The sequence below is a fragment of the Actinotignum sp. usb-actsch-213 genome (assembly GCF_059085665.1).
The window spans coordinates 1-57,671 of sequence record NZ_JBHNSQ010000028.1 but is presented as its reverse complement, the minus strand read 5'-3'; the positions used below and the strand labels follow the sequence as shown (position 1 = coordinate 57,671).

General features: G+C 61.6%; 40 protein-coding genes (1 of these 40 running past the window's edge). 13 read left to right on the top strand and 27 right to left on the bottom strand.

Going from position 1 to position 57,671, the window contains the following annotated elements:
- On the bottom strand, positions 1-3,060 hold the 5' portion of the coding sequence (locus AC5RK6_RS02680) for an ATP-dependent helicase (protein ID WP_435730701.1). It extends 783 nt beyond the left edge of the window; only the first 3,060 of its 3,843 coding nucleotides appear in the window; it begins with the start codon at positions 3,058-3,060; the stop codon falls past the left edge of the window.
- Entirely contained in the window at positions 3,057-6,476 is a 3,420-nt protein-coding gene (locus tag AC5RK6_RS02675) for a PD-(D/E)XK nuclease family protein (protein WP_435730699.1), read from the bottom strand. The genes AC5RK6_RS02680 and AC5RK6_RS02675 overlap by 4 nt, the downstream gene beginning before the upstream one ends.
- Positions 6,477-6,672: 196 nt before the next feature.
- Between AC5RK6_RS02675 and AC5RK6_RS02670 the strand changes: the two genes are divergently transcribed.
- A complete protein-coding gene (locus AC5RK6_RS02670) occupies positions 6,673-6,897 on the top strand; it encodes a DUF3107 domain-containing protein (protein ID WP_087070621.1) in 225 nt (74 codons plus the stop codon).
- A gap of 259 nt (positions 6,898-7,156) precedes the next feature.
- Positions 7,157-8,854, top strand: coding sequence for a DEAD/DEAH box helicase (locus tag AC5RK6_RS02665; RefSeq protein ID WP_435730697.1), 1,698 nt, complete (start codon positions 7,157-7,159; stop codon positions 8,852-8,854).
- 85 nt (positions 8,855-8,939) lie between these two features.
- Here AC5RK6_RS02665 and AC5RK6_RS02660 read toward each other — a convergent pair whose 3' ends face one another.
- Both AC5RK6_RS02660 and AC5RK6_RS02655 read right to left on the bottom strand, forming a co-directional pair.
- A complete protein-coding gene (locus tag AC5RK6_RS02660) occupies positions 8,940-9,566 on the bottom strand; it encodes a MarC family protein (RefSeq protein ID WP_274735648.1) in 627 nt (208 codons plus the stop codon).
- A gap of 216 nt (positions 9,567-9,782) precedes the next feature.
- Entirely contained in the window at positions 9,783-10,622 is an 840-nt protein-coding gene (locus AC5RK6_RS02655) for a PHP domain-containing protein (protein WP_435730695.1), read from the bottom strand.
- 72 nt (positions 10,623-10,694) lie between these two features.
- Here AC5RK6_RS02655 and AC5RK6_RS02650 point away from each other — a divergent pair, with 72 nt between their 5' ends.
- From AC5RK6_RS02650 to AC5RK6_RS02630, 5 genes are read left to right on the top strand one after another with little or no spacing between them, the layout of a single operon-like run.
- Positions 10,695-12,221: an aminopeptidase P family protein gene (locus tag AC5RK6_RS02650; RefSeq protein WP_435730694.1), complete on the top strand. Its 1,527-nt coding sequence runs from the start codon at positions 10,695-10,697 to the stop codon at positions 12,219-12,221.
- Positions 12,221-13,573: a magnesium transporter MgtE N-terminal domain-containing protein gene (locus AC5RK6_RS02645; protein ID WP_274735652.1), complete on the top strand. Its 1,353-nt coding sequence runs from the start codon at positions 12,221-12,223 to the stop codon at positions 13,571-13,573. Before AC5RK6_RS02650 ends, AC5RK6_RS02645 begins: the two co-directional genes overlap by 1 nt.
- Positions 13,566-14,207 carry a DUF1003 domain-containing protein gene (locus tag AC5RK6_RS02640; protein WP_087070615.1) on the top strand — a complete coding sequence of 214 codons (642 nt, stop codon included), beginning with the start codon at positions 13,566-13,568 and terminating at the stop codon, positions 14,205-14,207. Before AC5RK6_RS02645 ends, AC5RK6_RS02640 begins: the two co-directional genes overlap by 8 nt.
- The gene (locus AC5RK6_RS02635) at positions 14,194-15,348 is read left to right on the top strand and encodes an Mrp/NBP35 family ATP-binding protein (protein ID WP_320758173.1); all 1,155 of its coding nucleotides are present in this window, start codon (positions 14,194-14,196) and stop codon (positions 15,346-15,348) included. The genes AC5RK6_RS02640 and AC5RK6_RS02635 overlap by 14 nt, the downstream gene beginning before the upstream one ends.
- 60 nt (positions 15,349-15,408) lie before the next feature.
- The gene (locus tag AC5RK6_RS02630) at positions 15,409-16,032 is read left to right on the top strand and encodes an O-methyltransferase (RefSeq protein ID WP_274735657.1); all 624 of its coding nucleotides are present in this window, start codon (positions 15,409-15,411) and stop codon (positions 16,030-16,032) included.
- Positions 16,033-16,199: 167 nt separating this feature from the next.
- On the opposite strand, the gene AC5RK6_RS02625 is transcribed toward AC5RK6_RS02630, so the two are convergent.
- From AC5RK6_RS02625 to AC5RK6_RS02585, 9 genes are all read right to left on the bottom strand, one after another.
- Positions 16,200-16,367 (bottom strand): DUF3117 domain-containing protein, encoded by a 168-nt coding sequence (locus tag AC5RK6_RS02625; protein ID WP_016442993.1) that lies wholly within the window; start codon positions 16,365-16,367, stop codon positions 16,200-16,202.
- A gap of 55 nt (positions 16,368-16,422) precedes the next feature.
- Positions 16,423-17,205 carry an LOG family protein gene (locus AC5RK6_RS02620; RefSeq protein WP_274735659.1) on the bottom strand — a complete coding sequence of 261 codons (783 nt, stop codon included), beginning with the start codon at positions 17,203-17,205 and terminating at the stop codon, positions 16,423-16,425.
- Between the two features lie 58 nt (positions 17,206-17,263).
- Positions 17,264-18,424: a mannose-1-phosphate guanylyltransferase gene (locus AC5RK6_RS02615; RefSeq protein WP_320758172.1), complete on the bottom strand. Its 1,161-nt coding sequence runs from the start codon at positions 18,422-18,424 to the stop codon at positions 17,264-17,266.
- A 2-nt stretch (positions 18,425-18,426) separates the two neighbouring features.
- Positions 18,427-19,725: a YihY/virulence factor BrkB family protein gene (locus AC5RK6_RS02610; RefSeq protein ID WP_320758171.1), complete on the bottom strand. Its 1,299-nt coding sequence runs from the start codon at positions 19,723-19,725 to the stop codon at positions 18,427-18,429.
- A 70-nt stretch (positions 19,726-19,795) separates the two neighbouring features.
- On the bottom strand, positions 19,796-20,626 hold the full coding sequence (locus AC5RK6_RS02605) for an exodeoxyribonuclease III (protein WP_320758170.1): 831 nt from the start codon (positions 20,624-20,626) through the stop codon (positions 19,796-19,798).
- 1 nt (position 20,627) lies between these two features.
- Positions 20,628-21,632, bottom strand: a complete 1,005-nt coding sequence (locus tag AC5RK6_RS02600) for a bifunctional methylenetetrahydrofolate dehydrogenase/methenyltetrahydrofolate cyclohydrolase (protein ID WP_320758169.1) — start codon at positions 21,630-21,632, stop codon at positions 20,628-20,630.
- Complete coding sequence (gene glyA / locus AC5RK6_RS02595) at positions 21,632-22,942, bottom strand: serine hydroxymethyltransferase (RefSeq protein ID WP_320758168.1); 1,311 nt, start codon at positions 22,940-22,942, stop codon at positions 21,632-21,634. The genes AC5RK6_RS02600 and glyA overlap by 1 nt, the downstream gene beginning before the upstream one ends.
- A 175-nt stretch (positions 22,943-23,117) precedes the next feature.
- Positions 23,118-24,635, bottom strand: coding sequence for an amino acid permease (locus AC5RK6_RS02590; protein WP_435730692.1), 1,518 nt, complete (start codon positions 24,633-24,635; stop codon positions 23,118-23,120).
- Positions 24,636-24,852: 217 nt separating this feature from the next.
- Positions 24,853-25,374 carry a holo-ACP synthase gene (locus AC5RK6_RS02585; RefSeq protein WP_320758167.1) on the bottom strand — a complete coding sequence of 174 codons (522 nt, stop codon included), beginning with the start codon at positions 25,372-25,374 and terminating at the stop codon, positions 24,853-24,855.
- Positions 25,375-25,564: 190 nt separating this feature from the next.
- Between AC5RK6_RS02585 and AC5RK6_RS02580 the strand changes: the two genes are divergently transcribed.
- Positions 25,565-26,998, top strand: a complete 1,434-nt coding sequence (locus AC5RK6_RS02580) for a purine-cytosine permease family protein (protein WP_016443002.1) — start codon at positions 25,565-25,567, stop codon at positions 26,996-26,998.
- 92 nt (positions 26,999-27,090) lie between these two features.
- Here the strand turns inward: AC5RK6_RS02580 and AC5RK6_RS02575 are convergent, their stop codons facing one another.
- Positions 27,091-27,966 (bottom strand): variant leucine-rich repeat-containing protein, encoded by an 876-nt coding sequence (locus AC5RK6_RS02575; RefSeq protein ID WP_320758166.1) that lies wholly within the window; start codon positions 27,964-27,966, stop codon positions 27,091-27,093.
- 234 nt (positions 27,967-28,200) lie between these two features.
- Between AC5RK6_RS02575 and AC5RK6_RS02570 the strand changes: the two genes are divergently transcribed.
- Positions 28,201-29,826, top strand: coding sequence for a zinc ribbon domain-containing protein (locus tag AC5RK6_RS02570; RefSeq protein WP_435730690.1), 1,626 nt, complete (start codon positions 28,201-28,203; stop codon positions 29,824-29,826).
- A gap of 312 nt (positions 29,827-30,138) precedes the next feature.
- On the opposite strand, the gene AC5RK6_RS02565 is transcribed toward AC5RK6_RS02570, so the two are convergent.
- The 5 genes from AC5RK6_RS02565 to AC5RK6_RS02545 form a co-directional block, all read right to left on the bottom strand.
- Positions 30,139-30,396, bottom strand: coding sequence for a hypothetical protein (locus AC5RK6_RS02565; protein ID WP_320758007.1), 258 nt, complete (start codon positions 30,394-30,396; stop codon positions 30,139-30,141).
- 134 nt (positions 30,397-30,530) lie between these two features.
- Entirely contained in the window at positions 30,531-39,581 is a 9,051-nt protein-coding gene (locus AC5RK6_RS02560) for a polyketide synthase (protein WP_320758006.1), read from the bottom strand.
- Positions 39,582-39,665: 84 nt separating this feature from the next.
- On the bottom strand, positions 39,666-41,270 hold the full coding sequence (locus AC5RK6_RS02555; protein ID WP_435730687.1) for an acyl-CoA carboxylase subunit beta: 1,605 nt from the start codon (positions 41,268-41,270) through the stop codon (positions 39,666-39,668).
- Positions 41,271-41,311: 41 nt separating this feature from the next.
- Positions 41,312-43,066, bottom strand: coding sequence for an ATP-binding protein (locus tag AC5RK6_RS02550; protein ID WP_320758004.1), 1,755 nt, complete (start codon positions 43,064-43,066; stop codon positions 41,312-41,314).
- 2 nt (positions 43,067-43,068) lie between these two features.
- On the bottom strand, positions 43,069-44,016 hold the full coding sequence (locus AC5RK6_RS02545) for a biotin--[acetyl-CoA-carboxylase] ligase (protein ID WP_320758003.1): 948 nt from the start codon (positions 44,014-44,016) through the stop codon (positions 43,069-43,071).
- A 285-nt stretch (positions 44,017-44,301) separates the two neighbouring features.
- Between AC5RK6_RS02545 and AC5RK6_RS02540 the strand changes: the two genes are divergently transcribed.
- The 3 genes from AC5RK6_RS02540 to AC5RK6_RS02530 are packed head-to-tail and all read left to right on the top strand — an operon-like array spanning position 44,302 to position 46,912.
- Entirely contained in the window at positions 44,302-45,213 is a 912-nt protein-coding gene (locus AC5RK6_RS02540) for an ABC transporter substrate-binding protein (protein ID WP_320758002.1), read from the top strand.
- Positions 45,213-46,079, top strand: a complete 867-nt coding sequence (locus tag AC5RK6_RS02535) for an amino acid ABC transporter permease (RefSeq protein WP_320758001.1) — start codon at positions 45,213-45,215, stop codon at positions 46,077-46,079. Before AC5RK6_RS02540 ends, AC5RK6_RS02535 begins: the two co-directional genes overlap by 1 nt.
- A gap of 8 nt (positions 46,080-46,087) precedes the next feature.
- Positions 46,088-46,912: an amino acid ABC transporter ATP-binding protein gene (locus AC5RK6_RS02530; RefSeq protein ID WP_320758000.1), complete on the top strand. Its 825-nt coding sequence runs from the start codon at positions 46,088-46,090 to the stop codon at positions 46,910-46,912.
- A gap of 363 nt (positions 46,913-47,275) precedes the next feature.
- On the opposite strand, the gene pgi is transcribed toward AC5RK6_RS02530, so the two are convergent.
- Positions 47,276-48,931, bottom strand: coding sequence for a glucose-6-phosphate isomerase (gene pgi / locus AC5RK6_RS02525; RefSeq protein ID WP_320757999.1), 1,656 nt, complete (start codon positions 48,929-48,931; stop codon positions 47,276-47,278).
- A 156-nt stretch (positions 48,932-49,087) separates the two neighbouring features.
- On the opposite strand from pgi, the gene AC5RK6_RS02520 reads away from it, so the two are divergent.
- Positions 49,088-51,355: a 6-phosphofructokinase gene (locus AC5RK6_RS02520; protein ID WP_320757998.1), complete on the top strand. Its 2,268-nt coding sequence runs from the start codon at positions 49,088-49,090 to the stop codon at positions 51,353-51,355.
- A gap of 143 nt (positions 51,356-51,498) precedes the next feature.
- Here AC5RK6_RS02520 and AC5RK6_RS02515 read toward each other — a convergent pair whose 3' ends face one another.
- The 7 genes from AC5RK6_RS02515 to AC5RK6_RS02485 form a co-directional block, all read right to left on the bottom strand.
- Entirely contained in the window at positions 51,499-52,140 is a 642-nt protein-coding gene (locus AC5RK6_RS02515) for a hypothetical protein (protein ID WP_320757997.1), read from the bottom strand.
- Positions 52,118-52,348, bottom strand: coding sequence for a hypothetical protein (locus tag AC5RK6_RS02510; RefSeq protein WP_320757996.1), 231 nt, complete (start codon positions 52,346-52,348; stop codon positions 52,118-52,120). The genes AC5RK6_RS02515 and AC5RK6_RS02510 overlap by 23 nt, the downstream gene beginning before the upstream one ends.
- A 117-nt stretch (positions 52,349-52,465) precedes the next feature.
- Positions 52,466-53,404: a LysR family transcriptional regulator gene (locus tag AC5RK6_RS02505; RefSeq protein WP_320757995.1), complete on the bottom strand. Its 939-nt coding sequence runs from the start codon at positions 53,402-53,404 to the stop codon at positions 52,466-52,468.
- Between the two features lie 119 nt (positions 53,405-53,523).
- Positions 53,524-54,669, bottom strand: coding sequence for a class C sortase (locus AC5RK6_RS02500; RefSeq protein WP_320757994.1), 1,146 nt, complete (start codon positions 54,667-54,669; stop codon positions 53,524-53,526).
- 181 nt (positions 54,670-54,850) lie between these two features.
- Positions 54,851-55,180, bottom strand: a complete 330-nt coding sequence (locus AC5RK6_RS02495; protein ID WP_435730685.1) for an LPXTG cell wall anchor domain-containing protein — start codon at positions 55,178-55,180, stop codon at positions 54,851-54,853.
- Positions 55,153-56,391: a SpaH/EbpB family LPXTG-anchored major pilin gene (locus AC5RK6_RS02490; protein ID WP_435730684.1), complete on the bottom strand. Its 1,239-nt coding sequence runs from the start codon at positions 56,389-56,391 to the stop codon at positions 55,153-55,155. Before AC5RK6_RS02490 ends, AC5RK6_RS02495 begins: the two co-directional genes overlap by 28 nt.
- A gap of 165 nt (positions 56,392-56,556) precedes the next feature.
- Positions 56,557-57,135, bottom strand: coding sequence for an LPXTG cell wall anchor domain-containing protein (locus AC5RK6_RS02485; protein WP_435733767.1), 579 nt, complete (start codon positions 57,133-57,135; stop codon positions 56,557-56,559).
- Positions 57,136-57,671 lie beyond the last annotated feature (536 nt).

The window sequence follows — 57,671 nt, the reverse complement described above, 5'->3', positions numbered from 1 at the left end:
TACGGGTTCGAGCACCGGCGGGTATACAACTTCTTCCCCGAAAATATCGACGAGCTCATCCACGCTCAAGCTGTCCGGTGCAATATCCGGGAATCCTTCCGGCAGCTTTACGGACGAAACCGTAGCAGGCGAGGCAACCAGCGTGAGCTCTCCGCTAGCGGCAGCTTCCCGCACCGCGCTCAGGAAGCACGAGGGAGGCCGCGTTTCAACGCCCAGCGCGTTCTCACTCCCATCTGCCGGGGTATCGGCAGCGTTCTTCTTCGCTTGCTTTTCTGCCTTCTGTACCCGGCCGGACACATCCTTCTCATCTTGGAAACAGTATCCGGCCAGCAGGAGCTCCCGAGTGGACCGGGTAAAGGCCACGTAGGCAAGGCGCCGCATTTCTTCACTTTCGTGGTACGCCAATTCGTCAAGGAACCGCGCATAGGTATTCGCGACGGTGATTTTGTCGAGATTACGAGCACCGGCCAGCGTAAATTGGGGCAGATACGGGTAGTCGGTGCGCAGGGGGTACGGGAAAATACCGGTATTGCGCGGCCAGGATTTCACACCTTCGGTCACTTCGGAGAACTGGCCTTTCACGAGTTCTGGTACGACGACGAGGTCACACCATTCCAAACCTTTGGCAGCATGAACGGTCATCAATTGGATAACGCCGGGGGTAACATCGACCGCGCTCTCCACCCGCGGAATATCTGCCCCGGATTCTTCTTCCCCGCCGTGTTCTTCTGTTTCCACCACGTCGAGCCATTCCACGAATTCGCGCATACCGCGCTGACTATCACCGTGCGCATAGGTGCGGGCCAGGGAGATGAATTGGTCGATGGAGGTACGGACCCGCTGCCCGCCTTCGCTGCGGGTAGCGGCCGCGGTATCGAGGCCGAGCAGGTGAACGGCCCGATCAATCTGATCGCCCAAAGCATTATGCAAACCGGAACGCAAGGATGCGAGGGTGGCGTTCAAGCGCCGCAGGCGTTCCCAGCCACTGCCGGAGAATTCGGCTTGCGCGGATCGGGCTGCTTGCTTGAGCTCAGCTTCGCCCGTTTCCGCCAGCTCCGGCGAATCCACGTGCTCACCCGTGCGCTCACACGGAGTCGTCGGGGTGCCCGCCAGGAGCATAAGCGCGTGGAGTGCCTCACCCAAATTGGCTTCATCACGGCTGTTGAGAAGGGGTTGCGCGGTGGCAGGTGTACCTTCTGCGCCAGGCTCGCCCTCGTGGACGGGTGCGGCGTCGTCGCTTATAAAACTGGCACGCACGTCGCTATCGACTTTGGTGACCGCCGCGGCCGCGTAGCGACGCGCCCAGCGCGAAAGCGCGCGAATATCTGCCACCCCGATATTCCAGTGGGCGAGTAAACGCGCGAGGAGGTCGCCGCGGGCCGGGTTGGCAGCCAGGCCGAGTGCGGCCCGCAGGGTAATGATTTCCGGGCGCGCCACTAGTGATTCCCCGCCCACGATCTCAAAGGCGAGGGGCTGGGGCACTGTGCTTCCGGGGTGAGCAGCAGATTCCCTGGCTAGCTGGCTATTGAGTTCCCGCAGGGCGGCGGCCATCATATCGATGTAGGAGCGTTTGCGGCACAAAACCGCGATCTCTGCTCCGCGCGGTGCTTCACCGCGAGCGCGCCGCTCTTCGTTTTCCGCGGCCACCCGCTCGCGTACCGCGAGGATATGCCGGGCGATACTCCGGTAGGAGTCTTCGCGCAGCAGGGTACGGATTTCGCTGACGCGCCCGGCTCCCGCTCCGGGCCGTTCCCGCAGCCGCAACGGCGCGATATCGGCACTATCTCCCGCGCTCCCCGCGGTTTCCGCGTTTGTTGGAGCGGGCCTGAATTCGGGTGGGAAATTCGGGTGGTCGCGATCTTCGCGTAGGAACGTGTCCCGTTCCAAGGGAGTGGCGACGGCGTTGCCTGCCGCGAGCACGGCTTGATCATTACGGAAAGCGGTGGAGAGCTGGAGTTTCTCTACGTGCCCGAAAATGCGGGTGGTGTGGCGTGCGAAGTTGGTGAGGGCGGCGGCGCTGGCGCCTCGCCACCCGTAGATGGCCTGGTTCGGATCCCCTACCGCGGTGATGGATAGGAAGCCGTCTCGTTTCGCGGTGAGTGCGCTGAGGAGGAACTGTGCCTGATTTTCATCTGTGTCTTGGTATTCGTCGAGCAGGATCAGGCGATAGCGGGACGAGATTTCCTTGGCGATTTGGGGATACCGGGTCATGATGCGCCCGGCGATAGCGACCTGGTCGGCGAATTCGGTAACGTTGAGTTCTTTTTTGAGCTGGAGGTAGGACTCCACTAGCCCGAGCACGACCTGTTGCTGTTTGGGTACTGCCGCTCCCCCTTTCAAATTGGTGAATTTCTTGGAGGCATCCGGGTACCAGCAGCGCGCGCTCATGATGCGTGTTGAGTCGGCACACAGCGTTTCCAGGGCTTGATCTTGGGCGGTGAGGAAAGCGCGGGCTTCTGCTAGCTCCACGCCGTTGGTGAGGATTCCTTGGGCGAAGGTGAGGGCGTCGTTGATGAGGCTGGAACGGCTGCGTTCGGCAAGGACCGCGGTACTAGCGCTGCTGGGCAGGGCGCTCACAACCTGGTCCATGAGCTGGACGCGTTCGGCATCGGTGATGAGGCGGGCGGTGGGATCGGCTCCGACCAGCATGCCGTAGGCTCCGGCGATGTCGTTCGCGAAAGAGTTGTAGGTGGATATCACGGGCCTGCGCATGGCGCTTCCCGCGTTGCTTTCTTCCGGGGCGAGGAGGCCGAGTTTTTCCAAGCTGGTGTTAACTCGTTCAGCTAGTTCTCCGGCGGCTTTCCGGGTGAACGTGAGGCCAAGAACCTCATCCGGGGTGACGTTGCCGCAGGCGAGGTGGTAGGCGATCCGGTCCACCATGGTTTTTGTTTTACCCGATCCGGCTCCGGCAACCACGAGGATGGCCGGCGCGGTGGAGGTGATAACCCGGCGTTGTTCCGCGGTGGGTGGGTGTTCTTGGCCGGCGAGGATGCGGTCTAGAGCGGCATCGGGTTCCGCTGGTGCCTGTGCTTTAACGTATTCGTGGGATGTGGGTGTCATGAGAAAATCCGTCCTTCTTGCGTGAGTGGACTAATGGATTGAACCCGGTCATTGGCTTCTTCCAAACTGGGAGAGACCGGCACGAAGCCACTCACCGCGATCTGGGCGGCGCTGCGTACCCGGTCTTCCGCGCGAGCCGCGCTCACCTCATCAAGAGGCTCTTGGGTGAGAACGGACGGGCTGTGCTGTTTCTTCAAGAAATTATGCGGGTGGACATATACAAGTTCCGCGCCGGCAGGGGTGTGTTTTTCACTCAGGGCCCACTGGTAGACCTGGAGCTGGGCGTGGTCCTCAGCCTGTGCCTCGCTGGGCTTATATTTTCCGGTTTTCAGGTCAATGACCCGCGCGCCTTCCCCGCGATTGACGAGGCGGTCAATGGAACCGGATACCCGTACGGGCGGGGTGCCGGGTAGCTCACGGCTAATCCGGCGTTCCACGCCTAGCAAGGTGTCATCCCGGTGGGAATCAAAATAGATATAGAGGTTATCGACCATGTCACTGGCTTGGTCTAAGAGGAGTTTGTCGTAATGGGTGGGAGTTTCGGATAGTTTTTCAGGCCAGAGTTCTACCAGTCGGGCGTGCATCTGCTCCTGGTTGGGTTCCTCAGCGAATTCTTCGGCGATACGGTGAACGAGGGTTCCGATGGAGGCGCTCTCAGTGCCTTCTTCCGAGCGCAGGCCCACTGCGGAACAGAATCCGTCAAGCGGGCAGGCAAGAAGGGATTCCACCGCTGAGGGACTCACGTAGACCGGACCGGGCACCGCTGCTTCGGTTGAGGTGGTGAGCTCATCCATCCAGGTGTGTGGATCCGCCGCGTTAAATCCGGCACTGCGCATTTTCTCTAGAGCTGCCCGGGCGAAATCGCTGGATTCTCCCCCGGCGCGTAGTGCCCGGCGCAGTACCCCAACGGTTTCCTCACTGCTGAGGAGCGCGGGCGGAATCGGTTGGGCAACGAGGGGCCGGTGCCCGAGGGGAAGAGTCATACCCCATCGCGGATCGCTGAGTGAGCGCACGGTGCGTGGAAGATTGGAACCGCTCCCACCGGCTCCCGCGCCGGCTCCCGCGCCCGCGCTAACACTTGCTCCGGCTGAATTTTCCGAGATGTCAAAGCCGAGCAGGGGGAAGAAGCGCGAAGGGGTATCTCCCATGCTGTCCGTGGTGGTCACGAGGAGACTGCGCCGGGAACGCGTAACCGCGAAATGTAATTGGCGTAGTTCATCAGCGATGACCCCCGCCGTGGAATCGCGATAGACCGCGCCTCCGCTAGCCGCACTTCCTGTGGTAGCAGCACCTCCTCCACTAACCGCGGTTCCCGCACTAGCCGAACCGTCTGCACCAGCCGCGGCGGCCGAACTGGCTCCGCCGGTAAACCTTCCGGTCACAAGTTCACTCAGGAGTCCGGTACCCGTGAGGGCATCGCGCGGGCGCGGATTGGGCCATACTCCATCCACCACGTGCATGAGGACAATATGATCCCATTCGCGCCCTTGGGCTCCCGCGGGAGTGAGGAGGGAAACGCTATCGGCTTGCGCGCCACCGCGCGCAATGGAATCTTCGGGGAGTTCTTGGGAACTCACTTCCTCCAGGAGAGTATCCACCGTGACGGCTGGGTCACGGTCAGCCATGCGTTGCGCCACCCGGAAAAGAGAAATAACCGCATCGAGATTCCGGTTGGCCCGATCAGCATCCGGGCCGTGCCCGAGGGCTAATTGTTGCCATTCTTCGGATTTTCCAGCGCCCTCCCACGCGGCCCACAGCACCTCTTCCGCTTGCATGGCGCAGGCCTCCCCCGCCTCCCGGATATGAGCGAGCAGAGCCCGCAAGGGTTCGAGTTCCGCTGCGGTAGGCCCACCGCACCCCAGGACGGCTCCGGTGAGAAGTTCTGCTTCACTGCCACGCTGCCCGGAGAGGAGGGCTTGGGCGCGCAGCCACCTGCCTACCCGTTTAATTTCGAGGGGATCCATTCCGATCATGGGTGAGGCAAGTAATGCCGGGATATCAACGCCTTCAGGGGTGGCGAAGGCATGCGGGCCGCTGGTGAAGGCAGCGCGGAGGAGGTCAAAGAGTGCGGCGACTGCCGGTTCGCGGTGGAGGGGTTCATCGCTAGCCTGGGGTGCTACCGGTATTCCGCGCCGCACGAGTGAGTCGCGGATCCGCCCGTGTTCGCTGCGTGCACGGGTAAATACCGCCATCTGCGCGTAGGGGGTTCCGGTGCGCAGATGTACTTCTTCCAGGTAGGAGGCCACGTAGGCAATTTCTTCTTCCATGTGGGCGAAGCTGGCCCCGCGCAGCGCATCATTCCACGGATCGGTTACCGCATCACCGCCACTGCCATGATCCGAAAGTCCCGGCCCGGCTCCGCGGTGGGCGTGCACGCCGCCGCCCACCGGGAGGGCCTGCTCAATGCGCTGGGCTTGGCTAATGAGAACGGAACCGCCGCGGTGCCGGACGTTGAGGTATACAAGATCCGCATCTAGGCCGCGGGGAGCGGGATAAGCAAGATCACCGGGGAGGGAATGCACCCCACCACGGAATCCTTGGACCGCGCTATCGGGATCACCAGCCACGATGATCCGTGTTCCCTGATCGCGCATCACCCCTAAGAGAGGAAGCATAGAACGCGGTGCGTTCTGGGCATCATCAACAAGGACCATTGCCCAACGGGGCCGCGGTACCGGGACCGTGCGGCCCGCTGCCGCCAGATGTTCTTCCCAATCCGCAAGCATATGGGTAGCCGCACCGACGAGCTGGCTGTGATCAAGACGATCCGGGCTAGCGGCCGAACCGGCCAGCGCATCCCCCAGAGTGCGCACCTCATCGTAACGGCGCATAAGCGCGCCGGCCAGGTGCCACATCTGCGCTTGGAGTTCGGGCACGCTGCGGTTTTCCGCCCAGGCTTCCAGCTGGCCGGCATCCAGGCCGAGTTCGCGAGCGCGGGTGATAAGGTTACGCAGCTCTTGGCGTAATCCGGGAAGATCACGTACATCCTCTGTAACAAAATCGGGGAATTGTATCCCCGAGTATTCATCACTGAGAATCTCCCGCACGATACGATCCTCATCAGGACCGGAGATCAATTCCGGTTTTTCCCGGCCCAGCGCTTGGGCGTAGCGCTGCACGATGGCGTAGGCGAAGGCAGAAAGAGTGCGGACCTCCAGGTTTTCGGGGCGCACCCCGGCCGCCAAGGTGAGCAGGTGTTGGAGGCGCGCTGCGGCGCGCCGATCCTGGGTGATCACCGCAATATTTCCCTCACGGAGAGCCGCGCGGGCGATATGCGCGAGGACGGTGGTTTTCCCGCTTCCGGGCGCGCCAATAATGCTCAGCGTGCCCGGGGCTAATCCGCCCGCGGACCGTGCCAGAGCCGCGCTGACCGCTGCCTCTTGCGAGGCATCGAGTTGTTCGACGATGCTGTCCACCACGATCCTTTCTTCGCAGGTGCGTTGTTAGGATTAACCATACGAGAGGCTTACGACAAAATTTTTTGTCGTAAGAGGCCGCTACTGTGGAGGCATCGCGAACGCTACTGTGAACGCATCGCGAAGATGAGCTATCAGGCTCCTTCACGGCGGTGCCTTATGGCCCCGCATCCCTAGAGTATTCAAGGAGAAACATATGGAAATCGTGATTGGTTTTCGTGAAACTACCCGTGATTTGATTTTGGAAACGGATGCCTCGGTTGAGGAATTGCGCGCACTTGTCGATGCCAGCCTGGGTGGAGAAGGCAAGCCTTTGCGTATTACCGCGAAGAAGAATCGTGAAGTCACTATTCCCGCCGATGCTATTGCTTTCGTGGAAATCCGCGAACAGGATACCCGCCGGGTTGGCTTCGGTCTCTAGGAGATTCGTGGTGCACGGGAGGTCGCGGCGGCCCGGCCGGGTTAGTGCCGTAGAATAGCCGGGAGCCTGAGGGCGTGTACGCCGCCTCCAGGCGTGATTGATATGTGTAGCTGCCCGGTCGCTGGGGATTGTCGCGATCGGCTGCTACGCCGGGTGGTGTGCTCGGTCGCCGGTGTGTAACCGGCTGATGTGGCATATATCGCAACTGCTGCACCCGCCCCTAGCTCGTGCGCGTTAGCGCACGCAGAAAGGACAGCATATGGCTTCCGGAGTGATTGATTCCTCCCGCGCTCATGAACCCACCGACACCTCCCCCGCCGCCGATATCACCGGTACGGGAGAGGGCCTCGAAACCAAGTCTTTCGCAGATTTCGGAGTTTCCGAACCCATCGTTCGTGCCCTGGCAGAGCACGGCATTACCCACCCGTTCCCGATCCAGGCACTCACCCTTCCCGTTGCCCTGACCGGGCACGATATTATCGGTCAGGCCAAAACCGGCACCGGGAAAACTCTCGGTTTCGGTATTCCGCTCCTCGAGGTCGCCGTGGGCCCGGGAGAAGAAGGCTGGGATGCCATTTCCCCGGCAGATCAGGGTAAGCCCCAAGCACTCGTCGTGCTTCCCACCCGCGAACTGGCCAAACAAGTTGCTTTGGAACTGCGTAACGCCGCCGCCCACCGCAGCTTGCGTATCGTCGATATTTACGGTGGGCGCGCCTATGAACCCCAGCAAGAAGCACTGGCCGAGGGCGTCGAAATCGTGGTGGGCACCCCGGGTCGCATCATTGACCTCATGAAACACGGTGTCCTCGCACTCAGCCGCGTTCGCACCGTGGTCCTTGATGAGGCCGATGAAATGCTCGACCTCGGTTTTTTGGACGACGTCGAAAAAATCCTCTCCGCAGTTCCACCTACCCGCCACACCATGCTCTTCTCGGCAACCATGCCCGGCCCCGTCATCACCATGGCACGCCGCTACATGACGAAACCGACGCATATTCGTGCCCATACTCCCGGTGATGACAGCGCCACCGTGAAAAATATTCGCCAGGTTGCCTACCGCGTCCATGCTCTCAATAAAGATGAGGTGGTCTCGCGCATTCTCCAGGCCCGGGGCCGGGAGCGCGCCATTATTTTCTGCCGCACCAAGCGCAATGCAGCCCGCCTGGCAGATACCTTGCGCGAGCGCGGATTCGCGGTGGGATCCCTGCACGGCGATCTGGGCCAAGGTGCTCGGGAACAAACCTTGCGGGCCTTCCGTAAAGGCAAGATTGACGTGCTTGTTGCAACCGATGTAGCTGCCCGCGGTATTGATGTGGACGATGTTACCCACGTCATTAACTACCAGTGCCCCGAAGATGAAAAGATCTATATTCACCGCATCGGCCGCACCGGCCGGGCCGGGAACAAGGGTACCGCCGTGACCTTCGTGGATTGGGAAGATATGCCCCGCTGGTCACTTATCAGCAAGCAGCTCAACCTCGGGATGGCCGATCCGGTAGAGACCTACCACACCTCCGATCACCTCTACACCGATCTTGATATTCCTACTGATGCCGGCCCGACCCTCCCCGAATCCCAGCGGGTGCTAGCCGGCTTAGATGCCGAAGAAATTGAGGATCTGGGCGAAACCGGCCACTCGCGGGGCAGGCGCGGGAATTCCCAACGTCGCGCGGCTCGCCGTGGCGGGCACGAACGCCGTGGCTCACGCGAACGTGGCGGTGCGCGCCATTCTTCTTCCGCCGGTGGATCGCGCCGTGCCACATCCACGGACACAAAGACCGAGGGGCAGCGCTCGGGAAACGGGCGTCGTCGTGCTGAAGAAAAAGAACAGCGCAGTACTTCCGGGCGCACCCGCCGCAAATTCAGCACCCCCAGCACGCGGGCCGAAACTTCCGCGGCTAGCGAGCAGGCAGGAACGCAGCGGCGGCGTCGTAAACTCTCCCGCAAACTGGACTAAGAAGGATTAACAAGCTCAGGCGGGCAGCTCCACATTTCCCGGAGGTGCCCGCCTGCACTTTAAGAAGTGTGCGGAAAAGAAAAACTTAGGCAGCTCCCGGCCACACGGACACCGCGCCGGCAATAATAAGCTGCACCGAAATAGCGGCCAGCAGCATACCGGCAATGCGGGTGAGGAACACCGTGCCGCCTTCGCCGAGGAGCCGGTGCATGGGCGAAGCGAAACGCAAAACCACCCATTCAATAATGTGCAGCAGAATAAAGGCCGCGATAATCGCGAGGATCCCACCCAAAGAATCGCCAGATTCCTCCACCTTAATCATGATGGCAACAATCGCGCCGGGACCCGCCAGCAGCGGAATCCCCATGGGAACCAGGGCGATATTCACCGAGGAAGCCTTCGCTTCTTCTTCTTGCGGATTGGATTCGTCCTGCATGAGCTGGAGGGCGACGAGCAAAAGCAAGATACCGCCGGAAATCTGCATGGCGGCGGTGGTGATTCCCAGCAAATCCAGAATGTATTTACCGAAAACCGCGAAAATCGCCAGCACAATCGCGGAGGTGAGGACCGATTGCCAGGCCGCGCGATTACGTTCTTTATTGGTATTACGCGCGGTAAGAGCAATAAAAACCGGGAGGTTACCCAGCGGGTCGGCGATGACGAACAAGGTCATGAAGGTGGACAAGAAGATCGTGACATCAAAGACGGCCACGGGGCAGTACCTCCTGATTCTCCCCGGCGACCAGGTCCTCCACATCCGCAGGAGCGGTTTTACACCGAGCCGGATTTATAACGACACCATCCTAAGACATCCCCGCGATAATCGAAAAGACATCCTGAAAGTTTTCACGGCCGTGCCCGCACCAGCGAAGAATGGCGCTCGCAGGTACCCGGCTCCCGCCGGAACGCTACGGCAGTGAAGCGCGTTTTAACCTAGCACAGGCAAGGCGGTACCGTCGACCAACTCGGCGATAATTTCCGCGCTCGTGGTGTATTGCCCGAGCCGATTCGTTTTCCCACTCCCGTGATAATCACTCGCCCCAAAACCGCGTAGCTGCAGCCGCGCGGCAATGCGTTCCAGGCCCGGCACTAGCTCCGGATCATTTTCCGGGTGGCGTAGCTCCACCCCAAAAAGCCCGGCCGCGGCCATCTCATCAAAAGCACGCTCGGGCACGACCTTATTGCGTGCGGGTGCCACCGGATGAGCAAGGACCGCTTTCCCGCCCGCCGCCGTGACCATCCGGATGGCCTCGCAGGCCTGCGGCGCATAGTGGGACACATAATACGGCCCGTGCACGGAAAGATAGTGGGTAAAAGCCGCGCTCCGGGTGGGAACCACACCGGCCGCCACCAGGGCATCGGCAATATGGGGACGCCCGACCGTCGCCCCCGGAGGGGTATGAGCCACCACGTCATCCCAGGTGATCGGCACATCCGCGCTGAGCTTATCCACAATGGCCCGGGTTCGCGTCAGGCGCGATGCCTGCGTGGTGACGATATGTTCCTGGATCGCATGATCATTCGGATCAAAAAGATAGCCGAGAATATGGCAGGTGATCCCTTCCCATTTCGTGGATAGCTCCATGCCACGGATAAGAACGACGCCGCAGGAGGCCGCCGCAGCGGCGGCCTCCTCCCACCCGGCCACCGTATCGTGGTCGGTGAGCGCAATTCCGGCCAGACCGATACGCTCAGCTTCCTCCACGAGTTCGCGTGGAGTGACCGTGGAATCGGAAGCGGTGGAGTGAGTGTGGGTATCGATAGCCATGCTCTCCAGCTTAGCCGGCGGTGAGTGCGGGAAAAGTTCCCGGGTCTTTTTATGTCGGGAAAGGGTGCGATAATGGACGGTATGACTACCAAGGGACAGCACGATCAGGATACTGCGCAGCAAAATTTGCGCGCTCGCGGAAATAACCGTTCTCAGCAGCCCAGTAACCTCGAATTTCGGGAGTTCATGGGCTCGGATTGGGGCCCGCGCCCCGAACCGGCACCACGCACGGAGGTGGCAGATTATTTGCCGGCACGCCACGCCGCTCTTTCCGCACTTTTCCCGGGTGAACGGCTCGTTATTCCAGCCGGGGAAACCAAGGTACGCGCTAATGACACCGATTACCGCTTCCGTGCCCACTCTGCTTTCTCGCATATGACAGGCCTGGGCGGGGAACAGGAACCGGGCGCGGTGCTTGTTTTCAACCCGCGTGAAGAAGGCGGACATGATGTCACCCTGTACTTCTACCCGCGCGCCTCGCGTTCCTCGGAGGAGTTTTATTCGGACCCGGCCCACGGGGAATTCTGGGTGGGAGCCCGCCCCTCCCTGGAGGAAGTGAGCCGCGCCACCGGATTGGCCACCGATTCTCTCGATAACCTGCCCGATGCCCTCGCGAAGGATCTTGGGGAAGGCCAGGTGAGTCTCCGGGTGCTCGCGGAAGCATCGGAACAAATCACCGCACAGGTAAGCGATTTGCGTGCCGCGGCCGGGCTGTCCCAAGATGCCGCTCAGGATATGGAGCTGGCCCAGGCCCTCTCTGAACTTCGCCTCATTAAGGATGATTTCGAGATCCGGGAAATGCGCAAAGCTGTGGCCGCTACCTATTCCGGTTTCGATGAGATTATTCGCAGCCTGCCCCGCGCGGTTGCCCACCATCGCGGGGAGCGCGTGGTGGAAGGTGCATTCTTTGCACGCGCCCGCGAAGAAGGAAACGGCCTGGGATATGACACCATCGCGGCCTCCGGTAACCACGCCAATACCCTCCATTGGATGACAAATGACGGCGAAGTACGCGAAGATGATCTCATCCTCGTCGATGCCGGCGTGGAACTCGATTCTCTCTACACCGCAGATATCACCCGCACCCTCCCGGTCAGCGGCACCTTCACGGAAGAACAGGCGGAGGTGTATAACGCCGTGCTCGAAGCTGCTGAGCGAGCCCTTGAGGTAGCCGGTACCCCCGGCGTGAAATTCAAGGATGTGCATGCCGCCGCCATGGAGGTTATCGCTAGCTACCTAGAAAAGTGGGGTATGCTTCCGGGCACCGCCGCGCAGTCCCTGTCCCCCGAAGGCCAGTACCATCGGCGTTGGATGCCGCACGGCACCTCCCATCACCTCGGCTTGGATGTGCATGATTGCGCGGCCGCCCGCCGGGATATGTACCTGGATGCGGAACTAAAACCGGGGATGATCTTCACCATCGAACCGGGCCTATACTTCCGCGAAGACGACCTCAAGGTTCCCGAACGTTTCCGCGGAATCGGGGTGCGTATCGAAGATGACATTCTCATCACGGAAAACGGCGCTGAGCGCCTCTCGGAAGATATACCGCGGACCATCGCCGATATCGAAGAATGGTTCACGCGGGTGCAGCGCTAATGAAAACCTCGCAAAATTCTCGCGTTTTTATCGGGCGGCTGGCCGGTACCCCCGTCTACGATCCCATTGGCGACCAGGTGGGTACCGTCCACGATGTCGTCGTGGTGTTCCGCGTCAAGGGTGTGCCTTCCGCGGTCGGGCTCACCATTGATGTGGTGGGGCGCCGCCGGGTATTCCTGCCCATTACCCGCGTCACGTCCATCGCGAACGGCCAGGTCATCATTACGGGTGTGCTCAATATGCGGCGCTTCCAGCAGCGCAGTTCGGAAACACTCGTCATGGCTCAGCTCATTGACCGCGAAGTGGTGGTGCGGGAAACCGGCACCCGCATGAGCGTCGTGGACGCGGCCATTGAGCCCCTGCGCGGGCGCGAATGGGGCCTCACCCAGGTGTATGTGCGGGGAATCGGCACGAATTCTCGCCATTCGGAAATCCTCAAGGTGAGCGAGGTTGCCGGACTGTCCACCGCGAGCCATACCCAGGGAGCCGCCTCTATTGTCTCCCAGCTGGTGGATCTCAAGCCGTGGGATATTGCGGAAATTTTGCGTGATTTACCCGAGGAACGCATGCAATCGGTGGCCCGGGAGCTTACGGACGAAAAGCTCGCGGACGTTCTGGAAGAACTCGGTGATGAGGACCGCGTAACGGTATTGGCCGGTTTGGATGTGGAACGTGCCGGTGACGTTTTGGACGTGATGCAGCCCGACGACGCGGCCGACCTCATGGCCGATCTGCCCTCCGAAACAGCAGCGATCCTCCTCGACTCCATGAGTGAAGGCGAAGCGCAGGATGTGCGCCGCCTCCTCACTTATGATGAGCGCACCGCCGGTGGTCTCATGACCCCCAACCCGGTGATCCTCGGCCCGGATGACACCGTGGCCCAGGCCCTGGCCGCGGCATCCCGTCCGGATATTCCCCCGGCGCTGGCCGCGGTGGCTTTTGTGTGCCGCCCGCCTTTGGAAACTCCCACGGGGCGGTATCTGGGCGCGGTGCATATCCAGCGGGCGCTGCGCGAACCCCCCACCACGATGCTCGGTTCTATCCTGGATCGCAATACTGAAGGGGTGGATCCAGAAGCCCCCATCGGCTCGGTGACCCGCGAATTAGCAACCTATAACCTGACCGCTGTTCCGGTGGTGGATCAGGGGCTCCTCCTCGGGGCGGTCTCCGTTGATGACGTCCTCGACCATCTCCTCCCCGAGGATTGGCGTGATATGGACGATTCCTGGGAGGGCGCGGATTCCGAGGACGTGAATTCTACGGGAGCACCCAACGATTCCGCCGCATCAGAAAACCCCACAGCATCGGAAGCCCCCGCCGCATCCACGACGAACGAGGTGAACCGTGGCTAATGATTTCAATGAACCACTCGAACGCCGCAGCCGTTTGTTTCGGCGCCGGCGGCGTAAAGATCCGGAAGCTGCCGGGCGCGCGGCGGAAAGCATTGCCCGTTTTCAGGGCACCGCGAGTTTCCTCGTTTACCTGACTATTTTCGTGGTGGCGTGGCTGGCGTGGAACACCATGGCCCCCGAGAAATGGCAGTTTGATTCCGCGGAATTCGGTTTCACCGCGCTCACGCTCATGCTTTCCTTGCAGGCCTCCTACGCTTCGCCCCTGATCCTGCTAGCCCAGAACCGCCAGGATGCGCGTGACAAAGTGAGCGCCGAACAGGACCGCCAGCGGGCGGACCGGAACCTGGCGGATACCGAATACCTCATGCGTGAAATTGCCGGCTTGCGCGACGCGGTCGGCGATATGGCCACCCGAGACTTTGTTCGTTCAGAATTGCGCGATTTACTCCACGAGCTTGATGACCGCAATATTGATCGTGCCGCCGAACGCGAAGAACGCATCCGCGAATTGCAAGAAGAACTCGATGCGGTTAAAGCCCAGCGCGAAGCACGTGACGTTCCCGTTGATCCGGGAGATGACCACGCCCGCGCCGCGCTTGACCGCCCTAGGGAGGAGCCCGGTGCCCACGAGTGACCCTGTTTCCGATTCGGTGCCGCGCTCACCCGCGGCCACTCCCCTCACCAAGGATCGGGTTCTGGAGGCCCTCTCCGGGGTTATCGACCCGGAATTACGCCACCCGATTACCGAACTGGATATGATTCACGGGCTGCGGGTGAGCCCGGAAGGTGATGTCACCCTCACGGTACTTCTCACCACCGTGCACTGCCCACGCCAGGACGTGATCGAACGTGAGGTACGCGAGGCCATCGCCGCACTTGCCGGCGTCAGCACCGTTGCCATCACCATGGGTGCCATGACTCCACTCCAGGTGCAACACCTGCAGCAAAAGCTGCGCGGCGGGCGCACCACAAGGGAGATTTCTTTTGCGCGCCCCGATTCCCCCACCCGCGTTATCGCGGTGGCCTCCGGGAAAGGCGGGGTAGGCAAATCCTCAATAGCCGCGAACCTCGCGGTTGCACTGGCCGCCACCGGACAGCGCGTGGGCCTCATCGATGCCGATATTTACGGTTTTTCTATCCCCGGGATGATGGGAGTGGACACTCCCGCTCAGCAGCTCAACGGCATGATCATTCCCCCGGTCGCACACGGCGTGAAAGTCATGTCCATCGGTATGTTTGTGCCGGGTAATACCCCGGTGGTCTGGCGCGGCCCTATGCTTCATAAAGCCCTCGAACAATTCTTCGCGGACGTGTACTGGGGGGATCTTGATTATGTTTTCCTCGATTTGCCGCCCGGGACGGGCGACGTCGCTATTTCATTGGCGCAGATGCTACCGCGCGCGGATATCCTCGTTGTGACGACGCCGCAAACGGCTGCCGCGGACGTGGCTGAACGAGCCGGTGCAGTTTCTAAACAAACGGAGCAGACAGTTATCGGCGTCGTCGAAAATATGTCCTACCTGGAACTACCGGACGGAACAAAAAATACAATTTTTGGTTCCGGCGGTGGACAGCTCGTCGCCACGAATCTCAGCGCAACGCTCGGGTACCCGGTCGAACTTCTCGCCCAAATTCCGCTGGAGCCGGCACTGCGGGAGGGCTGCGATGCCGGAACACCATTCGTCCTCGATATGGTGGACTCCCCCGCGCGCGATATTTTGCGAGCCCTAGCGGCACGTATCCAAGAGCTGCCGCGGCGCGCATGCCCCGCGTAATGGCACAGCGCACTATGATAGAAACATTGCTGCGCACGATCCCTGTTATGGAGGAGGCTTATGTCCGATCGGACCCTGGCGTGGACATACGCTGAAGATGCCGTTATCGAAGGGGATATTACCCGGGCGGCCCGCGCCACCGCCGCTGAATTCTCTATCCGGTGCGTGAGCCCAGCCTGCGGGAACTTCCTCACGGTCCTGGCTGCCTGCGCGAAAGTCAATAACGCGGTCGAAATCGGAACGGGCAGTGGAGTTTCCGGCCTCTACCTGCTGCGTGCCGGGGATATTCACCTCACCACGATTGACGTGGAGTCCGAAGCCCAGCATGTGGCACGTTCCCTCTTCGCTCGAGCCGGGGCCCGCCCTGGAAAAGTGCGCATTATTAACGGGCGCAGTGCTGATATTTTGCCGCGACTAGCGGCCCACTCCTACGATATGGTGCTTGTCGACGGCGATCCCCTCGAGGCGGCCGGTGACTGTGAAGAAGCTTTGCGGATTTTGCGACCCGGGGGCCTATTGGTAGTGGCTGGCGCCCTCCAGGGCGGTAAGGTCGCTGACCCGGCGCGCCGCGAAGAACCCGTGGTGGCCATTCGCCATCTCATTAAAGCACTTATGCAAGCCGAAGAACTCGATACTAGCTTGGTGCCTCTGGGCGATGGAGTACTAGTCTGCCGGCTGCGCTAACCGGGCCATTCTTCGTTTAAAAGGAGTTTTATCTGGTACCGGTGGCTGACTAGTTAGCCACTCACCCTTTCACCAGGATGCTCCGGTTATAAGCATGCATGTATCCGGGGGCCGCGCCTGCCGGCCGGCCCCCGGATAGGTAGTCGATGCAGATACTTCGGTGGTGGTTACTTCTCCACACTTGCGAGAGCTTCTTTAAGGCTCACGCATTCTTCATCGTTGAGTTCCAGGACGAGGCGTCCGCCGCCATCCACTGGGATGCGGACCACGATTCCGCGCGCTTCACGTTCGACTTCCAGCGGTCCATCACCCGTGCGTGGCTTCATAGCTGCCATAGTGGTTTCCTTCCTGTTCGCCGCAACTATGCGACTAACGTCACCCCTAATTCTACTAGAAGTCCGCCACCTGTTCGCGGCGAGCTTGTCGCGTGGCTTGTTCCGCAGTAAGGGACCTCTGACCTGCGATAAGAGCATCGACAGCCTCATGGGCGGTATCCACCACGGTGAAAATATTCGGATCTGCGGGCGAAATCATACCTTCGCTCACCAGGCGCCCGCGGATCCATTCCACGAGACCGCCCCAGAAATCGCTACCCACCAGCACCACCGGGAAACCGGCGACTTTACCTGTTTGTACCAGGGTGAGGGCTTCGAAGAGTTCATCGAGGGTACCAAAACCACCGGGGAGCACCACGAAACCTTGAGAATACTTGAGAAACATTGTTTTGCGCACGAAGAAATACCGGAATTCAATGCCGAGATTGACGTACTCGTTGAGGCCCTGTTCGTGCGGGAGTTCAATTCCCAGGCCGATGGAGAGACCGTCATTCGCCGCCGCGCCTTTATTGGCGGCTTCCATAATCCCCGGGCCGCCACCGGTAATAATCCCGAAGCCTTGCTGGCTGAGAATATCGGCGGTTTCTTCGGCCACCCGGTAGTAACGGGATTCGCGCCCGATGCGCGCCGAACCGAAAATCGAGACGCAGGGTGGTACGTGGGCGAGCGCCCCGAATCCTTCCACGAATTCGGATTGGATGCGCAGCACTCGCCACGGGTCGCTGAGGGTCCAGTCCCCGTTGCTCCGGTTGGACAGCAGCTTGGTATCCGCGGTGATGGGCGGGATCTGGGCACCGCGCCGGGTTTGTGCCCCGCGCCGATAGTCGCGTGTATTCATGGTTTCTATTGTCCTTCGCTACCTACGCGCCTTCCACTTCGCTACGCGGAGCGGAAAACTACCTGAGCTCGGCCAGCCCGGCCGCGTCCAGGCCGTCAACGGCTTTTTTGACATCCTGAGCTTTATCGCGGGTGGTTACTAGCAGGGCACTTCCGGTATCGATAACGACGGCGCCCGGTACTCCCACCACAACAACGGGCTTCGTCGAGCTGTACACCAGAGAATCCGGCGCGTCAACGGCGAGCACCGGGGCCCCCGTGCTTCCCGGGGCGCGTTGGGTGGTGAGCTCCCCCGCAGGGATACCTTCAGCGAGGGAATCGTAATCTCCCACATCGGACCAGCCCATATCTGCTGGTACCACGGCAACCCGGCCCGCAGCAGCTGCCGGTTCCGCTACCGCCCTGTCAATGACTTCCTTCGGGATGGACGCCCATATTTCTTCTACCTGCGGATTTTGCCGGACCGAGTCCAGATCCCACAATTGAGCAAGCTGGCGCAGCGGTGCGGCGATATCAGGGCGGTATTCGGTGAGCATATCCATAAGCGTGGCCGCCCGCGCCACGAAAATCCCGGCGTTCCAATAGTAGCCGCCCTGCGCGAGATAGCGCGCGGCGGTTTCCGCATCCGGTTTTTCTACGAATTGTTCTACCTGCAAGGCGGCGGTGCTCTCCAGCGGTCCACCGGCGTTCTCCGTGTTCTCTCTGCTAGCGGGCGATCCGCCGGCCGGAGATTGACCGGGAAGTGCCGCGCCCGCACGGATATAGCCAAATCCGGTGGCCGGTCCGGTTGGAGTAATCCCGAGGGTAACAAGATAACCTCGGGAGGCAGCCTCCAGCGCCTTGCGCACGGCCGCGGTGAACGCCGCGGTATCGGAAATACGGTGATCGGCCGCGAAGGAACCAATCAGAGCATCCGGATCTGCGCGATGGGCGAGCGCCGCGGCAATACCGATAGCGGCCATAGTGCCACGCGGACTCGGCTCAACCACATAGTGAAGGGGCGTCGTAATACCAGCCAGTTGATCGCGCACAGCCGCGGCATGTGCGGTGCCCGTCACGGTGTAAATACTGGACGCCAGCGGGGCAAGCCTGGTCACCGTATCGTGAATCATGGTGTGCCCCGAACCGAAATCAACCAGGAACTTCGGGTGGCTGGCCCGCGAGAGTGGCCACAGCCGCGAACCGGCTCCCCCGGCGGGAATAATCGCATGGAATGTCACGCCTAGCTATCCTTTCGCTGCGAGCGCGCAAGTTCGCGTTGTCCGCTCACGTAGTGTGCGCGAGCTTCCTCAGCTTTAAGCTGTGCCTCACGCGCCTTTGATTCTAGCTTTTCGGCCCGGCGGCGGGCCAGGTTACCGGCCAGGCCTCCCCATTCGGGGAGCTCTTCTTCCTCCTCGCCGGTGGCATTATTCGGTTCGGGCAGGAGGGAACCGGTGATGGGATCATGGGGCCACGTGAGTGTTTCCGGAACGGAGAGGGTGACGTAATTGGGCGTGGTGGTACCCCGCAATTCTTCCGGATCCTGCGCTACGTAAGCCCTTGGCGGGTTCGCCATATACGCGGAGACCATGAGCACAATACGCGAAGCGAGGTTGAGCCACAGCAGCAGGGTGGCAATAGCGGCGAAGGGCGCGAGGAGCGGGTTTCCGGACACGCTGGATACCGCGGAGGTCCCCACCACCCGAATGATGGAGAGGAGGAACGCACCGAGGGCCGCCCCCGTGATGAAATCACGGCGGGGCACCCGGATCCCGGAGGTGAAGCGAATAATGAACATGATGACGAGCGCGTCCACGGTGGCCGCGAGCAGGAAGACCGCGATTTTGGTTCCGAATTGCACGAAGGCCCCGTCCATTCCAACATGGGTAAGGAGCATGGTTCCCACCGAGCCAACGAGGGAACCGATGATCGCGGAGGTAAGGATCCCCAGGGCGAGCACCACGAATCCGGCAAGGCGGAAGAAGATGCTCACCACCCCATTTTCGGTTCGTTGATTCACCCCGAACATGGCACCGATGGCAGTGGAGAGCCCGGCCATAATGGACATGGCCGTCCACAGCAGCACCGCGCCAGCGATGATGGTAGCCACCACGGAGGTTCCCGAGAGGATGAGGTCATCGGGATTGATGAGGCCTTCCCCGGAGGAATCTTGGAGAATACCGGGGAGGGCCGCATTGACGCCATCCACCACGGTTTCCCGCAGCTGCGCGTTTCTTCCGAGAGTAGCCATAAAAACGGTCCAGGTTATGGTGAGAGCCGCGGTGATGGCGAAAAGCGCCGAATAGGCGATTCCACCGGCGAGCAGACCCCCACGGGCCTTTCCGTAGCGACCCAAGCCCCGCATAATACGCGTGCCTTGCGCCCATTCGGCCAGGGCTTTTCCTTTGCGAACGACGCCGGCTATCCCGCTTTCCGCCCCTTGTGCTCCGCTGGGTGCACCGCGCCGAGCGGCTTGCCGCCCCTGCCGGTCCACGCCGAGAGCTTGAGAGACACCGTCCATCATTGAATTCCGCTTTGTCACATAGCCATCGTACGTGAGGCCTACGACAAAAACAGACGTTTTGATTCCTCAACGGTCCTGAATAGTACGCCTAGAGCTGGTAGTCCACCGTGAGCGGGGCATGGTCGGACCAGCGCTCCGCGTAGGAGGATGCTCGCCCGACAGTAAAGGCTTGCGCGGTGGCGGCAAGTGCCGGGCTGGCCATATGGTAATCGATGCGCCAACCCACGTTGTTGTCAAAAGCTTTGCCGCGCTGGCTCCACCAGGTGTAGGGGCCTTTGCCCTCATGCCCGCTGCGTTCTAGCAATGCGCGTTGCACATCCACCCAGGGGCCACCGAACCACCGATCCAGGTAGGCGATTTCATCGTCAAGCACCCCGGAGGTGCGATTGTGGTTGGACTTCCAGTTCTCAATATCAGCTTCGGTGTGAACGATATTGAAGTCCCCGGCAACTAGGGTGCGTGCGGCCGGGTCGAATTGTGCTAGGCGGGCACTCACCCGCTCGAGGTGCGCGTATTTTGCCGCCATTTTTTCCGGATTATCCGCCACTCCCGAATGCAGGTAGGCGCTCACCACCCGCAGCTGGAGATCCGGGAGTTCCACTTCAAGCCAGCGCCCGCTATCCACCGGGGCTTCAAAGCCAACAGGTTCCCCATCAGCTCCCACGCCCAGGTGATCCCGAACTTCACCTACGCCAATGCCTTCGCGTACTGCTACCGCGACTCCGGCCCGGCCTTTGAGTTCGGAAACAGCCGTGTAGACCTGATAACCGGTGCCCGCGAAAATTTCTGCGGTGATATCCGCGGGGGCACGCACTTCTTGGAGCAGGACGATATCCGCCGCGGTAGCCTCCAACCACGCCGCGATTCCTTTTCGCGCCGCCGCGCGAATCCCGTTGACGTTGACTGTGCTGATCCGCATATCATTCCCTTTCGTGTCCAGTCCCGGAATGCTCCGGGAGGATATGTGCTGCCGCGGGCGATCCTGCTGGGATCTGCTGTTCTGCGGCACACGGGACCGCCGCGTATTCACCAGCCGTGCCGTGTTGTTCCGCCAGGTAGCGTTCAGCCATATCGACAACGTTGCTGAGCAGCATCACCCGAGTCATCGGGCCGACCCCGCCAGGATTCGGTGATATCCAGGCTGAGTGTTCACGCACGCCCGGGTCTACATCCCCAAGGGTGCGCCATGTGCCTTCCGCGGTGCGCTCCCGGGTTACCCCCACATCAACAACAACGGCGCCGGGCGCCACCCATTCCGAACGAACGAAACCAGCCTGGCCTACCGCGGCGATAATGACATCCGCGTGCCGGCATAGCTCGGGAATATTCGGAGTGCCGGTATGGCAGAGCGTCACGGTGGCGTTAATGTTCTTCCGGGTAAGGAGAAGGCCAATGGTTCGCCCCACCGTGATGCCGCGCCCGAGGACCACTACGTGTTTTCCCGCAAGATTGAGCCCGTGGCGTTCGATCAGCTCCACTATGCCGGCCGGGGTGCAGGGCAGCGGGGAGGTGAGCTGCCCGCTCACGCCTGCCACCAGACGCCCGAGGTTAACCGGGTGAAGGCCATCAGCATCCTTATCCGGAGCGATTGCTTCGATGAGGCGGGATTCGGGCATCCCGGCGGGAAGCGGGAGTTGGAGAATATATCCGGTGCAGGCCGGGTTGGCATTGAGCTCATGCAGCGCAGCGGCAACTTCTGCCGCGCTCGCGCTAGCCGGCAGCTCTACTTGCAGAGAAGCGATACCTACCTCCGCGCAATCACGGTGCTTACCGCGTACATACGCCGCGGACGCCGGATCATCGCCCACCAGCACCGTTCCGAGCCCGGGAGTGTAGCCGCGGGCGCGCAGGGCATCCACCCGCACCCGCAGTTCATCTTTGATAGTGGCGGCGACGGCGCGCCCGTCCAGAAGTTGTGCTGCCATTACTGACCTTCCCCGCTCCGGGTGGCGCCAACCTGGTCCAGACCAGCGTAGAGCGGGAAGCGGTCCGTGAGCGCGCGTACCCGAGTGCGCAGTTCTTCGACCGGTGCCGCGTGGCCCCCGATGAGGGCGCGGGCGATAATATCGGCAACTTCCGTGAATTCTTCCGGGCCGAAGCCGCGGGTGGCCAGCGCCGGGGTGCCGATGCGCAGCCCGGAGGTGACGAACGGCGGGCGGGGGTCATAGGGAACCCCGTTGCGGTTGACGGTAATACCGATACTACCGAGCAGGTCCTCCCCTTCCCGACCGTTGATCGCGGCATTGCGCAGATCCACAAGGACCAGGTGGACATCCGTGCCCCCGGAAATAATCGAGATTCCGGCCTGAGCCACATCAGCTTCCGTGAGCCGCGCGGCCAGAATCTGGGCCCCTTCCAGGGTGCGGAGTTGGCGCTCGCGGAATTCTGCCGTGGCCGCGTACCCGAGAGCCACCGCTTTCGCGGCGACCACGTGCATGAGCGGGCCTCCCTGGTTGCCCGGGAATACCGCGGAATTAAGCTTCTTGCCGTATTCCTCCCCGCGCGCGGAAAGGATCATCCCCGAGCGAGGCCCACCTAGGGTTTTATGGATGGTGGTGGTGACCACATCCGAGTACGGGAGGGGGTTGGGGTGCAGCCCGGCGGCTACCAGGCCGGCGAAATGGGCCATATCAGTCCACAACACGGCACCGACTTCATCGGCAATGGAACGGAAGGCCGCGAAATCCACATGCCGCGGATAGGCGGACCACCCGGCGATAATCATGGCGGGGCGTTCGCGCAGGGCGGTTTCACGCACCTCATCCATATCGAGAAGATAGGTTTCCGGGTTGACGTGGTAGGCAGCCACATCGTAATTGCGCCCGGAGAAATTAAGTTTCATGCCGTGGGTAAGATGCCCGCCCTGATCAAGGGCCATACCCAGTACTTTCGCCCCCGGTTTCACCATCGCGTGGTAGACAGCGGCATTCGCTGAGGCACCCGAATGCGGTTGCACGTTCGCGTAATCCGCCCCGAAGAGGCTTTTTGCCCGCTCTATGGCGAGGGTTTCGGCCTTATCCACCCATTCGCAGCCCCCGTAATAGCGCCGCCCGGGATAACCTTCCGCGTACTTATTGGTGAGAACAGAGCCTTGAGCTTGCAAAACCGCGCGGGAAACAAAGTTTTCCGAAGCGATCATTTCCAAGCCTTCTTGCTGGCGGCGCAATTCCCCGGTGAGAATCGCGGCAACTTCCGGGTCCGCCACGGCTAAAGGTTCATCCAGTGGTGTACTCATGTCTCTCCTCCACACCTTCGCTGTTAGGTCGACAGTCTACCGCGGGGTTACGACACAAAAATTGTGGCGCAGCTTTCCGGACCACGCGGGCCGTTGCGGCGTCGTCGTACACAGGCTCGTAGAAAATGCAGCCGCTCCGCGCAGAAACACCGCGCCGCACGGAACAACGCGCCGCTCAGGAAATCTTGGGGGCGCTCAGGTCTGCGCGGGAGAGATCCGCGGCGGGGCTCTTCGTGATGAGTTTGTGGCCCCACCACAGGCCAAAGAACAACGGCAATCCGATATAGGAAGAGAGCAGATCGAGGGCGCCACCGCCGGAGGTAATAATGAGGTAGCTCTGCCCCACGATGACCACCGCGCACATCACCAGCGCCACGATGGGACCGGCCGGGTAGAACCGCGCCTTGAAGGGGAGTTCGTCAAGGCTACGGCCCTGAGCGATAAAAGCGCGCCGGAAATTGTAATGGCTCCACGCGATACCCATCCACGTGATAAAACCGGCCAGTCCGGAAGCATTGACGAGCCAGGCGTAGGCTTTGCCATCGCCCATAAAGGAGGAGATGAAGCAGGCGGTGGCCACCAGAATCGTGATGATCATGGCGTTGAGCGGGACGCCGCGGCGGGTCAGGCGCGCCAGGAATTTCGGGGCGCTGCCCTGCTCGGCGAGGGCGAAAAGCATGCGGGTGGACACATAAAGTCCGGAATTACCAGCGGAGAGCACCGCGGTGAGAATAACGGCGTTCATGACGGCGGCCGCGAAAGCTACCCCGGCGCGCTCAAACACCAGAGTGAAAGGCGAGACCGCAATATCGGAAATATCGGTGCGCAGCAGGTTCGGATCGCTGTAGGCCACCAGGGTGCCCACCACCACGATGGCGCCGATGTAGAAGATGAGGATGCGCCAGAAAATTGTGCGAGTGGCGCGCGGGACGGTGGTGGCGGGGTCGCGGGCCTCCCCCGCGGCGATCCCCACCATTTCAGTGCCCTGGAAGGAGAAACCGGCCACCATGAAGACCGCGAGGATTCCCGCGCCGCCATTGACGAACGGTGCCTCACCTTCCGTCCAATGAACCAGTCCCGGGCTGGCACCGAAAACACCGACGATCATGAGGAGCCCCACCGCAATAAAGGCGAGAACCGTCACCACTTTGATGAGAGCGAACCAGAATTCACCTTCGCCGTAGGTGCGCACCGAAAGCGCGTTGAGCAAAATGAGGAGGGCCAAAAAGACCGCGGACCACACCCAGCCGGGCGTATCCGGATACCAGTACTTCATGACGAGCGCCGCGGCGGACAGCTCGGCGGCCACGGTGATCGCCCAGTTGTACCAGTAGTTCCAGCCGGTAGCGAAACCGAAAGAAGGCGAAACGAAACGCCGTCCGTATTCTTCGAAGGAGCCGGCCACCGGCAGGTAGGCCGCCATTTCCCCCAAGGATTGCATGAGGAGGTAGACCATCATGCCGATAAGCCCGTAGGCCACCAGCGCTCCGCCCGGGCCGGCCTGACTGATTGTTTCTCCCGAGGCCACGAAAAGCCCGGTGCCAATCGCCCCGCCCACCGCGATCATGGTGAGGTGGCGGGCGTGCAGGCCGCGCTGCAGCTGCGGCTCGGCGGATTGTTGCGGCTGCTCGGATCGCTCAGCCTGCCCAGCTTGCGTAGCTCGCCCAGGTTGTCCAGCGTGCTCTGGTGCCACGTTATCTCAGCTCCTTCATCGCGGCGCCCCTGTGGGCGGGCCCGCTCCCCGCGGTGGCCGCGCCACCGCCTCAGTGCTTCGTTCGTACCGGCACACGGTAGTGTACGCCAACGGTAGTGCGCTACCGCTTCTCAGAGCGTGAGCCACGGGTCTATTTCCGGCCGGTTCGGGGTGTAGCGGCGGCCGGTTCGGGGTGTAGTGCGGTTTAGGGCGCGGTTTACCGGGTGGGTGCGGCCCGGTGCGCCGCATTATTGTTCTGGTATTCAATAAGAACGACGGCGCTAGCCACGTTCCCATCGTGACTCATCGACACGTGAATATTCACGCTCCCCAGGGTTTTATGAACCGCCCCGGCTATCGGCGCCCCGAGGATAATCGCCGGGCGCCCCCAGCGGTCGTTGGTGACTTCGATAGCGTCCCAATGTCCCTCGGGTAGTACCGGTTGGGAACCGTACAACGCTGCCGACCACGCTTTAATAAAGGCCTCTTTGGCCGCCCACCGCGCCGCCAGGTGGGGGGCGAGCTCCGCGGCCGGAATAACAGTTTCAAAGCCGGCATCTTCAGCGGCCGGGGTGGCGAAAGCTCCGGCGGCCTCAGTGCGGGTGTGGCGTTGGGCCCGGCGAATCGCGTAGCGCATTTCCCGCGCGGTAAAAACGTTGCGGAAGCGGGAGCCGGGTAGATCCAGCTGCTGAGCGAAGGCATCGATGGCGACGGTATCGGTTCCAATTCCCGCGATCACCGCGTGCTCCTTCCCGGTAACGTATCACTTTGGCCAGCTCCAGACCAAAGCGGCGCCGTCGTTCCCTGTGACTTTCGCTCACACGTAACTTTCCCTTTTATGGTAAACGAGACCACCGGTTCTTGTCTGCTCTTCCCGACTTTCGCTTTCCCTCTTCCATTCGCCGCTGAGCTGGAGAAAGATAGTACCTATGGCATCGATAGAGACAACCGGTATCGAAATAGTCGACGATAGTGAGCGCACCGCGAAACCCCGGCATCTTTTCCTGCCGTGGTTCGCCTCGAATATCTCCGTTTTTGGGATGAGTTACGGGGCGTGGGTGCTTGGATTTGGTATTTCTTTCCCGCAGGCGCTGGTTATCACGGTCATCGCCGTGATTCTTTCCTTTGCTATTTGCGGGGTCATCGCGCTGGGCGGCAAACGCGGCTCGGTGCCTACGATGGTCATGTCCCGGGCAGCTTTCGGGGTCAGCGGCGCAAAAATTCCGGGCATTATTTCCTGGCTGACCTCCATCGGCTGGGAAACTTCGCTGGCCATTACCGCAGTTCTGGCCACCAATACGGTGCTCGCGCGGCTGGGGTGGGCCGGGGAAGATTCCACCACGGTCAAAGTGGTAGCGGCAGCAATTGTTGCCACCCTCATCGTTTTGGGCGCGGTGGCCGGCTACCACATTATTATGAAAATGCAGGCGGTTCTCACGTGGATCACCGGCATCACCACCATTATCTATATTATTTTAGTTTTCCCGCATCTCGACGCCGGCGCGCTCTTCTCCCACTCTTCCGGCTCAGTGGCGGCCATGCTCGGAGCTTTCGTCATGGTACTCACCGGCATGGGCCTGGGCTGGGTGAATATCGCGGCGGATTGGTCGCGCTACCAGAGCCGGGAGGCGCGCGGAAGCCACATTATTTTCTGGAATACCCTGGGCGGTTCCCTCGGCCCGGTGGTGCTCATTAGTTTCGGCCTCATGCTGGCTGGTTCAGATGACGCCCTCTCCGAAGCCATCGGCTCTGACCCGGTCGGGGCGCTGGCCACCATCCTGCCCACCTGGTTCCTTCTCCCCTTCCTCCTCACCGCAATTCTTTCGCTGCTGTCGGGCGCGATTAACGGTATTTATTCTTCAGGGCTCACGCTCCTGACCCTAGGTATTCGGATTCCGCGGCCGCTCGCCTCCCTTATCGACGGTGTCATTCTCACCGTGGGAACCGTATACGTCACCTTCTTCTCGCCCACGTTTATCGGCCCCTTCCAGTCCTTCCTGGTTACCTTGGGGGTACCGCTTGCCGCGTGGACCGGCATCATGATGGCGGATATTACTTTGCGTAAGCGTGATTACGACGACGCCGCACTCTTCTCCCCCACCGGCCGGTACGGCAAGTACAACGTGACCTCCCTGGCCATCTTGGCGGTGTGCTGTGTGATCGGCTGGGGTTTGGTAGTCAACGGCTTCTCTGATGCGCCCTTCAATGATTGGCAGGGCTACCTCCTCCCCCTCATTGGCGGGGTGGACGGACCCCTCGGTTCGGGCAATATTGGAGTGATCCTGGCCCTCATCATCGGCTTCGTGGCCTACTACGCCCTGTGCGGGGCGCGGGTGCGGCGCCAAGAAGTAGAGATGATTTAGCGCTCCCCATACACAAGTGGGGCGGACATTTTAATACTGTCCGCCCCACTTTTATGATTTTACTTTTTCTTGCTATGCGCAAGCTTTCCTCGTTATTGCTGCTTTTTGACCACCAGTACGATAGCCCAGATGGAGAAGGCAATATTCACGATGGTGGCGAGGATAAAGAGGATGAAGCCGAAACCAACGCTGGCAACTTCAGAGAAATGGGAGAGCTTCGACAGTGCGTCCATGCTCCCGATGAACAGCAGAATTCCGAAAAGCAAACCCACCCCGCCGGCGGTAGCCATCGTCCATTTCTTCTTGATCACAAGAGCAAGCGTGGAGAAAACAGCCGCGATGAAGTAGCAGAAAAGAACGGTGGCACCCACTCCGGAATCGCCCGACATCATGCTGACAGAAAACCCAAAGCTGGAAGCAAAAGGCAGGAATACGCTGAGCATCGCAAGCACCTGAGCACCAATGAGCACGGCCGGCACAATCGTGCGCCAGTTAATGCCGCCCGCCGCGGAAGCAGTCGCGAAGCTCTGGCGCACCGCACCGGCCTGCTGGGCGACAGCCGGCGCCACCCGGTTACTAACAAATTCCTTGGCGCCGGTGGCGAATTGCTTGAGGCCCTCTTTCATATCCCCCACGGAATTATCGGGAACACCCGGCCCGGCCACGGCGCCCTGCGCCACGGCCTCCTGGTATTCCCGTAACGTGGGTTCACGCCCGTTATCCAGCTGGAAACGAGCTTGCCACTGTTCGGCAGTGAGGGGCTGCGCGGCATGCGCCGGGGCCTGCTGGCCCTGAGCTTCGGCCTGGCGCTCGCGAATCCAGGAGACCAGTGCCGGATAGCACTGCGGGTGCACCGCGATAGCATCCCAGAGGTCGGGACGCTGGGCCGCGACATCGGCAAGATCCCGCGCGGTAATCTGCGGGTCTCCCAAGTTTTCAAGGGTCATCGTGCGCGGATCGTACATCATAGCCGTTCTACTTTCTCCCATAGAATTTTCGTTCCGTGACAACGCGGACGAAAACCCGTGTAGCTACTAATAGTTTCTATGGTTAATATACGGAGTTTTCTCCTGTAGCAACTGTATCCCAGCTACCCTGGATACGTGGAGTTTATGAAAAACTCTACAGGTACGACGGCGGGGCTCATCACGCGAGTTCCACCTTCCACGTCACCGTACTCCATCTGTGAGGAAGGACTTTCTATGACTAACGGACCTGACCAGTTCCCACCGTCCACGCCGGTGCCCCCGCCTCCGCCTCCGCCGCCCTCCGCGCCGAGCCCTGAGGAAGCGGAGCTGACCCGGACGATTCCGCCCGTCGAGGAGGTGCCGGCAGCGCGGCCCGAGGCTACTCCGGCGCATCCGCTCGCGGTCCCGGTGCCTCCCCCGCAGCCCGATCCTGAGGCCGCATTCTCTGCTGAGACCCCGGCGGGTGATTCGCCCGCGCCAGCGGCGCCGTCGCCCCTGCCCCCAAGCGAGCCTGAAGCATGGCTCACCACCGAGGCTGATGCGGGTGCGCCCACCCGCATCGCACTTCCGCGAATGCTCGAGGAGATTCCGAGTGCGACCAGTGCCGGGGCTGCCCCGGATGCGATACCGGCTCCTGACTACGCACCCGCTCCCGGTTATGTGCCGCACTCGGACTACGGCACCCCGCCGCAGAGCTACGCACCTCCGAGTGGCTACGGCACCGCGCCGAGTCCCGCGGCAGGACCTTGGGCGCAGGGAGGAATGTACCCGGCCACTGCGATGCCCGCGGTGCCACACCAGAAGAAATCACATAAGAAATTGTGGATCAGCCTGGTGGTTCTGCTCGTGCTCGTCGTGGCAGGCGTTATTAGTTTTAAGGTAGCGGCCAGTAAATTCGCTCCAGAGAAAACTGCCGAGGCATATCTCTCCGCGATTGTGGAAGGGAAGGCTAGCGCAGCGCTCGAGGTATACGACCCGAATGTGCGTTCCGGGGAGCGCCTATTCCTCAGCGATGAGATTTATAGCAAGGCCACGAATCGGCCCACCGATTTTGAGGTAATCTCCGCCTTTAAACAATCGCAGCCGGGCGGGAAAAATACCGTGCACGTGAACGCCGAATTCACCATCGATATGAAGAAATATCCGGTTGACCTGACGCTCAGCGAGCGCGGCAAGAAATTCCTGTTCTTCTCCGAATGGCAAGTGACCGATGCGCCACTGGGGACCGTGGAGCTACGTTCCGCCACGCCGCGCGTGACTATTAATGGGGTCGACGTCGATCTTTCGACCACGGTGGACCTGGCCACGAAGGGCGAGCGCGCCAGCGAGTACTACTCACTCCCCGCTTTCCCGGGGACCTACACGGTGGGTGCCCAGGGCGGTGATACCTTCGTGAGTTTCGGGGAGACGGAGAGTGTATCCGTTCCGGTTATTGGCCCGGGTTCCTCGGCATCCATTGAACCGAGCTTCACCCCCGAGGTAACCGCGGAAATCCAAAAGCAGGTCAATTCCCGCTACGAGGCGTGCATGCCCGCCGATACCTTCGAGGTGAAAGACTGCCCCGAATTGAATATGAGCGATCCTCTTTTCCAAGCCGTGACGGAGATTCGACGCTCGTGGAAGGAAGAGCCCAAGGTTGAGGTGGAAGCCACCAGCCTGCGCTACGAGAATGGCGCATACGTGGGCACCGCCAAGGTCAAGGGCAAGGCTATTATTAATTACAAGCAGCGCTACAGCGAGAAGGATCCCTGGAAAGAATCGGAGTGGCCGGTCAATATCTGGGTGAACCGCACCCTGCGCTTCGAAGTGAAGGACGGGGCGATCACGGTGGATTTCTCCAAGGATAATTACGGCTGGTAAACGGGGGCTCATAACGGTATGCCGTTAGCTCGGATCCAGTCCAGTACTGCATGAACCGGGCCCGGTGTCGCACGGTGGACCGGGCCCGGTATGTGTTTTCCGGGGTGTACTGCGAATGTCGTACATACGAAGTACAGCTCTGAAAACACCTAGCGCCCCCGCAGATGCCGGTGTGACTCCTGAGGTTTGACTTATAGGACCTCAGCGTCCGGCAAACCCGCTTGCTCGGGCGTGCAGTAAATTCTTTGCCACTTCTCGTCTCGGCTGATCACCGCGAGTTCACCAATGCTCAGCAACCATTCACAGGCAGTTTTAACCGGGCTGCTGCGTTCCCAGCCCTACCCCACCGCGCGGCCGAGCTGCGAGTGCGCCGGCGAGCAGAACCAATTCTTGGGATCTGCGCACGGCCTGTAGCGAATCAATCTGGACGCAGCCGAGGTGCTGGAAAACATCGGCGATAGAAGGCTCGGCGCTGCGAGCTTCCGGGGCAAGCATCTGCGCCGTCACCGCAATTTTCCGCGCTGTTGCAATATCGATGCGATACCGCGGCTCACTATCAGGATTCACCATCACGGTATTGAAACATCCGCTGCCACCAAGAAGCAAGCGCGCACAGAGACACAAGCAACGCACACACAGAACGGGGCGGAGTGGTTCGTGATGAACTACCCCGCCCCGCTCTTATGGGATGGATCCGCTCGGGTTTAGCGCAGCTGGTACTTTCCGTTCACCAGGCGATAGCGCGGATCAAGGAGCAGCGCAGCTTCGCCTTCGTGGCGATCCCCGGCGAAGCGCTCGTCCACCGAGGTTTCGGTGTAGAGCGGCGCGTGGCCGACCATTCCGGCAACCAGGTGGCGCGCGCCGTCCAGCAGGCGCATATCAGCGCTCTCGCGCCACAGCTGGGCTGCCTTAGCGCCGTTGGTGCGCGCGATAGCAGCCTCGAACGCCGCCGGATGCACGAGCATCATAAGCGCGGAGACATGGCCGAAACCGAGCGAGGTCAGCACGGCCGCCTTAATATCTCCCACCTCGAGGACTTCACGCGGCCACACTAGGTAACTACGTTCCTCAAAGGCCGGATCGGAGCAGTCCAGGGCCTTATTGCCGGGGATCTTCCCGGTGGCAAACATCTGGGTGATGCCAGCCATCTGGAAGAGCGCCGCCCCGCCCTTGGAATGCCCGGTCAGGGTCTTCTGGGAAACCACGTAGAGCGGATTGCCTTCGCTGCGCCCCAGCGCCGTGAAGAGGCGGTCATGGAGTTCCGCTTCGTTCGGATCATTCGCATTGGTAGACGTATCGTGCTTGGAAAGCACGGCGACGTCGTCCACACTCACGCCGAGCTCGCGCAGGTTCGTGGCCAGTACGGAGTTTTCTCCGCCCATGCCCGCGGCCAATGCTCCCAGGCCAGGTGCGGGAATCGAGGTTTGGATACCGTCCGCGAAGGAGCGGATGTAGGCCACCACCCCGTAGACCGGCAGCCCCATCTGGGCGGCCACGTCTCCGCGAGCCAGCAGCACCGTGCCGCCACCGCACGCTTCCACGAAGCCACCGCGGCGCAGATCGCCAGCGCGGGAGAAGAAGCGCGGATTAATGCCCTTCTTCGCCATCGCGGCAGAATCCGCAGTCGCATTCATATCACCGAAACCGATAAGGGACTCCACCTGCACGTCATCAATCGCACCGGATACCACGAACTGGGCCTTGCCGGTGGCGATCTTATCCACGCCCTCTTCCACGGACACCGCTGCGGTCGCGCAAGCGCCAATGGGGTGAATCATGGAACCGTACCCGCCCACGTAGGCCTGCATGGTGTGCGCGGCAATAACATTCGGCAGGGTTTCCTGGAGGATATCCTGCGGGTAATCCTTACCCAGGAAGCGATCCACGTACAGGCGGCGCATGGAGGTCATCCCACCGAAGCCGGTGCCCTGCGTGGAGGAGACATCCACCGGATGGACGTATTCGAGCAGCTCTGCCGGAGAGAACCCGGCCGAGAGGAAAGCATCCACCGCCGTCATGAGATTGTAGATAGCCATCCGGTCCGCGCCCTCCACGAGCGATGCCGGAATCCCCCACTTGGCCGGATCGAAATCGGTGGGGAACTGCCCGCCAACGCGGCGGGTGAGGGTGGTGCGGCGCGGCATATAGGTCAGTGCCCCGGCCTTGCGGGTCACCCGCCATTCGCCGTCGTCTTCGAAGAAGCTGGTGAAGGTCGGATCCGCTTCGGCGTGGGCGCGAGCTTCCGCTTCGCTGCCCACCGTGAAGGTCACGTCCTTCTCCAGGTAGACCGGTGCGATATCGGTGGTTCCGATATCGGCCAGCGGCCCGTCGTCCACAAAAGCGCGGATTCCGGAACGTGCCACAACCTCATCACGATAGCGCTCGAAGATATCCTCTTCGGGCACCAGTTCCCCTTCGGGGGTGTACCAGCCCGGCTTGGGGGTATCAAACCAGGTAAGCAGGCCCATCATCCAGGCCAGCTCAAGCACCCCGGCCGGGGTGAGGTCCACATCGCCGTCGCTTTGAATACCCAATTCGGCTTCCCACCGGGTACGCGAGCTACCCCAGGGGCCGGTTTCACCCAAGCCCACGATAACCACGAGGTCCTCAGGCTTCGCCGTGCCCTTCCCGAAAGCACCCAGGTCCATGGTCGGCTGGTGGATGCTCACCGGACTGGGCAGGGCTCGCACGCTCGGCGCGGCTTCCGCCGTCGGCGCGGGGGCGGGCGGCGTGATGCTCGCGGCCAGTTCGGGCAGGTTAATATCACCCAAGCCACCGGTCATATCGTGAATAACCGGCGCGGTGCGCGCAGCCGCCACAGATTCAGGCGTAAAGAGAGTGAGCAATTCGCGCCCGGCTTCCGCCGTGGACCACGTGTGCACGCCCTTGGCTTCCACGGCTTCCACCAGCGGATCATTCCCGCCCATGAGGCCGGTGCCGCGCACCCACCCGATCTTCGCGTGCGCGATGGTGGTGCGCTGCCCCCAGGGCTCCACGCGCCATTTATTGACCACGGCATCCAGCGCGGCCTTGACTTCGCCGTAGGCGCCGTCACCACCGAAGGATCCCCGATTCGGGGAGCCCGGCAGAATCACGTGCATGCGATGGTCAATGGCGGCATCGGTTCCGAGGCTCGCGAGGGTGCCGATGAGGCGTTCCACGCTCCACAGCAGCACTCGGGCCTGGTTTTCCGCTTCGGGGCCGGCATCGCTGAGGTAGCCGCTCACCCGCGGCGCCGCGAAGGGCACCAGGAGATCCGGGATAAGCGCCGGCTTGATGAGCTTCGAGGTGGCACCCACCGTTTCGCGCTGTTCGGCACCGATCCACGCGGTGATCGCGTCAACGTCGCGGAAGGAGGCGAGGTTGGCGGGAATGAGCCACAGTTCAGCACCGTTGATGGCGTTCTCGCGGTAGAGCTTTTTGGCGAAGTTCAGGCGCGCGGTGGAGATACGCGAGGAGGTGGCGACGACGGTCGCCCCGCCGGCCAGCAACCCGGCCACCACCGCACCCGCGATGGAGTTTTCTGCCATACCGGTGACCACCGCGACCTTCCCGGTGTAGATGCCGGGGGTGGTATCGCGGGCCGCACGGGCGATCTTGGTCAAACGCGCCGCGAGCTCGGGATTGCGAGCCGCCTGCCATTCGGCCTGGCGGGCTACTTCTTCCCCAACCCCGGTGAAATTGGCGCTTACCTCATGCCCGAAGGCGATCTTGGCAACGTCCTCGCGGGCGGTAGCCCAGCGATCGCACAGGCGCACGGCCTGGGCCGGATCGAAGCGCGGGGTCACGAAGTCTTCCCAACCGCTTCCCAGTTCCGCGCTCATGGCTTCGCGCAGCGCCAGATCATCGGTGCTCGCGGGCGCCTCTGGGCGCTCGTTGTGCCCGAGGCGCGCGAGCAGGTCGCGCGCGGTTCCGGCCAGGATCGCGTCCATACGTTCGGCATATGCGTCCAGGGCAGCGGAATCGACGACGCCGCCCGCACCGCTCCCGGTACTCGGGAGGGCAACGTTGATACCGTGGGCCGCGCCGACCGCCCGCACCGCCGCGTCGATGAGGTCATCGAGCTGGGCGGCCGAGGTGGGGGCCAGCGGGAGGGTTGCCAATTCGTCGCCGCGTACCGACTTGCCTTCGCGAGTACCCAGAAGGATCGTGGCGGTCACGTGGGCCACCCAGCCTTCGCCGAGCTGCCAGGTCTCCTGCACCCGCTGGGCGACCCGGGCGGGCTTGGCGCCGGCCGCACCGGTGAGCGAGCGCAAGCGGTCCGCGATAGCTTCGCGCAGCACGCTGCCGAAAGGCTTGTAGGAGTGGGCGGCCTGATCCACTTGGGAGACCAGGGTAGCCAGCGGTGCTTCCGCGGCGCCGTCCATGGAGGCCAGGTCGAATTCAGCGGTCATATCCATGAGGATCTGGTTGCGCTTGGAAGAAACCCCGTTGGTGAGGGTTTCAACCGAGTCGGCATCGCCCATTTGATCCAGGCGGATCTTCGTGGACCAAGCCAGCAAAACGCGCAGGGCATCCCCGGCTCGGAAGGGTAGATCCGCGGCCGGCTGGCCATCGCCCGCCGGCGCCGCGGTTGCTGCCGGAGCCGGCGCGGCCGCAGCTGCGGGAGCCGGTGTTTCCGGAGTTGCAGGGGCGGAGGGCGTGGCTTCCGGCGCCGAGGTCGCAGCGGTATCCTCGCTCGCCGCGGCAGCGGTGTTCGCGGCCGGGGCCGCAGTGCCGTCCGCGAATCCTTCTTCAGCAACCGGAGCGCTGGCAACGTCCTCGTGCAGAACCCGCTTGGCATCGCGCTGCACGTTGTATACGCTCACATGCCGCTGGGCGTGCTTGGGCAGCGCGAGGGTGCGGGTGGCCATATTCGCCAGGGTTGGCGAAGCGGCCAGGCCGATTTCCACGATATCTTCCACCCCGGCCTCAATGAGGTAATCCTGGGTTTCAATCCAGCGCACCGGGGAGGCAAATTGCCAGGCCAGTAGCTCGATAAGCAACTCGCGAGCGGTTCCTACCCGGTCGCGCGTGAGGCGCGCGGGCAGGTCGGCGCGAATCTCGCGCACCACCTGGGAGGGAACCACCTCAAGAATGGCATCGCAGAAGTCTTCCGTGAGTTCGAAGGGGCGAGCCACCAGATTCGGCAGGTAGCGCCCTTCGAGAATTTCGAGCTTGATATCGGCAGGAACGATGGCGCGCAGAGTGTCCCCGAATTCGGCCACGCCGGTGCGCAGCACGCTGGAGTGGAAAGGCACATCAATACCCGGAACCAGCATGAAGGGGCGCTTACCCCCGGCCTGCCGGGCCCGCTCGTTGGCGTCCTTTTCCAAGGCTTCCAGGCCCGCCACGGTACCTGCCACCGCGTACTGGGCGCCTGCCAGGTTGTAATTGACGATCTCGAGGAATTCCCCGGAAGCGGCCGCTACCTGCGCGACGTAGTCGCGCACGGCGTCGTCGCCCACCCCAAATTGGTTGGGACGCAAGGCACCCATGCGGTAATTCGAGCGGCCCTGCTCATCGCGTTCCACGAGATGATGCATGGTGGTACCGCGCCGGTACACGATTTCCAGCACGTCCTCGAGGCTGAAGACCTGCGAGTACGCGGAGAGGGCATTGTATTCGCCCAGGGAATGCCCGGCGAAGTAAGCACCGCTTACCAGTGAACCCTGTTCACGCAGCCGCGAGGTTTGGGCGAAGGCCACGGTCGCGAGCGCCACCTGGGTGAATTGGGTGAGGTTGAGCACACCCTCCGGGTGGCGGAAAATCTCATCGCGCACCCGCAGCTCCACCGGGTTATCGCGCACCACGGCGAGGATGGAGAACCCGAGTGCGGAGCGGGTATGCCGGTCGGCACGTTCCCACACCTCGCGTACGGCAGCCGAGGCCGCCCGGTCGTCGAGGGTCATGCCGCGGGCCTGGATCCCCTGCCCCGGGTAAACATAGGCGGTACGCGGGGCGCTCACGGTGCAGGATGCCTGGGAAACCACGGTATCCCCGCAGCGGGCGGTGACATCGAGGGCAAGCCCGCCCCCGCGCACCCGGCCCACGCGCTCCACGGTGATATCCACCGCGTCACCGAGGTTAACCATGCCGAACATGCGGTAGGTCCACCCGGTGATGTGCATGGGAGCACGCCCGGGCACCGGATCGGCAACCGCGTGCTGAGCGGCGGCGCACAGCCACATGCCGTGCACCAGCGGGGCCTCCATTCCCGCCACTAGCGCAGCGTTGCGGGACACGTGAATCGGGTTGAAGTCACCGGACACAATGGCAAAAGCCGTCATATCGGTGGGGGCCTGTACCGTAACCTTGCGCAGCACCGAGCGCGGGGTGTCGATAATATCGGCGTCCACTCCCCCGCGGGCGGCCGGCTCCGAAGGCAGATCCGTGGTGGTGGCGCGCCCGCGCATGGCGAAGCGTTCCTGGAATTCCAGCACCACGGTGCCATCTTCGCGCGAAACATTCGTGCGGATGGTCAGCACCCGGCCGGCGGAAGATTCGGCCACGGAGGCCACCCAGGAGCGCGCGGTGAGCTGCCCGGCCTCCAGGATGTCCTCCACCGGCACATTCACCTTTTCGAGGTGGTCGAGGTGCACGCCGGAGAGCAGCCCTTCGATAATCGGGTAACCATCGGCTTCGCCCGAGCCCATCGCGGAATAGATAGTGGGCCAGCACGAACCGAGGAGCGCGGAGGGTACGGCCGCCGGAGTGCGCCCGGCTGGCGCGGTAATCCCCGCGTGCAGGGTGTTGATCTCCGGGGAGACCGCGAAGGTCAGGGTGGCCACGCCGTCGATCATGTCGGGTTGCTCGGTGATGGGAGTGCCGCCCAGCGTCGTGGTTCCCACCCCGGACATCGCGGCGAGGACCTCGCGCATGGCGCCTTCTAGGCGGGCATCGTCCACCACGGGCAGCCCGCCGGTGGCCACCGATTCGGGCAGCAGCAGCGGGATGCGCATATGCCGCACCACGTGCTGGTGGGCCTGGGTACCATCCCAGAGGGTATCGAGAGGCACGAAGATTTCCAGGCCCTCCGGAGTATCGCGGATTTCCGCTTCCGGAATGAGGTGGGCCGGGTTGGTGGCCAAGTGGCCGTGCCATACGATGAAGGGAGTTTCCCGCAGGAAGGTTTCCCGGTCGCGTGCCGCGCGGGAGAAGGCCGGCTGGGCCTGCGCCCCGCTCGCACTCACCCGGACCACGGCATCTTCTTCGTAGCGGCCCAGAATCTCGGCAATCGGCTCATCCACCTTGGTGATGGCCGCTACCGAGGTAGGTCCGGGAATAATACGCACCTGGTCCGCGGTGTAGCGCGGGTTACGGGATTGCCACAGGGAATCCGAACCCCAGAAACGCAGCACCTGCTCGTTAATAACCGGTACGAAAGGCACCGGCTTGGGGTACTTGGACGCCAGAGCCACGAACCACGCCTCATCCTGGGCGAGCACGGTGTGTTCTTCCGCGCTCGGGTAGGCAGCGAGGAAGCGCTCGAGCGCGGCCTGCGGATCGGCGGCGGCATCAGCCTGGGTGGGGAAGAGCGTGGGTACCTCCCCGCTTTCCGCTTCGCACAGGCGCGCTTCAAAGCGCTGAAGCATTTCCCAGAAACGGGTTTGGGTGGTGTCGTCGGCCCAGGGAACGGTCAGTTCCACATAGCGGCGCAGCACCTGGGCGTAGGTCATGTGCGCGATATCCCCGAAGTAGGGCTTGGCGGTGGCGTTGATCGCGGTGATGATCTCATCGCGGCGCGCGGCAATCGCTTCGGCGTCCCCGTCCACTTCCACGAGGAGGCGCGCGGCACGGGCGGCCGCGTTTTCCACGTTGTAAATATCGGCGTGCAGGGAGGACTGGGTGGAGCAAATGCCACCGCGGGTGGATCCAGCCGCGACCCAACCACCGTTATCGTCCGGGCTCACACCGGGCGTATCAACGAGAAGCTGCTTGACGTCCGGATTCGTTTTCGCTTCCTTCGCGGCCATCGCCGCGGTCCCGATGAACACGCCGTCCACGGGCATGGGCCGCATACCGTAAGCCTGCGCCCAGGTTCCGGTGAGGAACGACGACGCCCGCTCGGGAATGCCCAAGCCGCCACCCACGGTAATAATGAGGCCGGCCTCACGCATCTGACCGTACGTCGCGATGAGCAGATCTTCCAGGTTCTCCCAGGAGTGGTGCCCACCGGCGTGGCCGTCTTCCACCTGCGCGATAAGCGGGGCTCCCGGGCAGGCCTTGGCGATCTCTACCAGCTGGCGGATCTGGGCCACGGTGCCGGGCTTGAAAGCAATATAGGGGAAGCCTTCGGCGCGCAGCCGCGCGATGAGTTCGAGGGCTTCGTCCTTCTCGGGAATGCCGGCGCTAATAACCACGCCGTCCAGGGGTGCCCCGGCAGCGCGCTGGCGGGAAACGAGCCTGCGAGATCCGAATTGGAGATCCCACAGGTAGCGGTCCAGGAACATGGTGTTGAACTGGGCCACCCGGCCCGGTTCCAAGTGCTCACGCAGGGTGGAAAGGTTCTCAGCCAGGACTTCTTCGGAGACCTGCCCGCCCCCGGCGAGCTCGGTCCAGTACCCGGCGTTAGCAGCGGCCGCCACGATTTCCCCGTCCACGGTGGTCGGGGTCATCCCGCCGAGCATAATCGGGCTACGCCCGGTCAGCCGCGAGAAAGCGGTATCCAGGTAGGTATGGCCCTTGATCTGGCGCAGTTGGGGTGCGTATTCAGACCAGTCACGGGTGCGGGTCACGCGCGCCACCCCGGTGACCAGGTCATCGCGGGCCGCGGCGGTGGAAGCATCCACGTAGCTCACTCCGGTGCCGGCCAGGTTTTCCAGGGCGATGGTCTTGAGGTTCGGGCCCGGGCCCAGGTCCACCACGAAACCGGCCGGGGTGCCGCCCTGCCCGGCTTCTTCCAGGGCGGCGGCGAATTCCGCGGTCCAGTCCAGGCTGGCGGTGAGCACGGCGCGGGCCAGTTCATCGCTGCGTTCCACGTTGAGAGAGCAGCGAGCCGCCCAGGCGTCCACCAGGGCCACGGCCGGTTCGAGGAGCGGGGAGTGGAAGGGGGCTCCCACGTTGAGGAATTCACACACCGGGTGGAGGGCTTCCCCACCGGTGAGTTTATCGGCGCGGGCGCGCGCTTCCCGTTCGGCTTCGCGTTCGATGAGGGCCACCAGCGCGGTGAGGGCGGCCGGGCGCCCGGATACCACGCAGGCTTCCCGCGAGTTAATAATGGCCACATCCGCATCCGGGACCTTGGCGGCCAGGCGGCGCAGCAACGGGGCTCCCACGCCCCGCACCGAGAGCATGGGGCTGGCGTCCTTGCTCGCGGTAATCCCGAGTTCGCCGCTGATCTTGGAGGCGGCCGCCCCGATGAGGCGGGCGAGGGCGAAAATGCTGGCCGGTTCGCTGGATTCCACCATGGCGGCGGCCAGTACGCCCTGGGAGTGCCCGATGGTGGCGGTGGGGCGCACGGCCAGGTCACGGTAGGCCCCGTACTGGCTGAGCAGGATGCCGGGAACCGAGGTGTGGGGGGCGCGCCCGGCGCTGGCGGGGCCGCGCAAGCCCAGCAGGTCGAGGCGCCCGGCGGAAATCACGGTGAGTTCGGGGAGCACCGGGGCGAGGATTTCCTCGGCCGCCGCGTCCACCGCGGTCAGGTCGGCGCGCAGCCGCGCGGAGGTGAGCAGCTCATCTAATTCGGCGCGCCAGGGGGTGCCCTGGCCGGCGAATTGGAGGATCCACGGGGAAGCCGGCGGGGTGGCCGTCAGGGATTCATACACGCTGGTCATAGTGTTCTTTCTGCTAGAGGCGGGAGGTCCCGCGAGGCAATTCTTGAAAAATGGAAAGATCGAAATTGGGTTCGGGGCGGGCCGTTACATGGGAATATTCCCGTGCCGGCGCTCGCCCGGATGCGAGCAGTCTTTGGTGGCGAGGATGCGCAGGGACTCAATGAGCACCCGCCGGGTATCTTCGGGGGCGATAATGCCGTCCAGTTCCCCGCGTTCCACGGAGAGGAAAGGATTGACATTCTCGCGGGTGTACTCTTCGATGAGCTGCTGGCGCACCGCGGCCACATCCTCACCGTTTTGTTCGGCTTCCCGCAGGCGCCGTCGCCCTGTAATAGCGACCGCGCCCTCGGCACCGAGCACCGCAATTTCGGCACCCGGCCACGCGAAGTTGAGGTCCCCACCCAGGGATTTCGACCCCATCACGATATAGGCGCCCCCGTAGGCTTTACGCAACACCACGGTGACGAGGGGCGTCGTCGCATTCGCGTAGGACCAGATCAGTTTCGCACCGCGGCGAATAATCCCGGCCTGCTCCTGTTCGGTGCCGGGCCGATAGCCGGGCACGTCCACGAGGGTGATCACGGGCACGTGGAACGCATCGCAGAATTGCACGAAACGCCCGGCTTTTTCGGAGGCGTCCACGTCCAGGGTGCCGGCGTCCACGAGCGGCTGATTGGCCACGATCCCCACCGATTGCCCGGCCAGCGCCGCGAATCCCACCACGATGGAGCGGGAGAAATGCTCCTGGACCTGCACGAATTCCCCGTAGTCCACGAGGTTCGCGATGACGTCGAGCATATCGTAGGGCTGCTTGGTGGAGGCGGGCACCAGATCGGAGAGGTGCCGGGCGCACTGGGTATCCGTGGCCGTTTCCTCATAGTCCCAGCGCGGCAGCTCCGCGTCGCAATGCGCGGGCAGGTAGGTGAGGAGAGTGCGGGTGTAATCGAGGGCATCGTCCTCGTTCGCGGCCAGGTAGTGGGCCACCCCGGATTGGAAATTGTGGAGGGTGGCCCCGCCCAGGTCGTCGAAGGAGACCTCTTCTCCGGTGGTCGCCTTGACGACGTCCGGTCCGGTCACGAACATATGCGCGTTATCGCGCGTCATAATAATGAAATCGGTGAGGGCCGGCCCGTACACCGCACCGCCCGCGCAAGGTCCCAAAATGACGGAAAGTTGCGGGATAATGCCCGATGCCGCGATCGTTTTCTTAAAGATGCGGCCGTATTGGGACAGGGCGACGACGCCGTCCTGGATGCGGGCGCCACCCGAATCAAGCAGGGACACCATGGGAATGCGCAGCTCGAGGGCTTTGTCCATGAGGGCCACGATTTTATCGCCCTCGGCCTCCCCCAGGGTACCCCCGGATACGGAGAAGTCCTGGGCGTATACCGCTACGAGCTGGCCATCCACCTGGCCAATTCCGGTTACCACCGCGGCGCCCCGGAAGCCGCGACCCAGGTTCCCGCCGGCGAACTGCCCGATTTCGGTGAAGCTGCCCTCATCGCACAGCAGTGCGATGCGTTCCCGGGCGGTCTTTTTGCTCATGGAGTGCTGGCGCTTTGCGGCGTGTTCCTCGGCCTGCCGGGCCAGGTCATGTTGATACTCCGCGAAACGCACCCGGTCCACCTGCTGGGCGCTGTGATCCAGGGTTTGCCATTCGTGGGCGGAACGTAATTCAGTCAGCGACATGATTCTCCTTCGCTACTTTCGGGCAGGGGTTGGGCTGGTTTTTAGGCATCGGCACCCACCACCCGCACGAGGGGCTGGAAAGCTGCCACGGTGGCCCCGGCCCGCACTTCCACATCCGTCACTTCGCCATCGCGCGGCGAATAAACATAACTTTCCATCTTCATGGATTCGAGCACGACCAGCAGATCGCCTTCGTGGACCTTATCCCCCGGTTCCACCACCACGCGCACCACAATCGCCTGGATGGGAGAATTCACCATCCCGCTCGGATCGGTCAGGTCCTGGGCCGGCATCGCGGTGCGGGAAGCTGCCTGGGAACGGCGCGGCTGCAGGGTGCGGCGAGCCACGTGCGATCCGGTGGCAATCAGCGCGGCCGGGAGGGTCATACGCATACGCCGCCCATCTACTTCAATAACGAAAGTATGGCGCGGTTCTTCATCTTTAACAGGCGCCGGGGTAGCCACGGCCTGCGTATTTTCGTAAGCAGGGAGCACGGTATCTTCCAGCCAGCGGGTGGAAGGAATATGCCCGGCGAAATCCTCCATGGCCAGCACATCGCGGTACATGGCGCAGGGGGTGGCCACCCCGGTGATCTGCAATTCCGCGAGCGCGCGGCGCGAACGGGCAATGGCCTGCTCCCGATCCGGGGCGGTCACCACAAGCTTGGCGAGCATGGGATCGAAATCGGCGGTCACAATATCGCCTTCTTCAATTCCCGATTCGATACGCACCCCGTGGCCCAGCGGCCAGCGGATTTTTTCAATAGTTCCGGTGGAGGGCACCATGCCGGTGGCCGGATCCTCGCAGGTAATACGGAATTCAAAAGAGTGGGCGCGCGGGGCGGGAACCTGAGAGAGTTCCGCTCCGGATGCAATAAGAATCTGTTCGCGTACCAGGTCCATTCCCGTCACCTCTTCGGAAACGGTGTGCTCGACCTGGAGACGCGGATTCACTTCCAGGAAATTAACCCGCCCATCGGGTTCCACCAGGAATTCACACGTACCCAAACCAACGTAATCCACCGCTTCGAAAAGCCGGCGCGACCACTCGGTCACGATCGCTTCCGCGTTTCCGGGCAGCAGCGGAGCGGGTGCTTCTTCAATGAGTTTCTGGTTGCGGCGCTGGGCCGAACAATCGCGGGTGGAAATCACCGCGAAATTGCCGTGGGAATCGCGGGCTGACTGCGTTTCAATATGGCGGGCGGTGCGAATAAAACGCTCAACGAAATAGGAATCCAGATCCGCCCCGTGGGCCGCGAAGAAGCGGTCCAGGTCAGCGGCTTCATTGTGGATGGTGATACCGCGCCCGCCCCCGCCGTCGGCCTTCTTGGTGACAATCGGGAAACCGAAGCGGGCCACGAACTCATCCACCCCGGCGCGCCCCTGCACCGGATCGGAAACACCGGGCACCGGAGCCACGCCCACCGATTCGGCCAGGCGGCGTGCCTGGATTTTATCGCCGAGGCGATGGAGTACCGCGGGGGCCGGGCCGATCCACGTTAGCCCCGCTTCAATAACAGCGGTGGCGAATTCGGGAACTTCGGAAAGAAAACCGTAGCCGGGATGCACGGCGTCCGCGTGGGAACGCTTGGCAATCGCGATGATTTTCTCGATATTCATATAGGTATCGGCATACGCGGTGCCCTCCAGCGCGTAGGCACTATCGGCATCCTCCACGAACTGCGCTTCGCGATCCGCATCGGCATAAACCGCCACCGCTTTCATCCCCATATCGTGGGCGGTACGAATAACGCGCTCGGCGATTTCGGAGCGATTGGCAACAAGAATTTTTTTCATCACTATTTTCCTTCCGAGGGCGTTACCCGACCCAGGAGCGAGACTTCTCCGGTGGAAATACACACCTCACCGCCAGGGGTGGCGACCACGAGTGCGCCGTCGGCTAAAACCCGCATCCCGCGCCCGCGCACCGGAGTATCGCGGGGGCGGTTAACGGTGATTCCTTCGCGCAGGGTGTCGCAGGTGGCATTGAGTTCGGCTAAGAGTCCGGAACGTTCCGCCGCGGTAGTCCCGGTGCCGGTCACCCCGGCATCACTCGCCTCCGTTTCGGGTACGACGGCGCCGCTAGCTGCCGCCGGGCCCCTCCCGCTTGCGCAGGCGGCACCGAGGGCGGCCAGCCGCGCCCCGAGTTCGCGCACGTAGACGGCAGCTACCTCATCGCGGCTGGGAACCGGGAATCCGGCGGTAGCAAGAGACGCGGAGGTGGGAGTGGGGAGTTCTTCGGTGCGCAACCCCAGGTTGATTCCCACCCCGAGGACAATTCCGATATTCCCGGCCGCGTCCGTGCTCACGACTTCCCCCAGCACGCCGGCCAGTTTCGCGGCCCGCGGGCGGGTGACAATATCATTCGGCCAGGAAATCGCCACGTCTGCCCCGAGCTTTTCCAGGGCGGCGCGCGCCGCCAGTGCCCCGGCGAACGTCACCCAGCTCAGCTCCGCGCGTACGGTTTCCGGCACTGCAATAAGCACTGAGAAAAGCAGGGAACCATCTTTGGTAGCGAACCAGGAGCGGCCCATCCGCCCGCGCCCATCGCTTTGCTCATCAGCAATGAGACCGCACACCAGCCCAGGTGCGGGAGCGCCCCCGGAACTGAGCCAGAGTTCAGCCAGATCATCCTGGGTGGATGTGGTCAATTCGGCATGTAGGAGCTCGGCACCTGGGATCCCTACCTCCCCCAGCGCGCTCGCGGTTCGCGGGAAGAGCACGTTTCCTGAATGCACGTGACTCACCTCAGCCTTCTTTCCGGCGGGCCACCCCACCGCTAACTTACTAATGCGTAACCTTACGTAATCGTAACTTACGGATTCGTAACATATCCGCTTCGCTGGCGCGCGCCACCGTTAGACCTCTCACATCCAGGGCGCACAAAGCCCGCAAATGCGCCAAACTCGCGGTTATCCACCCACATATTCACATGTTTATACATCTAGGCGCATACTTACTGGCTATACTTGGGATTGTTCCGAGTAATTTCCACCCGAACACTGAAAAAACATTCACCGTAGGGGAAGAAAATGAAGAAAACATTCGCGTTGCTCGCCGCCGGCCTCCTCACGCTGGGCGCCTGCTCCAACGACGAGGCGGCTTTGACGGATTCCACCGCCGCGGCCGATCCGGGTGAATCCGGTTTCGCTGTTGATGGCATCGCGGCAGATTCCGCCGTCGTCGCCCTAGTTCCCGCGGATATTACCGCGCGCGGGCAATTGCGCAACGGCGCGTCCACCGATTACGCTCCCGCGGAATACCGCAAGGCGGACGGGCAGACCCCCACCGGTTACGATATTGATCTCACGCGCGCCATCGCGAAGAAAATGGGGCTCAAAGACGGCACCACCACGCACGTGGAATTTGATTCACTTCTCCCCCAGATCGGAACCAAATTCGATGTGGGCCTGTCCACCTTCACCGTCACTCCCGAACGTGAAGAAGCCTTCAATATGATCACGTACTTCGAGGCGGGGTCCGAATACGGAGTACCGGCCAAGTCCAGCGATTTCACCCCGAATAACCCCTGCGGTTTCACCATCGGGGTGCAAACAGGCTCCTCGCAGGAGGATGCCCTCAAGGAGGCCACCGCTGCCTGCGAAGCCAAGGGCGCCAAGCCGATTAAGATCATGTCCCTACCTGACGTACCGCAAATCGTTACCCGGGTGGTCTCCGGCCAGTACGACGCTATTTTCGCCGATTCCCCGGTACTTGGTTACGCGGTGGCCCGCTCTAACGGGCAGCTGAAGACCACGGGTGATATCTACGATTCAGCCCCGGTGGCTATCGCGGTGGCCAAGGATAACCCGGAGCTCGCCAAGGCGGTGCAGGCCGCGTTGCAATCCCTCATGGATTCGGGTGAACTCAAGGAAATCTTCGCGCATTACGGGATTACCGAAGGCGTGCTGAGCACTGCTGAGATTAACCCCCAGGTGCAGTAATGGAGAAGATTCATCCGCAAGCCCGCGTGAAGCTGAGCAATATTGCCTGGCTCATCGTCATGGCGGTGCTCGGGGCGATGGCGCTTAACGCGCTTATCACCAACGATGCTTTCCACTGGGATGTGGTGGGGCGCTATCTTTTCGATTGGCGGATCCTGCGCGGTATCGTCTACACCCTGGTGCTGACCGTGCTGGCCATGGTTATTGGCATTATCTTGGCGTTGACCATGGCGGTGCTGCGCGAATCGAGTAACGCGGTACTGCGCGCGGCGGCCCGTTTCTATATTTGGTTCTTCCGCGGCACCCCGATTTACACCCAGCTCATGTTCTGGGGCCTGCTGCCCTCGCTCTACCAGAAATTATCCCTGGGGATTCCCTTCGGGCCGGAGTTCTTTACCTTCCAAACAGACCGGGTCATCACCCCGTTTATCGCGGCAATTATCGGGCTGGGACTCAACGAAGGTGCCTACCTGGCGGAGATCATCCGCAGCGGTTTGGGTGCGATTGATCCGGGCCAGCGGGAAGCCGCAGTGGCGCTGGGGATGCGTTCGGGCACGATCATGCGGCGTATTATTTTGCCGCAGGCCATGCGTATTATTATTCCGCCCACCGGGAACGAAACGATCTCGATGCTCAAAACCACGTCACTGGTGCTCGCCGTTCCCTTCACCCTGGACCTCACTTTCGCGGCCCAAGATTTGGGTTCGAAAACCTACCTCCCCTTCCCCTTCCTCGTGGTCGCCGCTATCTGGTATCTGGTTATTACCTCGCTGCTCATGATGGTGCAGCACCGTATCGAACGCCATTTCGCGCGCGGCTTTGACGGGCGTACCGCGACGACGGCTTTCCTCGACGTCACCCCCTAAGGAGCACAATGACTCACGCCATGGTGGACGTGTGCGACGTCTACAAATCTTTCGGCGACCACACCGTTCTCAAAGGTGTCAATCTCACGGTAGAGCGCGGCGAGGTGGTGGTGCTGCTCGGCCCTTCCGGTTCGGGTAAATCCACGCTGCTGCGCTGCCTGAATGAGCTAGAAACTATTACCGCCGGGCGGATCTACCTGGACGGGGAGCTGCTGGGCATGACCGAGCAGCCCGCACCCACCGGGTGGCGCGGGATGCTGGCTCGCCGGGCCGGTGCCCTCACCTCCCAGGGAACCTGGCTGCGCCAGCGCACCGAGGCGGAGGTTGCTGCCCAGCGCGCCAAGGTCGGGATGGTTTTCCAGCGCTTCAACCTTTTCCCGCATATGAGCGCGATGGAAAATATTATGGAGGCACCCGTGCAGGTGGCCCACCGCCCCGAAAAAGAGGCACGGGCCGAAGCCTTGGAACTCCTGGAGCGGGTGGGCTTGCGCGATCACGCTAATCATTTCCCGGCGCAGCTATCGGGCGGGCAACAGCAGCGGGTGGCCATCGCCCGCGCCCTGGCCATGCACCCCGAACTCATGCTTTTTGATGAGCCCACCTCGGCGCTCGATCCGGAGCTCGTGGGCGAGGTACTCTCCGTGATGCAGGATTTGGCCCGCGGGGGTATGACCATGGTGGTGGTCACTCACGAAATCGGTTTCGCCCGCGAGGTTGCCGATAAGGTGGTCTTCCTCGACGAGGGCATGATCATCGACGAGGGTACCCCGGCTCAGGTTATTGACAACCCACGCTCGGAGCGCACCCGCGATTTCTTCACCAAGGTGCTCTAGACAACCGTCCGCAGCCCCGTCTTTCGGTCTATCGGTCCTTCCTTGAGCAGAACCTCAGGAGTCACACCAGCACCCCGGGGCACACCAGTACCCTGGGGCACAACAGCACCCTGGGGCACAACAGCACCTGCGGGGGACTAGGTGTTGTCAGAGCTGTACTTCGTATGTACGACATGTGCAGTACACCTCGGAAAACACACGCCGGATCCGAACTAACAACACGCTGTCACTAGCAACTATTTTGCCTATTACCTCGCTACGGCAGCTAGATATACGGTGCCGGCCACTCCCGTTATCGGGGGTGACCGGCACCGTATGTGTCTACTGGGCGCTAGTGCCGTGCGGCACTATTGCCGCGCAGCACTACTTCCGGTGAGCGCGGTAGTACTCAATGAGCTGGCGGGTGGAGGAATCCTGAGCCTCCACGGCCGCCGCATCTCCGCTAATCGCCGGGGTGAGTTCCTTGGCCATCTGCTTGCCCAGCTCCACGCCCCACTGGTCAAAGGAATCGATACCCCAGACCGCACCTTGCGTGAAAGTAATGTGCTCGTAGAGCGCAATAAGCTGGCCGAGCACCGCGGGTGTGAGAGCCGGGGCCATAATCGAGGCGGTCGGCTTATTCCCGGGGAATTCCCGCGCCGTCACAATTTCTTCCGGGGTACCTTCCGCACGTACCTCATCCAAGGTCTTCCCGAATGCGAGGGCTTTCGTTTGCGCGAAGAAATTGCCGAGGAAAAGTTCATGCTGATCGGCGTCTCCGTCCACCAGCGCGAAAACAGGATTCGCGAAGGCAATGAAATCAGCTGGAATGAGCTGGGTGCCCTGGTGGATGAGCTGGTAGAACGCATGCTGGCCGTTGGTACCCGGTTCACCCCAGAACACTTCCCCGGTCTGGGTGGTCACCGGGCTGCCGTCCCAACGCACCCGCTTGCCATTGGATTCCATGGTGAGCTGCTGGAGATAAGCCGGGAAACGGTGGAGGTATTGGGCGTAGGGCAGCACCGCGTGGGTGGCCGCCCCGAAGAAATTGACGTACCAAATATTGAGGAGCCCCATGAGGAGGGGCACGTTTTCCGCGGCCGGCGCGGTGGCAAAATGCTCGTCAATCGTGCGGAATCCGGAGAGGAATTCTTCGAAATGTTCCGGCCCGATGGCAATCGCGAGAGAAAGGCCGACGGCGCTATCAACCGAATAGCGCCCCCCTACCCAATCCCAGAAGCCGAAAGCATTGGCGGGCTCAATTCCGAATTCCGCCACCTTTTCCAGGTTGGTGGACACGGCCACGAAGTGCTTGGCCACCGCACCGACCTCTTGGATGCCGCGCGCGGCGAGCTGGGCGAGGAACCACGAGCGGGCCTGGCGGGCATTGGTGAGAGTTTCCAGAGTGGTGAACGTCTTGGATGCCACGATGAAGAGCACGGTTTCCGGGTCCACCCCCCGCAGGGTCTCCCCCACGTCGGTGGGATCAATATTGGAAATGAAGCGGCATTCCAGCCCGTCCTTGACGTACGGGAGCAGTGCTTCGTAGGCCATCACCGGGCCCAGATCCGAACCGCCAATTCCGATATTGACTACGGTCGTGATGGCTTTTCCGGTTACCCCGCGCCAGCTGCCTTCGCGTACCTTGGTGGCGAAAGCGTACATCCGCTCGAGGACCTCGCGTACATCAGTGACAACGTTGTGCCCGTCTACTTCGACTGTGTCATCCGCGGTGCGCCGCAGCGCGGTATGAAGTACTGCCCGGTTTTCGGTCACATTAATCCGCTCTCCGCGCAGCATCGCATCGCGGCGCGCGGCAACCCCGGTTTCTTCGGCAAGCTCAATCAGGGCATCGCGGACGTCGTCGTCTAAATATGACTTGGACAGATCCACAAAAAGATCACCAGCGGTGAAACTCAGCCGCTCGGCACGCTGGGGATCCGCGGCGAAGCGAGCGCGGAAATCAGCGGTGAAGCCGTCGTGAAGGTCATGCAGCCGCGCCCAGGCGCGCGTGGTTGTGGGGTCAATGGGGTGCGACATGGTTATCCTCATCCTCGAAGTAGTCTTTATCTCGTAGTGTAATCAACTTCGCGCCCGCGCGGCGCACCGCTACCACACCGCGCGGGCGCGCCGCCGGACTCTAGCACCACACATGAGCCCACCATCTTTGACACAATGATCTTCGGAGGAGGAACCATGTCAGATCACGCAGATCCCGTATCCCTTGCCATTCTTACCTCGGGTGGGGATGCCCCGGGCATGAACCCGGTGGTACGCGCCGTGGTGCGCACCGCTTTACACGTGGGTGCCCGCCCCTTCGCGATTCGCGAGGGATGGCGCGGAGCTATCGATAATCTTATTGAGCCAATGGTCTGGAGTGATGTGTCCTCCATTCTGGATAAGGGCGGCACAGTTATCGGCTCGGCCCGCTCCACCGAATTCCGGGAACGGGAGGGCATGCGGACAGTAGCCGCGAATCTGGTGCGCGCCGGAATTGACCGCCTCGTGGTTATCGGCGGGGATGGCTCCCTCACCGGTGCTGATACCCTGCGCGAGCGCTGGACTGGACTCCTCGACGAACTGGTCGAATCCGGGGAAATTGAGGCCGATGTGGCCGCGCGCCACCCCGAACTGCATATTGCCGGGGTGGTCGGCTCTATCGATAACGATATGGTCGGCACCGATATGACGGTGGGAACTAATTCGGCCCTGTGCCGCATTATTGATGCCATTGACGCTCTCACTTCCACAGCCGCGTCCCACCAGCGAGTTTTCGTGGTGGAAGTGATGGGGCGGCGCTGCGGTTACCTGGCTCTTATGGGCGCGATGGCCGGCGGTGCGGATGATGTCATCATCCCCGAGCTTCCCCCCGAAGATGGCTGGGAAGACGCCATGTGTGAGAAGATCCGTGCCGGGCGAGCGGCCGGGCGGCGTGATTCGATTATCGTTGTTGCCGAAGGGTGCATGGACCGGCACGGTGAAAAGATCACCGCGCAGCGCATCCAAGCCGCCATTAAAGAACGTACTGGAGAATCACCACGTATTACCGCGCTCGGCCACGTACAGCGCGGCGGCACCCCGTCCGCTTATGACCGTTGGATGTCCACTCTGCTCGGTTACACCGCAGCCCTGGAAGTCATCCGGGCCGAACCGGGCGAAGAATCCTGCATTATCGGGATCCGTAATAATCGCCTCCAACGCCTGCCGCTGGTGGAAACGGTTGCCAATACTAAGAAGGTTATTGACTACCTCGAGGAAGGCGATTATGACGCGGCGGTGCGCTCACGCGGCACCAGCTTCTCCCGGATCAAGTCCCTTTTTGAAACGCTTTCCTCCCCGCTGGGTGAAGACCGCTATTTCAAGGATGGCTGGCGCCCGCGGGTGGCTATTCTGCACGCCGGCGGGCTCGCCCCGGGAATGAACGCGGCCGCGCGCAGCGCGGTGCGGCTCGGCCTGGATCGCGGCTTTGAAATGCTCGGTGTTGAGGGCGGCTTCCCCGGCCTCATCCGCGGGGATATTCGCCCACTCAGCTGGGGCGATGTGGATGGCTGGGTCTCGCTCGGCGGTGCGGAACTGGGCACCGCCCGTTCGGTCCTCGGAATTGAGGATTACTTCGGGCTGGCCCGCTCCATCGAAGCCAACGGGCTGGACGCCATTATTATGATCGGCGGCCTGGCCGGCTATGAAACCGCGTGGAATATGGCGAAGGAGGCAGATCGCTATACCGCTTTCCGTCTCCCCCTCATCTGCGTGCCGGCCTCCATCGATAACAACCTGCCTGGCCATGATCTTTCCATCGGTGTGGATACCGCACTCAATACCAATGTGGAGACCATCGATAAGATTCGCCGCTCCGCATCCGCGTCCCGGCGTTGCTTCGTGGTGGAAACGATGGGCCGGAAATGCGGCTACCTCGCGCTTATGAGCGCGCTATCCACCGGAGCCGAGCAGGTCTACCTGCACGAAACCGGGGTGGATCTGGCCCTCCTCACGAAGGAAGCCGAGCGGATGAATAGGGCCTTCGATGGCTCGCGTTCCCTCTACTTGGCCATTCGCAATGAGGATGCTTCCAAGTACTACACCGCGGATCTGCTACGGCGGGTTTTCCAGCAGGAAGGCCACGGGGCTTTCTCGGTTCGTTCCACGATTATTGGCCACCAGCAGCAGGGCGGTATCCCAACCTCCTATGACCGGACTCTCGCGGTGTCGCTCGCTGCCCTCGCCATTGATGAGGTCACCGCGCAGCTGGAGAAGAAAGAACGGGTGGGCGCGCGCTATATTGGCCAACACAATGGCAAGCTGGAATCCCATCCGATCATGCGCATCGACGAAGAGATGGATATGAAGGACCGGGTACCCCTGGATCCGTGGTGGATTTCGGCACTCCCCGTGCTCTACACGGTAGCGGCCCGCGAGGATACTACCCCGCTGGAGCACCTGGCGATTTACGACGATAACCGGTAGCCGCGTTTTCTTGTAGCGCGGTTCTTGTACTCGCACGCGGTGGGGGCGACGACGCCGCTAACTGGCAGCGCTCCCACCGGCCGCGGCTGCGCTCCTCATCCTCGGCCTCTGAGGCCCGGTTGCATTTTATTAGCGCGGGTGGTTCACTCTTCAAGAGCTTGGAGGGCGGTGGCGCGATTATGCCGCACTACGGATCGCACCTGGATCTGTTCCCAATCCTCGATGCCTTGGTTGAGCGCTTCGCGTGCGCCGGGTGCGCATGCCACCCCGAGCTCATCAATGACCAAGAGGAGAATTTCTTCCAGGCAGGGCCGGAACCAGCGCCGGCCCACCGTGAAATGAATATCGGCAATGTGGGGAGTGCGGGCCTCGTTCTTGATGCGCCGGCGCGACCTGCGGGAATGAGTGCCACTCAGGACCAGGGCGTGTGTCCATTCGTCGCGGTGGGAATGGATCTGGATATGGGCACAGGGAATATTCGAGCGTGGTGAGCGAATATAGTCCCAGCGCACCAGCGGCTCGCTGCTTTTTGCTCCTCGGATGACCGAGAACGTTGATTCGTTGACGCTGAGCGAGCCGGTTTCCGGATTAAGGAAAAGTTCGTAATCGAAGCGGACGATAAGGAAACGAGCAACACGAATATCGCCAAATAGGCTTATTGCCGGTGGGTTTTCTTTTCTGAGGGCTTGCTTCACTATCGAAAACCCGGGATCAATCAGCTCCCCAATCCTCTGTAGATGTGCCGCAAACTCATCGGCACGCTCATCCAAGTGTTCGTTCACCACGGCACAACCCCTCGAAGCGATCTAATCCTTTCATTTCAACATAGGCGTCGGACTCTTTTGGTCCGAGCTGGTAGTTATCGGCGCGCCAGTCGAATTCTTCGCGGGTCATTCTGACCTCGCGCAAGATTTCTTCCTTGCGTTCGAGGATTTCTTCCAGCGAGTTGTAAACACGATCCGGAAAATACAACCGGTCCTCGTAAACATCCATATGTCCACTCCTTCAATTGCGTAGTTCCGGGTGGTTACCCGTCTTTCTCCGTCATTCTTGCATGATATGGAAGCGCAACAAAGAGCTATTTACCGCCCTGCGGATGAGGGCAGCGTTTCACGATTCTGTGGATAACTTCTCGCCAGCTGCGCTCCCACCGGCCACGGATGCGCGCACCGCTTCCAGGAATATCTCCCCCACCCGGCCCAGACGTGCTTGCTTATCCCAAGCAAGCACACAGGTCAGGCCCACTAACCAATCCAAAGGGATAAACACCAACCCCACACCAGCAGTTACCACGCCCGCCCTGGTATCCGCGCGTCCACTCAAGGCCATATTCTCCAGCACGATAGCCTCACCAACCCCGGCCTCGACCATAACCCGGGCCCCGCGGCTCGTCCCGTACCGTCCCACCACCATCAACTGGTTTTCCTTATCAAGCCAATACCCAAGCTCTCGGCTACGCTCCTTCGGCATAATAAGAGACCGCTGGGTAATATCCGCCCGCCGAACCGTTCCTCGCCCAACCAGATCACTATCACCGCGTACCAGTAGCCCCCACCGGTCCTCACCGCTAAGTGCCAGGGTCTGCCAGGCTGTGCAATCCCAAGAATCATCCAAAACCGCGAAAGACGCAGTCCCCTCACCGATCATCCGGGTAGCTGCTTCACGCCCACACAATGTGACCTGGAAACTAATCCCCGGATAACGCGCCCGCACCTGACTCATGACGGGTGCCAGGCTATCCATGGCACTACTTTCCCGCCCCGCGATCACAATAGTGCCCTGTGGGTTATCCTCCAGGTCCTGAAGCTCCGCCACCGTAGCATCCACGAGCCCCAAGATCTGGTGACTGCGCTCGACCAGGTAGCACCCGGCTTCGGTCAGTTCCCTGCCGCGCCCGACTCTACGGGTAAGCGTCTGGCCGACTTCTTCTTCCAAAAGCTGGATACGCTTCACGACCGCCGCGGTAGTACACCCATACTCACGGGCCACCGCATCCATAGTTCCTAAACGCGAATAAAGAATAAGGGTTTCTAATAATTCCAGTCTCACACCGGTACCTCGTTGTATGTCGTGATACTAAATGGTCTAAATCAGTGAGTGATGAATGGTGAGTAATACCCGACGCCGAGTACTGCACGACGCCGCAGCACCCCGCCGCGTTCTTTCGGTTAGCGGAGCATGTGCCGGGGCAACATACCCCGCCTAGGTTCTTCCTCGCGCCGGGCGAGCGCGGAGCGGGCCACCAGGAACGCGAACAGCAAAGATATAAGAATGGCGAGCACGAAGAGGGTCATCCACCATGACCATTGCAACCCGTCCACCCCCGGCACCTCCACTGGGTCAGGCAACACCCGCTCACCCGTCACCAGCAAACGATGCGAATTCACCCCATACGGGGTACAGGTAAGAAGAGTGGCTAGGTCACGCCCGGGTACGCGTACCAGCAGGCTTGGGTCGTGAGGGTCGACGACGTCTATCCTGACCACTTTGTAACCAAAGACTTGGCCTTGGATTTCGAAGAAAAACTCATCCCCAACCTGCATATCGGTGAGCCGGTCAAACATCGACGAGGTCGGCAGGCCAGTATGAGCCGTCACCACACTATGCCGATTTATGCCACCTACCGGGATATCGGTACCAAACATGTGCCCAGCACCCCGTTGGAGGGTCTGCGGGGAGGTGCCGTGGTAGATCGGGAGTTTCACCCCGATCTTCGGAATTTTCACGATCCCCATAATCCCATCCGGCTGATCAAGCACCCTCGCATACTCCCGGTAAGCCGGCAGGTCCGTGGCTATATCGTCAAGATAAGGATCAAGGACCGCCATACCCTGATGACTAGCGTTATAGGCGTGAGCACTCTCAATATACGAGTTCCGCAGTTCCTGGGACTGGGTATTCACCTTACCCTCATAGGCACGGGAGACTACTTTGGATTGCCAGTTATTCCATACTGTCGAAGTCACCGGATAAGCCAAGCACAGGATCCCGATAAGGATCATGGCCAACGGGGAGAGCCTGCGTTTATCCTCGCCCGGATCGGTATAGAACAGCAGGCTCGCAAACCCGCTTTCCTCACCTACACGCGCCGCACGCCGCCCACGAGCCAAACCCGCGGCGGGGCCTTGATGTTCCTTGAGTTCCACATGATGTGCTGGCGCAGGAGCCGGTTCGGGCTCCACATGAAGTGCCACTTTTGGTGTTTCCCTGGGTTCTGCCCCTGGTGCCGTCTTGGATTTCGTTTCGGGAGCTGGGTTGGAGGTCGGGGCCTCTAGGGCACGCCGCCCACGCACCGCGCCCGCTTCACCACTCACGTCCCTACCCCTTCCTTGACCCACGTGGCCTTTTCCTTGCGCTAGACGTTCAATTCGTATTGCGCTACTCGTGCAGATTTAACTTGCGCTTGATAGATTGTGGGGCCAGTCGGACTGACCGGCCCCACAATCTTCGTTACCTACTCAGGCTGGCAAACCTGAACCGTTAGTCTTTTCCTGTTTAGGCGTTGTTTTTACGCGAACGCAGATGCGTTACCGCACCACTCGCCACCAGACCAGCACCAAGAAGGGCAAAGATCCCCACCCCGATAGCACCCGTCTTGGGCAAATCGAACCACTTACCCGAATCCTTCGTCGGCACGTTCTTAATACCAGTCTTGAACACCTGGCCGGCCTGATCGGTTACGGTGACTTCGGTGATCTCATCCGAGCGAATGAACTTCGCGGGTGCCTCAACCTCAACCACGTAGAAAACGGAGTCCTTCTTCGCCTTAAACTTGTCAGTCAAGCCGTCCTGGCCGGTCACCTTGGTACCGAAGCCCTTAGACATCCCTTCGACTGGGTTCGGTCCTTCTGGGCCACACACTTCTGGGCATCAGCCTGGTTGGCGAAGGCTACGAACTTCGCACCCGCAAGCACACTTCCGTCCGAAGCATCGGTCTTAGAGATTTGGAAATCGTAGAAATCAATGGTCGGGAACGGATTCGGCGTCGGATCCGGACCAGGCCCAGGCTCGGGGCCAGGTTCGGGAACAATCGGTCCGGGAGTCGGTTCGCTATCCGAGTGTCCGGGAATGAAACCAAACTTATTAGAAACCGAATCAAGAGCAAGATCAGCCTTGAGGGTGAAGGTGAGGTCCACAGTCACCACCGGAGCCTCCGAGGCAGTCGCCTTAGCGGCGATAGCGTTGAGGCCCTCGTCGGTGAAGTTCACCTGCAAGCGAGTACGACCCGCTTCCACACCCTCAGTTGAAGTAGCAACGTTGTACTGCGACTTCGCGATCTCTTCACCGTTGACCTTCACGGCTTTAACCGAGGTCTGGTCGATCACCGTGTAAGCATCAGTCATCGCATCATCGAAGACTGCGAAGCCCTTAATATCGGTCCCCTTGATCGGGCCCTTCTTATTCAGGGTCGCGGAGATGGTGTAGGAGATGTCGTCGCCTGCGCCTACGACCTTGTCGAAAGCACCAGTCTTCTTCACAAGGTCACGAACGTCCGTATTCTTCGGGGTGACCGAAACATCATAGGTGTACTTCTGGTCCGCGGAAGAAGTACCCGTGATTTCTGGGACCGTCATGAAGAACGGCTTAATATCCGAGGTATGCCCAGCCGGCACTTCGGATTCCACAATCTTGTACAACCCAAGCGGCAGGTTCTCGAAGAGAGCCTTACCTTCACCAGTGGTCTTGACCTTGTGAACGGCGGTCGTGCTGAGCTTAGCCTTCGGGCTATCGGGATTCGCGTTCAGGTCCTTGATTGAACCAGCCACGGTCTCCCAATCGCTCATCTTCTTCATGTCACCAAGGGTGACATCCCCCAGGGCATCCACCTTCGTGACCGTAAACTCGGCACCGTTAACCGGCTTCTTGGTGGTCGCTTCTTGTTTCGTGATCGTAATCGACCCCGTCGTGGGAGCACCCTGCGCCCACGGAGCAACCGGATCACTTGCCGGTGCGGCGTGAGCTGCCCCGATACCCATTCCCGTCAGTGCCAGCGCACACGCCGCCACCAACGCTCTCAATGACTTCTTACGAGCCATACTTGTTTTCCTTCCCAATAAATTCAGCACCACACAATGTGCTGACCAACACGCCAGGACAACGCCAAACACGTGTTGTTGAACTTGCTAAAATACCTGTCCCTTTACTCGGGCCTACCCCACCGTCTGTTTTCCCGAGACCGGGTACGGGGTGGGTGTATCGGTTCACGCGCTCTGGCCCACCCCCTTCTTCCGGCGGGTGATCCACCATCCGCCCGTCAGGGCAAGGATCATGAGCGCACCACTACCGGCGAGGTAGTTCACGTTTGTCTGGCCCGTCTTCGGCAACGCGGGCTGCACAACCTCCACACTCAAAGGCTTGCGTGCCCACCCCACGCCTTCCACACTGTTAGGCCCACTAGCCGCGCCTGTGAGCGGGTCGATGGTGATACCGGGTTTCGTGGCATACACCCAACACCGATACATGCCCAGCTCGGCCTGGGTGGCATTACCATCCACCTCACCAACCGTCCGTGCACCATTACCCGCAAGCTCGGTGCCGGTAGGTGCTTGCTTCACGCGCACCAACTCCACACCCACCGGCAGCGCATTGTGATCGCCCTCGGCCTGACCGTCATGCTTCGGGGCGCACACGGTTTGAAGGCTAATAAGCCCGGGATCTGTTGTTGACGTGGCTTCCACACTTAGCGGCTGTAATACCGGTTGGCCTTTGACCACCGTGAGCGTGTCTTGAGAAACCGTGAGGGCAACATTCACGCATTCCCCCACTTCTCGCTCACCCATGTCCCGCTCACGCGTCTCAGTCCGCTTCGAAGCCTTCGCGGTATCCAAGACCCACTTACGCGTACCGGAATCCCACCGATGGGGTGTCGTGGTCACCGTCCGGGTTTGCTTGACCTTCCGTGTCGCGCAGTCTTTAGAGCCGTCAACCCATTCCGTTGACGTGACTTGGGCCGGCAACCGAGGAGTACACGCCTGATGCTCACCATCATTCATATCCCGCTGACGATTCTCAGTCCGCTTCGACGCCTTCGCAGTGTCCAAGACCCACTTCCGCGAGGATGAATCCCACTTATACGGAGTCGTCGTCACAGTCCGCGACTGCGAAACCTTCCGAGCATTACANTCCTTNGCACCNTCAACCCAATTCGTCGCGGTCACCTGGACCGGNGGCTGCGGCGTACATGCNCGATGCTCGTTATCGTTCATGTCACGCTGACGATTCTCAGTCCGCTTNGANGCCTTCGCGGTNTCGAGAACCCACTGACGTTTACCCGAATCCCACTTATACGGAGTCGTCGTCACCGTCCTGGACTGCG

Excerpts from the sequence above, each read along its gene's own strand:
- AC5RK6_RS02625 (WP_016442993.1), bottom strand. The coding sequence starts at position 16,367 with ATGGCAGCTATGAAGCCACGCACGGGTGATGGACCGCTGGAAGTCGAA.
- AC5RK6_RS02605 (WP_320758170.1), bottom strand. The coding sequence starts at position 20,626 with ATGCGGATCAGCACAGTCAACGTCAACGGGATTCGCGCGGCGGCGCGA.
- AC5RK6_RS02570 (WP_435730690.1), top strand. The coding sequence starts at position 28,201 with ATGACTAACGGACCTGACCAGTTCCCACCGTCCACGCCGGTGCCCCCG.
- AC5RK6_RS02580 (WP_016443002.1), top strand. The coding sequence starts at position 25,565 with ATGGCATCGATAGAGACAACCGGTATCGAAATAGTCGACGATAGTGAG.
- AC5RK6_RS02655 (WP_435730695.1), bottom strand. The coding sequence starts at position 10,622 with ATGGCTATCGATACCCACACTCACTCCACCGCTTCCGATTCCACGGTC.
- glyA (WP_320758168.1), bottom strand. The coding sequence starts at position 22,942 with ATGAGTACACCACTGGATGAACCTTTAGCCGTGGCGGACCCGGAAGTT.
- AC5RK6_RS02550 (WP_320758004.1), bottom strand. The coding sequence starts at position 43,066 with ATGAAAAAAATTCTTGTTGCCAATCGCTCCGAAATCGCCGAGCGCGTT.
- AC5RK6_RS02510 (WP_320757996.1), bottom strand. The coding sequence starts at position 52,348 with ATGGATGTTTACGAGGACCGGTTGTATTTTCCGGATCGTGTTTACAAC.
- AC5RK6_RS02555 (WP_435730687.1), bottom strand. The coding sequence starts at position 41,270 with ATGTCGCTGACTGAATTACGTTCCGCCCACGAATGGCAAACCCTGGAT.
- AC5RK6_RS02520 (WP_320757998.1), top strand. The coding sequence starts at position 49,088 with ATGTCAGATCACGCAGATCCCGTATCCCTTGCCATTCTTACCTCGGGT.
- AC5RK6_RS02485 (WP_435733767.1), bottom strand. The coding sequence starts at position 57,135 with ATGGGTGAGCGAGAAGTGGGGGAATGCGTGAATGTTGCCCTCACGGTT.
- AC5RK6_RS02670 (WP_087070621.1), top strand. The coding sequence starts at position 6,673 with ATGGAAATCGTGATTGGTTTTCGTGAAACTACCCGTGATTTGATTTTG.
- AC5RK6_RS02560 (WP_320758006.1), bottom strand. The coding sequence starts at position 39,581 with ATGACCAGCGTGTATGAATCCCTGACGGCCACCCCGCCGGCTTCCCCG.
- AC5RK6_RS02665 (WP_435730697.1), top strand. The coding sequence starts at position 7,157 with ATGGCTTCCGGAGTGATTGATTCCTCCCGCGCTCATGAACCCACCGAC.
- AC5RK6_RS02565 (WP_320758007.1), bottom strand. The coding sequence starts at position 30,396 with ATGGTGAATCCTGATAGTGAGCCGCGGTATCGCATCGATATTGCAACA.
- AC5RK6_RS02650 (WP_435730694.1), top strand. The coding sequence starts at position 10,695 with ATGGACGGTATGACTACCAAGGGACAGCACGATCAGGATACTGCGCAG.
- AC5RK6_RS02600 (WP_320758169.1), bottom strand. The coding sequence starts at position 21,632 with ATGGCAGCACAACTTCTGGACGGGCGCGCCGTCGCCGCCACTATCAAA.
- AC5RK6_RS02630 (WP_274735657.1), top strand. The coding sequence starts at position 15,409 with ATGTCCGATCGGACCCTGGCGTGGACATACGCTGAAGATGCCGTTATC.
- AC5RK6_RS02645 (WP_274735652.1), top strand. The coding sequence starts at position 12,221 with ATGAAAACCTCGCAAAATTCTCGCGTTTTTATCGGGCGGCTGGCCGGT.
- pgi (WP_320757999.1), bottom strand. The coding sequence starts at position 48,931 with ATGTCGCACCCCATTGACCCCACAACCACGCGCGCCTGGGCGCGGCTG.
- AC5RK6_RS02575 (WP_320758166.1), bottom strand. The coding sequence starts at position 27,966 with ATGATGTACGATCCGCGCACGATGACCCTTGAAAACTTGGGAGACCCG.
- AC5RK6_RS02495 (WP_435730685.1), bottom strand. The coding sequence starts at position 55,180 with ATGTCTAAGGGCTTCGGTACCAAGGTGACCGGCCAGGACGGCTTGACT.
- AC5RK6_RS02530 (WP_320758000.1), top strand. The coding sequence starts at position 46,088 with ATGACTCACGCCATGGTGGACGTGTGCGACGTCTACAAATCTTTCGGC.
- AC5RK6_RS02535 (WP_320758001.1), top strand. The coding sequence starts at position 45,213 with ATGGAGAAGATTCATCCGCAAGCCCGCGTGAAGCTGAGCAATATTGCC.
- AC5RK6_RS02620 (WP_274735659.1), bottom strand. The coding sequence starts at position 17,205 with ATGAATACACGCGACTATCGGCGCGGGGCACAAACCCGGCGCGGTGCC.
- AC5RK6_RS02490 (WP_435730684.1), bottom strand. The coding sequence starts at position 56,391 with ATGGCTCGTAAGAAGTCATTGAGAGCGTTGGTGGCGGCGTGTGCGCTG.
- AC5RK6_RS02540 (WP_320758002.1), top strand. The coding sequence starts at position 44,302 with ATGAAGAAAACATTCGCGTTGCTCGCCGCCGGCCTCCTCACGCTGGGC.